Annotated in this window: 45 protein-coding genes (1 of these 45 running past the window's edge); 27 read left to right on the plus strand and 18 right to left on the minus strand. The window is 33.5% G+C overall.

Going from position 1 to position 57,671, the window contains the following annotated elements; all coding sequences use genetic code 11:
* Window positions 1–534: 534 nt before the first annotated feature.
* Window positions 535–1,557 carry a LacI family DNA-binding transcriptional regulator gene (locus M2326_RS11680; RefSeq protein ID WP_264619738.1) on the plus strand — a complete coding sequence of 341 codons (1,023 nt, stop codon included), beginning with the start codon at window positions 535–537 and terminating at the stop codon, window positions 1,555–1,557.
* 166 nt (window positions 1,558–1,723) lie between these two features.
* On the opposite strand, the gene M2326_RS11685 is transcribed toward M2326_RS11680, so the two are convergent.
* The 9 genes from M2326_RS11685 to M2326_RS11725 form a co-directional block, all read right to left on the minus strand.
* On the minus strand, window positions 1,724–2,182 hold the full coding sequence (locus M2326_RS11685) for an OsmC family protein (protein WP_264619739.1): 459 nt from the start codon (window positions 2,180–2,182) through the stop codon (window positions 1,724–1,726).
* A 180-nt stretch (window positions 2,183–2,362) separates the two neighbouring features.
* Entirely contained in the window at window positions 2,363–3,805 is a 1,443-nt protein-coding gene (locus tag M2326_RS11690) for an arylsulfatase (protein WP_264619740.1), read from the minus strand.
* Between the two features lie 22 nt (window positions 3,806–3,827).
* Window positions 3,828–5,723 (minus strand): right-handed parallel beta-helix repeat-containing protein, encoded by a 1,896-nt coding sequence (locus M2326_RS11695; protein ID WP_264619741.1) that lies wholly within the window; start codon window positions 5,721–5,723, stop codon window positions 3,828–3,830.
* 486 nt (window positions 5,724–6,209) lie between these two features.
* Window positions 6,210–8,921 carry a DNA gyrase/topoisomerase IV subunit A gene (locus M2326_RS11700; RefSeq protein WP_264619742.1) on the minus strand — a complete coding sequence of 904 codons (2,712 nt, stop codon included), beginning with the start codon at window positions 8,919–8,921 and terminating at the stop codon, window positions 6,210–6,212.
* A 12-nt stretch (window positions 8,922–8,933) separates the two neighbouring features.
* Window positions 8,934–9,248 (minus strand): nucleotidyltransferase family protein, encoded by a 315-nt coding sequence (locus M2326_RS11705; RefSeq protein ID WP_264619743.1) that lies wholly within the window; start codon window positions 9,246–9,248, stop codon window positions 8,934–8,936.
* Window positions 9,248–9,658, minus strand: a complete 411-nt coding sequence (locus M2326_RS11710; RefSeq protein WP_264619744.1) for a nucleotidyltransferase substrate binding protein — start codon at window positions 9,656–9,658, stop codon at window positions 9,248–9,250. Before M2326_RS11710 ends, M2326_RS11705 begins: the two co-directional genes overlap by 1 nt.
* A gap of 123 nt (window positions 9,659–9,781) precedes the next feature.
* The gene (locus tag M2326_RS11715; protein WP_264619745.1) at window positions 9,782–11,644 is read right to left on the minus strand and encodes a DNA topoisomerase IV subunit B; all 1,863 of its coding nucleotides are present in this window, start codon (window positions 11,642–11,644) and stop codon (window positions 9,782–9,784) included.
* Between the two features lie 164 nt (window positions 11,645–11,808).
* Window positions 11,809–12,330, minus strand: coding sequence for an NADPH-dependent FMN reductase (locus M2326_RS11720; protein WP_264619746.1), 522 nt, complete (start codon window positions 12,328–12,330; stop codon window positions 11,809–11,811).
* A 316-nt stretch (window positions 12,331–12,646) separates the two neighbouring features.
* The gene (locus M2326_RS11725) at window positions 12,647–14,425 is read right to left on the minus strand and encodes a reverse transcriptase domain-containing protein (protein WP_264619747.1); all 1,779 of its coding nucleotides are present in this window, start codon (window positions 14,423–14,425) and stop codon (window positions 12,647–12,649) included.
* 208 nt (window positions 14,426–14,633) lie between these two features.
* On the opposite strand from M2326_RS11725, the gene M2326_RS11730 reads away from it, so the two are divergent.
* Both M2326_RS11730 and M2326_RS11735 read left to right on the plus strand, forming a co-directional pair.
* Window positions 14,634–15,608 carry a BT4734/BF3469 family protein gene (locus M2326_RS11730; RefSeq protein WP_264619748.1) on the plus strand — a complete coding sequence of 325 codons (975 nt, stop codon included), beginning with the start codon at window positions 14,634–14,636 and terminating at the stop codon, window positions 15,606–15,608.
* Window positions 15,605–17,302: an AAA family ATPase gene (locus M2326_RS11735; RefSeq protein WP_264619749.1), complete on the plus strand. Its 1,698-nt coding sequence runs from the start codon at window positions 15,605–15,607 to the stop codon at window positions 17,300–17,302. The genes M2326_RS11730 and M2326_RS11735 overlap by 4 nt, the downstream gene beginning before the upstream one ends.
* 295 nt (window positions 17,303–17,597) lie before the next feature.
* On the opposite strand, the gene ychF is transcribed toward M2326_RS11735, so the two are convergent.
* Window positions 17,598–18,692: a redox-regulated ATPase YchF gene (gene ychF, locus M2326_RS11740; RefSeq protein ID WP_108742057.1), complete on the minus strand. Its 1,095-nt coding sequence runs from the start codon at window positions 18,690–18,692 to the stop codon at window positions 17,598–17,600.
* Between the two features lie 274 nt (window positions 18,693–18,966).
* Between ychF and M2326_RS11745 the strand changes: the two genes are divergently transcribed.
* Window positions 18,967–21,681 (plus strand): TonB-dependent receptor, encoded by a 2,715-nt coding sequence (locus tag M2326_RS11745; RefSeq protein ID WP_264619750.1) that lies wholly within the window; start codon window positions 18,967–18,969, stop codon window positions 21,679–21,681.
* A 278-nt stretch (window positions 21,682–21,959) separates the two neighbouring features.
* On the opposite strand, the gene M2326_RS11750 is transcribed toward M2326_RS11745, so the two are convergent.
* On the minus strand, window positions 21,960–22,310 hold the full coding sequence (locus M2326_RS11750) for a 4Fe-4S dicluster domain-containing protein (protein ID WP_264619751.1): 351 nt from the start codon (window positions 22,308–22,310) through the stop codon (window positions 21,960–21,962).
* A 135-nt stretch (window positions 22,311–22,445) separates the two neighbouring features.
* On the opposite strand from M2326_RS11750, the gene M2326_RS11755 reads away from it, so the two are divergent.
* The 10 genes from M2326_RS11755 (at window position 22,446) to M2326_RS11800 (ending at window position 32,717) form a co-directional block, all read left to right on the plus strand.
* On the plus strand, window positions 22,446–23,504 hold the full coding sequence (locus tag M2326_RS11755) for an acyl-CoA reductase (protein ID WP_264619752.1): 1,059 nt from the start codon (window positions 22,446–22,448) through the stop codon (window positions 23,502–23,504).
* Window positions 23,505–23,597: 93 nt separating this feature from the next.
* Window positions 23,598–24,668, plus strand: coding sequence for a 3-phosphoserine/phosphohydroxythreonine transaminase (gene serC, locus M2326_RS11760; protein ID WP_264619753.1), 1,071 nt, complete (start codon window positions 23,598–23,600; stop codon window positions 24,666–24,668).
* A gap of 194 nt (window positions 24,669–24,862) precedes the next feature.
* Complete coding sequence (locus M2326_RS11765; RefSeq protein WP_264619754.1) at window positions 24,863–25,813, plus strand: D-2-hydroxyacid dehydrogenase; 951 nt, start codon at window positions 24,863–24,865, stop codon at window positions 25,811–25,813.
* 116 nt (window positions 25,814–25,929) lie between these two features.
* The gene (locus tag M2326_RS11770) at window positions 25,930–26,484 is read left to right on the plus strand and encodes a hypothetical protein (RefSeq protein WP_264619755.1); all 555 of its coding nucleotides are present in this window, start codon (window positions 25,930–25,932) and stop codon (window positions 26,482–26,484) included.
* A 123-nt stretch (window positions 26,485–26,607) separates the two neighbouring features.
* Window positions 26,608–27,039 (plus strand): DUF6146 family protein, encoded by a 432-nt coding sequence (locus M2326_RS11775; RefSeq protein ID WP_264619756.1) that lies wholly within the window; start codon window positions 26,608–26,610, stop codon window positions 27,037–27,039.
* A 31-nt stretch (window positions 27,040–27,070) separates the two neighbouring features.
* On the plus strand, window positions 27,071–27,373 hold the full coding sequence (locus M2326_RS11780; RefSeq protein ID WP_264619757.1) for a DUF6787 family protein: 303 nt from the start codon (window positions 27,071–27,073) through the stop codon (window positions 27,371–27,373).
* Window positions 27,374–27,557: 184 nt separating this feature from the next.
* Entirely contained in the window at window positions 27,558–29,156 is a 1,599-nt protein-coding gene (locus M2326_RS11785; protein ID WP_264619758.1) for an OstA-like protein, read from the plus strand.
* 90 nt (window positions 29,157–29,246) lie between these two features.
* Window positions 29,247–30,434 carry an aspartate aminotransferase family protein gene (locus M2326_RS11790; protein ID WP_264619759.1) on the plus strand — a complete coding sequence of 396 codons (1,188 nt, stop codon included), beginning with the start codon at window positions 29,247–29,249 and terminating at the stop codon, window positions 30,432–30,434.
* A gap of 133 nt (window positions 30,435–30,567) precedes the next feature.
* Entirely contained in the window at window positions 30,568–31,965 is a 1,398-nt protein-coding gene (locus M2326_RS11795) for a tetratricopeptide repeat protein (RefSeq protein ID WP_264619760.1), read from the plus strand.
* Window positions 31,965–32,717, plus strand: coding sequence for a shikimate dehydrogenase family protein (locus M2326_RS11800; protein ID WP_264619761.1), 753 nt, complete (start codon window positions 31,965–31,967; stop codon window positions 32,715–32,717). Before M2326_RS11795 ends, M2326_RS11800 begins: the two co-directional genes overlap by 1 nt.
* A gap of 85 nt (window positions 32,718–32,802) precedes the next feature.
* Here the strand turns inward: M2326_RS11800 and M2326_RS11805 are convergent, their stop codons facing one another.
* On the minus strand, window positions 32,803–34,077 hold the full coding sequence (locus M2326_RS11805; protein ID WP_264619762.1) for a tetratricopeptide repeat protein: 1,275 nt from the start codon (window positions 34,075–34,077) through the stop codon (window positions 32,803–32,805).
* Window positions 34,078–34,123: 46 nt separating this feature from the next.
* Window positions 34,124–36,772, minus strand: coding sequence for a DNA gyrase subunit A (gyrA, locus tag M2326_RS11810; protein WP_264619763.1), 2,649 nt, complete (start codon window positions 36,770–36,772; stop codon window positions 34,124–34,126).
* 253 nt (window positions 36,773–37,025) lie between these two features.
* Between gyrA and M2326_RS11815 the strand changes: the two genes are divergently transcribed.
* The 3 genes from M2326_RS11815 (at window position 37,026) to M2326_RS11825 (ending at window position 41,628) form a co-directional block, all read left to right on the plus strand.
* Complete coding sequence (locus M2326_RS11815) at window positions 37,026–39,575, plus strand: ATP-dependent Clp protease ATP-binding subunit (protein ID WP_264619764.1); 2,550 nt, start codon at window positions 37,026–37,028, stop codon at window positions 39,573–39,575.
* A 145-nt stretch (window positions 39,576–39,720) separates the two neighbouring features.
* Window positions 39,721–41,094 carry a 30S ribosomal protein S6--L-glutamate ligase gene (gene rimK / locus M2326_RS11820; RefSeq protein ID WP_264619765.1) on the plus strand — a complete coding sequence of 458 codons (1,374 nt, stop codon included), beginning with the start codon at window positions 39,721–39,723 and terminating at the stop codon, window positions 41,092–41,094.
* A 24-nt stretch (window positions 41,095–41,118) separates the two neighbouring features.
* Window positions 41,119–41,628, plus strand: coding sequence for a DUF421 domain-containing protein (locus M2326_RS11825; protein ID WP_413603271.1), 510 nt, complete (start codon window positions 41,119–41,121; stop codon window positions 41,626–41,628).
* Window positions 41,629–41,700: 72 nt separating this feature from the next.
* Here M2326_RS11825 and M2326_RS11830 read toward each other — a convergent pair whose 3' ends face one another.
* Together M2326_RS11830 and M2326_RS11835 are read right to left on the minus strand one after the other, a co-directional pair.
* Window positions 41,701–42,984 (minus strand): inorganic phosphate transporter, encoded by a 1,284-nt coding sequence (locus M2326_RS11830; RefSeq protein WP_264619766.1) that lies wholly within the window; start codon window positions 42,982–42,984, stop codon window positions 41,701–41,703.
* Window positions 42,985–43,015: 31 nt separating this feature from the next.
* Window positions 43,016–43,660 carry a DUF47 domain-containing protein gene (locus tag M2326_RS11835; protein ID WP_264619767.1) on the minus strand — a complete coding sequence of 215 codons (645 nt, stop codon included), beginning with the start codon at window positions 43,658–43,660 and terminating at the stop codon, window positions 43,016–43,018.
* A 377-nt stretch (window positions 43,661–44,037) separates the two neighbouring features.
* Between M2326_RS11835 and thrA the strand changes: the two genes are divergently transcribed.
* From thrA to M2326_RS11855, 4 genes are all read left to right on the plus strand, one after another.
* A complete protein-coding gene (thrA, locus tag M2326_RS11840) occupies window positions 44,038–46,488 on the plus strand; it encodes a bifunctional aspartate kinase/homoserine dehydrogenase I (RefSeq protein WP_264619768.1) in 2,451 nt (816 codons plus the stop codon).
* A 132-nt stretch (window positions 46,489–46,620) separates the two neighbouring features.
* Entirely contained in the window at window positions 46,621–47,544 is a 924-nt protein-coding gene (locus M2326_RS11845; RefSeq protein WP_264619769.1) for a homoserine kinase, read from the plus strand.
* Window positions 47,545–47,609: 65 nt separating this feature from the next.
* Complete coding sequence (gene thrC, locus M2326_RS11850; protein ID WP_264619770.1) at window positions 47,610–48,899, plus strand: threonine synthase; 1,290 nt, start codon at window positions 47,610–47,612, stop codon at window positions 48,897–48,899.
* 115 nt (window positions 48,900–49,014) lie between these two features.
* On the plus strand, window positions 49,015–49,197 hold the full coding sequence (locus M2326_RS11855; protein WP_264619771.1) for a hypothetical protein: 183 nt from the start codon (window positions 49,015–49,017) through the stop codon (window positions 49,195–49,197).
* Between the two features lie 138 nt (window positions 49,198–49,335).
* Here M2326_RS11855 and M2326_RS17605 read toward each other — a convergent pair whose 3' ends face one another.
* Together M2326_RS17605 and M2326_RS11860 are read right to left on the minus strand one after the other, a co-directional pair.
* Complete coding sequence (locus M2326_RS17605) at window positions 49,336–49,548, minus strand: transposase (RefSeq protein ID WP_413603272.1); 213 nt, start codon at window positions 49,546–49,548, stop codon at window positions 49,336–49,338.
* Between the two features lie 194 nt (window positions 49,549–49,742).
* On the minus strand, window positions 49,743–50,171 hold the full coding sequence (locus M2326_RS11860) for an FKBP-type peptidyl-prolyl cis-trans isomerase (protein WP_264619772.1): 429 nt from the start codon (window positions 50,169–50,171) through the stop codon (window positions 49,743–49,745).
* Between the two features lie 685 nt (window positions 50,172–50,856).
* On the opposite strand from M2326_RS11860, the gene M2326_RS11865 reads away from it, so the two are divergent.
* From M2326_RS11865 to M2326_RS11890, 6 genes are all read left to right on the plus strand, one after another.
* Window positions 50,857–51,648: an alpha/beta fold hydrolase gene (locus tag M2326_RS11865; RefSeq protein WP_264619773.1), complete on the plus strand. Its 792-nt coding sequence runs from the start codon at window positions 50,857–50,859 to the stop codon at window positions 51,646–51,648.
* 21 nt (window positions 51,649–51,669) lie between these two features.
* Window positions 51,670–52,908, plus strand: coding sequence for a sensor histidine kinase (locus M2326_RS11870; RefSeq protein ID WP_264619774.1), 1,239 nt, complete (start codon window positions 51,670–51,672; stop codon window positions 52,906–52,908).
* A gap of 257 nt (window positions 52,909–53,165) precedes the next feature.
* Window positions 53,166–53,615, plus strand: coding sequence for a hypothetical protein (locus M2326_RS11875; RefSeq protein ID WP_264619775.1), 450 nt, complete (start codon window positions 53,166–53,168; stop codon window positions 53,613–53,615).
* Between the two features lie 266 nt (window positions 53,616–53,881).
* Window positions 53,882–55,294, plus strand: coding sequence for a 23S rRNA (uracil(1939)-C(5))-methyltransferase RlmD (gene rlmD / locus M2326_RS11880; protein WP_264619776.1), 1,413 nt, complete (start codon window positions 53,882–53,884; stop codon window positions 55,292–55,294).
* A 108-nt stretch (window positions 55,295–55,402) separates the two neighbouring features.
* Window positions 55,403–55,924: a DUF6452 family protein gene (locus M2326_RS11885; protein ID WP_264619777.1), complete on the plus strand. Its 522-nt coding sequence runs from the start codon at window positions 55,403–55,405 to the stop codon at window positions 55,922–55,924.
* Window positions 55,896–56,711, plus strand: coding sequence for a DUF6048 family protein (locus M2326_RS11890; protein ID WP_264619778.1), 816 nt, complete (start codon window positions 55,896–55,898; stop codon window positions 56,709–56,711). Before M2326_RS11885 ends, M2326_RS11890 begins: the two co-directional genes overlap by 29 nt.
* A gap of 234 nt (window positions 56,712–56,945) precedes the next feature.
* Here the strand turns inward: M2326_RS11890 and M2326_RS11895 are convergent, their stop codons facing one another.
* Window positions 56,946–57,671, minus strand: partial view of a DEAD/DEAH box helicase gene (locus M2326_RS11895; RefSeq protein WP_264619779.1) — the 3' portion only. It continues 627 nt past the right edge of the window; 726 of the gene's 1,353 nt are visible here — the last part of the coding sequence; its start codon lies beyond the right edge, outside the window — the gene reads right to left on this strand; the stop codon is at window positions 56,946–56,948.

A 57,671-nucleotide genomic window follows, 5' to 3' on the forward strand; every position in this document is an offset into this window, starting at 1 on the left:
GCTCTTGAACTACTCCAATACTTTTTCCAGTCGCAATTTCGACAATAGCAGCCTTTACTGATGAACTTCCTATATCAAATCCTATGTAATACATTTAATTTGTTATTTAATTATTCAATTAAAAATTTTAACTTAGTAAAAATATATTATTCATTATTATTTAAGTCTAAAAATAAAAAATCCATAATTACACCTACATTAAATAACAAAATCTCTAGGAAGGCCAACTAACAACCAATCCGCTCAAAACCAGGTGATTAGAATTTTGTTTTTATTAAATACAAACATTAAAAAAAATACGTAAAGGTTTAAGTAACTTTTTTGTTCTGAATACTAAAAAGGCATTAGTTCTCAAAAAATTACTGTTGTAGCAACTCCTTTAAACATCGCGTTATCATATTATTACAAAGTCCATAATTCCGAAGTATTCTGCGTGCAAAACTATTTATGAAACAGATAAGCAACATATGAAGTTGAAAATGAAAATAAATTATCTTATTTTAGCCCATGTTACACCACTTAAAGCCAATAGAAATGATTCCTAAAATTACATTAAAAAAAATCGCAGCCGAATTTAATGTATCTATAGCTACTGTTTCTAAAGCTTTGAATGACAGCCACGACATTAGTGCCAAAACAAAAGAAAAAATAAAAAAGTTTGCTGTACAGCATCATTACAAACCCAATAAAGTAGCACTGAGTCTTTTAAATAAAAAGACTAAAACCTTAGGAGTTATTATCCCTAATATTATGAATAGTTTTTTTACAGAAGTATTTGTGGGAATTGAGGAAAAAGCTTCTGAACTAGGATACAGTTTAATCTCTTGCATTTCAAATGAGTCTTACGATAAAGAAGTAAACACAGTAGATCTATTAAAAAGCGGCACTATAGATGGCTTTATTATCTCCATCGCCGAAGAGACTCAAATAAATAAAAATTTCACTCATCTCTTTGATGCTATAAACGAAGGTGTACCTATTGTTCTTTTTGACAGAGTGACCGATGAAATCGAATGTGATAAGGTTATTGTTAATGATTTTGAAGGTGCCCGTCATGCTACCGATCATCTTATTAAAACTGGTTGTAAAAAAATTGCTGTCGTTTCTATTATTGACAATTTGAGTGTTGGAAAACTAAGAGTTGAAGGCTATAAAAAAGCATTAACTGATCATGATATTCCAATCGATGAAAAAATAATTGTTCGTTTGTCTAAAAAAGAAGATCTTGAAACAGTAATGAAAATTGTGCTTGCAAACAAAACTATTGACGGATTACTATGCCTCGAAGAAAGTTCTGCTATGCTATCTCTAGACCTTATCAAAAAAATGAATTATAGTATTCCAGATGAAATGTCCATGATCTGTTTTACCAATGGAAAACTACCTCAACATGTCACACCTACAATTACAACTATCAGTCAACATGGTAAATTCATTGGAGAAACGGCCACAAAAATGCTCGTGGAACGATTAGAAAGTAAAATAGAATTGGATTTTTCGACCAAAATTATAAAGACGAGTTTAATTCAAAGAGCATCTACCATGCCATTAATTTAAAAATAAAGATCTTCTTACTAATAGCATAAACTACCACATTAAGCTTATCAATCTATTTGTAGTGAGAGTAACCAAAAAATTGGTTCGCCTTTTACCTAGCTATTTTTAGTACTGATTTTCTACCTGAACTTTAATAACAAAGAATAATTCTCAACTGAAATATAAATTACTCCACTTCGCAATGTCCTTTATGTACAATTTTAAAATTACAGGAATTGGCAATAAAACATAATTCATTTGCTCTGGTATGCAACTCATTTGCCAGCGCTATTTGCTCCTCATTTCGAATAACAACCTGCGGAAATAACCGTACCTCAACAAAGCGTCCTGATCCATTTTCTAAAACTTCAAGAGTTGCTTCGGCCGCATCAGAATAGGATATGACTTCAATTTGGTGCTGTGCACACACATACAAATACGACATCATATGACAGGAGACCACGCTACTCAACAGTAAATCTTCTGGGTTGTACAAACTTGGATCACCTTTAAAGGCTTTGGCTGCCGAAACATTCAGAATCTCTTTTCCTTCGATAAAAACCGTGTGATTCTTAACATATCGTGTAGTTTCTTTTTTGTTCGAAAACCACTGTAGCTGCGCTTTAAAAAGATGTTTGAATGACATAGAATATTATTTTTATCAGTTTAACCAAAATTAGTGTTTTTTGTCCCTGATTGAAAGTTTAATTACAGACTTCCACATTTTTAAAATTCCAATACTTTATATGCTGTAAAACAAAAACGACCCTAAAGGCCAAAGCCATCAGGATCGTTTTAAAGAAACCAAACTACTAATCTCTAACTTTTATTTGAATGGAAACAAAACTGAATCGGTATGTTCTTTTTTCATTATGGCCAACATTTGGGCTACTATTTTTGGGTTTGCTTTCGCAATATTTTTCGTTTCCGCTGGGTCTTTCGATAAATCATACAATTGAAATTCTGGATTTTCATCTTGAGTCATATCATAGATTACACCTTTCCAATTACCTAAGCGCACGGCTTTACGTCCGCCTGTTTGCGGAAATTCCCAGTACATATAAGGATGCAATTTTTGTGCTTTTTGTCCCAATAAGGTAGGCAATAAGGATATTCCATCTGTATTTCCAATTTTTTTCTCACCAACAATCGCTGCAAAAGTTGGTTTCATATCCCAAAATGCTGAGATCACGTTTGAGCTTGTTCCTGCTTTAATTTCGTTGGGCCAAACAGCCAAAAATGGGGCACGAATTCCACCTTCATACAAATCTCTCTTTACTCCTCTTAATCCCGCAGTCCCGTCAAAAAATTCAGGATCTGCACCACCTTCTACCGCTGGACCATTATCACTTGTAAAGATCACTAAGGTATTATCTGCAATTCCTAGCTCTTCTAATTTTGACATAATTTCACCCACATAATTATCGAGCCTAGTCACCATTGTTGCGTAAACGGCATGAGGTGCCAATTGCGATGCATATTTATATTCTACCATATTTGGTCCATAATCAGATAGATAATTGTTTGGCAAAACAAAGGGGTTGTCCTCTTTGTATTTCCCTTTAAAAGCATTGTAAACAGCATCATTTGGCGAAATAATTTCAGCATGTGGTAATACAAATGGCACATAGGCAAAGAAAGGTTTTTTCTTATTTTTCACAATAAATTCCAAAGTAGCTTTCTGTATTTCATCGGGCGCATAGGTTACTTTTTCAGTATAATCATTTCCTCTCAAGAATACTTTCTCTTTATTATGCCACAAATATGGAGGGAAATAGCGGTGTGCTTTCCTTTGACAATTGTAACCATAAAATTCGTCAAAACCTTGATTTAATGGATCTCCTTCAGAATCTATAAATCCCAATCCCCACTTTCCAAAAGCACCAGTCGCATATCCTGCATTTTTAAAAATGTCTGCAATTGTAACTTCGGTACCATCCATTGCTACTTGTCCTTCAAGGTCATGACCTCTTTCGAGATTCCCACGTATAGACGTATGTCCTGTATGCAAGCCTGTAATCAGGGTAGAGCGCGATGGCGCACACACTGCAGATCCACTATAATGCTGAGTAAATTTGATTCCTCTAGCCGCTAATTTATCAATATTGGGTGTATCAAATTTCTTTTGTCCATAACAACTTAAATCGCCATATCCTAAATCATCAGCCAAAATATAGATTACATTCGGCTTAGCACTATTTTGTGCATACATAGTAAACCCTGTTAGAGACACAGCTACAATTGTAATTATTTGTTTTACTATTTTCATAATTATATTATTTTTTTGAGCATTATTTAAATTTCAAACCTGGAACAGAACCATCTGTTCTCAAAATTTCTGTCGCTTTGCCTTGGTAGTTATTTTTATCGAAAATGATATTCTTTGACGTTTTAATCGAAAAAGCGGAGTTCTCAGGAAACAACATTTTATAGGTTCCAGAGTTGGTAATCGTATTTTCCGTAAATTTCAGTCCATCAGTATTATTAACTTCCAGTATCAAGTTATCAAAATGGTTAATTATATTATTTGCAATCACAATATCTCTAAAAGCAATATTCTTACTTTCATCATCAGTTTCAAAACGAATAATTCCACGATTCAATCCACTTATATTACAATCTTGGAAAGTATTGTTTCGAATCGTCAAATCCAATGCACTCCCTGATTCATACCAATAACCACTTTCAACCGGAACCAAAATTGCTTCCATTTCGGTACTAAAAGTACAGTTCTCCACCACTATTTTTCGTGGAGTCGAAAGCAATAAGCCTCTCGCTCTGTTTCGAGTAATAATACAATTTTGAACCAATAATTCTGGATAAGCAGTAAGGTTTTCGATATAATCACCCACTTTCAAAGTAGTAGGTACTTTTTCATTAAACGTAATTATTTGGTAACGACTATTAATTTTTTCGATAGATTTCAATGTCAGCTTTCCATATTCAAAAAAAGAATGATGCAAGTTCACCAATCCAATTTCGTCATTGGGAACTCCAATACTAAAACCTTGCTGTTGGTAATGCCCCACTTTAATTCCGATTTTATTATTACCCAAAAGGTCGACAACCTCCTGATAAGTTCCGTGTACATTTACCGCATCGTCTAGTTGATTATTGAAGGTGCAATTCTTGATTTCGATTTTCCCCCTACATCCTACAAAGTGTGTTGCATCTGCCGTAGTTGAAACAATTCTACCGTTTGATGGCGTAATGTTAAAGTCATCTAATGTGATGTTTTTACTATTTTCTACAATAATACCCATACCTCCCGCATGGTGTACATCAATATTTGTAGCTATAAAATCTTTACTGGAAACGATATGAAAGGCAGGTGCCAAACGATTTTCACTTTGTTCACCTTTCATCGTCATGACATTTCCAATTTCAGGGATTTTTTTGGTATGACCTGAGACACGAACCAATCCAGGTTGCAATTGTACAGTAGTCAATTTATCCTCCATCCCTACTCTTGAATTCTCTGGGGATCGAGGGTCAACTTCGTATTTATGTTTAATATCTTTAACGTCATTTTGAATTTTGGTTTTCGTTCTCGTCGTCAATGGAGTATAGGATTCTGTGTCATAAGTCACCCCTTTGGTTTTTGGATCAAACAGAATCGTTTGACCTATACTATGCTCATAATAATCCTTAATAAAAACCAACTGACCATTTCTTATTTCATAAGGATATTCATTTGAAATTTGCATATCAAAAGTCTTTTTAACTATATCATTTGCAACTATCAAACCTTCACTATGAAAAGTCATTCCCCAGTCAATAGCTAGATTGACAATCTTAATATTTTCTGAATTTTCAACAGAGAACGGAATAATAATCCCATGAAAAATAAAAGTAGAACCCTGACCATCAATAGTCACGTTTTTCATATTGACTATCGGGAAAGCCGTTTTCACCAAACCATTATTATGATTAGAAATCTCTGCATATATTTCTAATCCCTTATCTGGATAAAAATGATAAGTCCCCTTTTCAAATTTAATCTCCGAAAATGGTTTGTCTTTCGCTGCCATAAATTGTGCTAAAACTGAAGGTGTAGCATCGGCAGCAATACTAATATCAAAGTAGACCGAATTGCCTTTTCTTGTTTGAGCCGTTCCTATAATTGCAAAAGTTGCAACATAAAAAAAAATCAAGGAAGCTAGTAATTTAGGATTGTTCTTATTCATAAAATCTAATTATTACTTTTTAGAATTGTAAAGATTCTAAATTATTCCTTAAAAAATGTAATTATCAGTAATTATATTGTCTGTAATAATATAATTAGTCATTTTATGATAGATAAACCATAATTAAAACTACTTTCTGATTCTATTACTACATCAAGGTATAACATCAAAAAAAGATAAGGTTAATTCACCCTATTCTCATATTCTATATTTATAATTGGGTATGCCCCACTAAAAAAAGCGGGTTGGATTCTCTTCTTTACAATTAAAAAGACAAGTAAGGAATATCTTTAAGGAATGGATAAATTATGAGAACAAAACAAAGTTACAGAATTGTTGTCGGGCTATCCACTCCGTTGTGGTAGATTACTTCTATTCTAAACGCGAACCTACTTTCGATTAGAAATTACTAAAAAAATGGAAAATCTCTGCATAACAAAAAAGGCTGTCCTAATTGAACAGCCTTTCTAAGTATATTAATCTATTTTAAAACAAAATAATCTGACCATCATCATCCAGCTGTACATCGCCGTCTTCATCATCACCTTCTTTGCGCTCTGGCTTTTCAGGCACAAACTCAACTGGTGGGTCATACGGTAAAGATTCTAATAAATTCACCTGCTTCAACTTATCCGTTGTCAATTGATTTCCAAGTGCTTTAAAACCTTTAACAGCGATAAAATCTTCCACATCAATGGTAATACTTTCTTTTTGTACTCCTTTTATTTTCGGAAAAACCAATTCGGCCAAGGGTCTATAATCAGTAGATACAATTTCGAGTTGCGAATTAGGATGTTCTGTTATAAATATCTCCTCTTTATTTTCGGTCTCCACCAAGAAACGCTTCAAATAATAACGTTCTTTTTCCCCATCATAATAAATCGCAGATATCGGTTTCTTCGGAATCCATTTTTCCAACACAATCATATCCGATTCAAAATGCGTAGTCAACTCAGGCGTAATTACTTTCAATTTCCCCGACTGCTGAATAATTAAGATCTTATCACTCGGTCTAAATTCACCTAGTAATTCACCTCTTGCATCTACATTCAGTCGTTGTACTGTTTCATCGTACCAAACCTTGCGTGGCAATAAAGTCGAAATTCCTTTCTCCTTAATCTCAATTTTCTTGATCGGATATTTACTAGCAATATTTCCTTTTGAAGAACGGCCTTTGATGGCCATACTTGCAAAATCAATATCAAATTTCAGTTTCTTAATACTTCCTATTTGACGCAATAATATGGTAATCACCTCAGCTTCTCCATTTGGATTGTGTGAAAAATACAAAATTTGAGAACCTTTGGTGCCATTTGTCAAATCATATGCCTTATCACGAGTCACAGCCGTTACATTAAAACGCTTGATATACGAAGGTCCCGATTTACCGTCTCGATAAATCAAGTTATAAATTGTACGCTTATCACTTTTATCAAATATAGAAATATGAATAATATCTTTCCCCACAAAGGTTTTAGCGTCTACCTTAGTAATCATCATGGTACCATCACGCATAAAAACGATCACGTCATCAATATCCGAACAATCGGTTACATATTCATCACGTTTCAAACTCGTTCCCACAAAACCTTCCGCTTTGTTTACGTACAATTTTGTGTTTCTAAGTATTACTTTGGTAGCCTCAATATCATCAAAAACACGCAATTCTGTTTTACGTTCACGTCCTTTTCCGTATTTCTCTTTTAATTTTTGAAAGTAGGCAATAGCAAAATCGGTTAAATGTGCCAAGTGGTGTTCTACTTCACGCATTTCGTCTTCCAATTTCGCAATCAAATCATCCGCTTTATCCGAGTCAAATCGAGTAATACGAATCATCGGGATTTGCGTTAAACGCTGTAAATCCTCATCGTTAATCGCTCGCACAAATGATTTCGAAAAAGGTTCAAAACGATCATACATATATTTGTAAAGCGCTTCTCTATCGGAGTACAATTTGAAATCAATATACATTTCTTCTCGAATGAATATTTTTTCGAGCGTAGAAAAGTGCCATTTGTTTTTTAATTCTTCCAGCTGAATTTCGAGTTCTTGTCGCAACAAGTCCTGTGTTCTTGCGGTAGAAATTTTTAGCATGTGTGATACTCCAATAAACAATGGTTTATTGTCTTCGATCACACAGCCCAAAGGTGCAATTGATGTTTCGCAAGCCGTAAAAGCATACAAGGCATCAATAGTCTTATCTGGAGAGATACCTGGATACATGTGAATTAAAATCTCCACATTTGCCGCCGTATTGTCCTCTATCTTTTTGACCTTGATTTTACCTTTTTCATTCGCTTTCAAGATACTATCAATCAAGGTAGTCGTATTGGTCGAAAACGGAATCTGGCTAATTACCAAGGTATTCTTGTCTAGCTGCGCAATCCTCGCACGTACACGTACACGACCGCCACGCAAACCATCATTGTAGTTTGAAATATCGGCAATTCCTTCCGTCAAGAAATCGGGATATAATGTAAAAGGCTTTCCTTTTAATATTTTAATCGACGCATCAATCAACTCATTAAAATTATGTGGCAACACTTTGGTCGAAAGTCCTACTGCAATTCCTTCTGCTCCTTGTGCAAGCAACAACGGGAATTTAACCGGAAGGTTATTCGGTTCTGCACGACGACCATCATAGGAAACACCCCAATCGGTAATCTTAGGTGAATACAATACTTCCAAGCCAAATTTAGACAAACGTGCCTCGATATATCTCGACGCTGCCGCGCTATCTCCAGTCAAAATATTTCCCCAGTTTCCCTGGCAGTCAATCAACAAATCTTTTTGACCAATTTGCACCATAGCGTCACCAATACTCGCATCCCCGTGTGGGTGATACTGCATGGTGTGCCCAACAACATTGGCTACTTTATTATAACGGCCATCATCTAGCTCTTTTAGCGAGTGCATGATACGACGTTGTACAGGTTTGAACCCATCCTCAATCGCAGGAACTGCACGCTCCAAAATAACATACGAGGCATAATCCAAAAACCAATCTTTGTACATTCCTGTAACTTTGGTTATGGTGTCACCCTCATCGTTTACATTGTCATAAAAGTGACCGCCTTCAAAATTCTTGGCATCTACTTTTATAATCTCCTCTTCTTGACTTTCGTCTGTAGATTGCTCTTCGGCGTTGTTCTCGTCGTCTGAGTTGGGGATGTTATTTTCTTCTTCTTCGTCTTTCAAAATTATTTAAATTTATTTCAGAGATTCCGTTTTCCTTTTATAAAAAACTTGCCCTACCCTATTTATGTGTTCTTTTAAACTTTCCGATTGTAATTCATTATAAACTGAGATATCAAATTTATATGGAATATAACTATCATCTAAGGCGTGCCATAATTTATTAATATCAGCTTGTTTAGGTTCTCCTAAAATGGTAATATCAATATCGGAACCTTCTCTGTAATTTCCTTTAGCACGTGAACCATAAATAATTACTTGGTCAATCGACAAACAATTGTCAATAATTTCCATGATTTCTATATGACTTTTTGGGTACAATCCAAACATTATAAAAAACTAATCATTTTATTTTCAAAATCTAAAAAAACAGCTATATAATCATTTAATATCACTTCTAGGATTTTCAAAATTTCATTCTCGTCATAGATATGTGAAGTCAAGTTTCGACTTTTAATCATATCAAACCAAATTGCTCCATCAGTAATAATCCCGACATTAAAAGCTTCTTTTACAGCGTTCTTACTCCCAAATAAATCAGTTTTGCCTTGCTCCTCCAAAAAGTCTTTCATCACCTTCCAAGACAATTCTTGCGAAACCTCAAAAGCTTGGATAACACCTTGAAGTTCTAATTCAGAAAAATCTCTTTCTTTTTGAATTGCCTTGGCATTTTTTAATTGTCTAAAGGCATTTCGAAAATGTTCAAACCTTTGTTTCCAACGTATGTCTTGATTTTCCATGCTGTAGGTTATCTATGATTTCAAAAATTTTATTACAAAATAGGCAACCGTAAATCCTCCTACAAAGGCAGCGATCACGTAAATAATTTGTTTCTTACTAAGCATTCAATTTATTTAAAAAAATTATTCTTTCTCTGCGACATCCAGTTCCACCTTCAAGTTTCTGATGATGAACTCTTGACGATCTGGGGTGTTTTTACCCATATAAAATTCCAATAACTTTTCGATCGAAGTTGCTTTATCAAGCATTACAGGCTCTAATCGAATGTCTTCTCCAATGAAAAACTGAAACTCATCTGGCGAAATCTCTCCCAATCCCTTAAATCGAGTGATCTCTGGTTTTGGCTTTAATTTTTCTATGGCATTTCGTTTCTCTTCATCAGAATAACAGTATATCGTTTCTTTTTTATTTCGAACCCTGAATAATGGCGTTTGCAAAATATACAAATGTCCATCTTTGATTAACTCAGGAAAAAACTGCAAGAAGAACGTAATCAACAACAATCGAATGTGCATACCATCGACATCGGCATCCGTTGCGATTACAATGTTGTTGTAGCGCAAATTCTCCATATCGTCTTCGATATCCAAAGCGGCTTGCAACAAATTGAATTCTTCATTTTCGTATACAATTTTCTTTGACATTCCGTAGGAGTTCAAAGGCTTACCACGCAAACTAAAAACGGCTTGCGTATTCACATCACGTGATTTGGTAATCGACCCCGAAGCCGAATCTCCCTCAGTAATAAACAAGGTGCTTTCTAGGTAACGAGGATTTTTTATATCGGCAAGATGCACGCGGCAATCTCTTAATTTCTTATTGTGTAAACTCGATTTTTTGGCTCTGTCTTTGGCTAGTTTTCGGATGCCCGACAGCTCTTTACGCTCTCTCTCGGCCTGTAAAATTTTGCGCAATAGCAAATCAGCAGTTTCGGGGTTTTTATGTAAAAAGTTATCCAATTTTGTTTTCACAAAATCATTTACAAAAGTTCGTACCGAAGGCATACCTTCCTCAGAACCCATATCGGTTGAACCTAACTTAGTTTTGGTCTGGGACTCAAAAACAGGTTCCATTACCTTTATACTCACAGCACTAACAATCGATTTACGAATATCAGATGGTTCAAAGTTTTTATTATAAAACTCACGAATGGTTTTCACAATCGCCTCTCTGTACGCTACCAAATGTGTCCCCCCTTGAGTGGTGTTTTGACCGTTTACAAAAGAGTGGTATTCTTCACTGTATTGCGATTTGCTGTGTGTCATCGCAATCTCAATATCTTCTCCTTTAAGGTGAATAATCGGATATACTTTGTCTTCTTCTGCTATATTTTCATCTAATAAATCACGTAAACCATTGTCTGAAAAATATTTTTCGCCATTGAATATAATGGTCAAACCTGCATTTAGGTAGCAGTAATTTTTCAGCATTTTGATCACATACTCATATCTGAATTTGTAATTCTTAAAAATCGCTTCGTCTGGAATAAACGTTACTTTCGTTCCTTTGCGTTTGGTGGTATCAATAACCTCTTCTTCGGCAACCAAATTACCAGCTGAAAATTCTGCTGCTTTTTGTTTCTCTTCACGAACCGATTCTACTCTGAAATAATTGGACAAAGCATTTACCGCCTTGGTACCAACTCCATTCAAACCCACCGATTTTTTAAAGGCTAGCGAATCGTACTTTCCTCCCGTGTTCATTTTCGAAACTACGTCAATGACTTTCCCAAGCGGAATTCCACGACCGTAATCACGTACAGCAACGGTTTTGTCTTTAATCGAAACTTCAATCGTTTTTCCTGCACCCATGACAAATTCATCGATACAGTTATCCATCACCTCTTTTAATAAGATATAAATACCATCATCTGGCGACGAACCATCTCCAAGCTTACCAATATACATCCCAGGACGCATACGGATATGTTCTTTCCAGTCGAGTGATCGAATGTTATCTTCGGTATATTGATTTTGATCTGACATTTTGGAATTTTAACGATTTGGTGCTAATATAACACTTCTCGAACTATTTTGAAAGTAGCACGAATCAAAGTTATTAAGAATGATATTGACAACGAAAAAATTAAGGATTAAAGGAAATGGGATTAAGGAATTAGGATTTGCGATTGAGGATTTGGGTTGCGTGCTTAAAAATTAGCAACAATGTCTTTTAATTCCTTATCGAATTCTGGATTTGAAATAACTCCTTTTTCTTCGTCAAAATTATCATTGAAATTTGGTAACGAAAAAACACCTTTCAATTCTGTTCCAAAACGAGGGAAAGCAGCTTTTGCAATCTCTAATACCGAAGCTCCACCTCTACCACCTGGCGAAGTTGCCATTAAAAGCATACGTTTTTGTTGGAAAACTTCTTTCTGGATTCGGGTGCACCAGTCGAATATGTTTTTGAAAGTAGCGGAGTAATTCCCATTGTGTTCTGCCATTGAAACTACTAAAACATCAGCAGCTGCAATCTTATTCAAAAAAGCTTGCGCCATTTGATGCTGTCCTATCTGTACCTCAACATCTACACTAAAATTAGGCATCTCAAAATCATTTAAATCCAAAACTTCAACTTGGGCGTTATCGAACAAACTAGCGGCATAGGTTGCGAGTTTTTTATTAATCGAATTTTTACTTGAACTGGCTGCAAAGGCTATTATTTTCATGTTTTTTTATTATAAATGTATAAAAAAACAATAAACTAAACTACTCTGTAACCTTGAAACTGAATGAAAGAGTTTCTCAATCTGAAGAAATTTTCGGAATTCAATCTAAGCCAAAAAATCCTACCTCAACCAGATAACACACATCGCTTATATTGGCATCGCACGACAGTACCTTTTAGTCTAAATAGAATTCAAATTGAAAAGACTTCGAAAAGAATACGTGCAATATCTATTTTATTTTACTGTAATTAACTGTGCATTTGATTAGTAGTAATAGTTGGATGATGAGTTTGCGGGCCTAATCTAAATCTTAAATTTATTTTTTATGTTTCAAAAAATTAAAATAACTAAATGCTGCACCTTTAAAAGACGTTTCCTCTAAAGTCTTTTTTTTATCCCTTTCTTTTTTAATAACTCTCCTTTTTATTCCCTTTAATTCAAATGGAAGGCGTTTTAATTGAATCCGTCTTCTTTTATCTAAATATTTTAATTGTGTAGTTGTAATTTTGTTTGTTTCTAATTTTTTAAAACCATTAGTCCAACATAATGCTTGGCTTTCTGGAACTTTATGATTTAATATGTCAATTCTTCCAACTGACATAGAAATTAATTTTTGTTGTAAAGTCGCTCCTAGTTGATTAACTGATTTTCTTGAATGTTTTTCTTCAATTATATCAGTGTATTTTAATTTCCCTAAAGATTTCAACATGTTTTGAGCTGTATCAGTTTGTTTTTTTGTCTCTTTTTTAAGAGTAGCTTTTCTAACCCTAATTCTACCATAAAAGTCAACTTGATAACCAACAAAAGAAACCCAAGGCACATTATCCTTACCCAAATGTTTATTCCCCCAAAAAAAAGGTTCTTTTGATTTATTTTCCCAGAATTTCAGACTATTTATTTTTTGTTTATAATCTATAGTTTTTTTAGGGTCATGATAAAGAAGAAAATTATCACGCAGACCCTTCATGAAAACGTGTAATGTATCACTACAAGCATCTTGACTTTTATGCATTAAAATCATATCGTCGCAATATCTTAAATAAAAAACATCTGGTTTGTGGTTTAACACTTTTTCATCAACATTATGCAAAATCAAATTTGAAATAAAACATGATATTGCATTTCCTTGAGGAACTCCTAACAAATAATTCGAAGTGTAATTAACTCCAAATTCTTGATTTAATTCCTTTTCAACCCAGTCAAAATTACCAGAAGGAAGACCTCTAGAAATAAACCATTGAGGATTAGAATTTAAAGATAAAATGTCCTTTTGAAATGAAAATGAAGACAAAAACAACTTAAAAATAATTTTGGCTTTACTATCTAAAACAATCTTCTTTGTAGACTCAATATTCAAAGATAAATCATTAAAAATTTTTAGTAGATATTCATGTTGGACAGTGTCAAAAAATTTTTGAATATCACATTCTGCAACCCATAAATCTTTTTCTTTAGTTCGATTATTTAAAATAGCCTGAATACAATCATGATGAGTAGGTATTTTATTCTGTTTATCTTTAGCTCTAAATGCATAAGAGCAATCTAAAAATGAATGTTCAAAAAATTGAGTAAGATATTTTGCAGTCAAGGAACAAATAATCTTATCCTCAATGTTATATAATGCTATTGGTCGACAGATAAGTACATTATTTTTATATTTTTTTTTAATCCCACGTATTTCTGGTCTAGTCATCTGAAAATTTGAATTCTCTACATTAAACACTATATTTTGAATATTCTCAATATAAGTCACGAGATTCTCATACCATTTAGGAGCTTGCATTACTCCTTTTTCAATATTTTCTTTAGTTTTTGTAAATGTTTTATGTAGTCTTAATTCATTTATCTTTATACTACTATTACATGACTTTCGTTCTGATTGATTAAGTTCAATCCATTGTCTTCGGCTAGGAAATAAATCTTGAAGTATTTTAAATTCTAAGTTACTCTCTGAACTTAAAATTTTATTTGTGGATTGATGCAAACTTATGTCTCTAAACATATGCTTTTCATGCCTTTTATTTGCAGCCTTTGCTCTATATTTGCATAAAACACGTAGAATATTGTCAGTTGAAAAAAAAGAATTAAAATTCATTATTAAAAAATTAAAAGCGTAGACTGTAGTAATATAATAGGTGATACATAAATGTGAGTCAAAGTAAAAAAATATCAGGACCCATAGGACTCGTTGGATTTTTCGGTTTTAACCTAGTTAGCGGAAACTAACATCCTGCAAAATATAATGCATTTCTGCACTGTCTAGCTACGCTTTCAACAAATGTAGGTATTTTTAGATTAATAGTATGAGAAAACTTTCATCAATAAGAGTTACAAAATTTAACAGCTTAAAAAACACTCAAAATTATTCAAATATAACGATGTTTGATGAGCTTAATCATATAAAAAATGGCACTTATAAAGATATTGTTCAAACCTGTAGAGAAGCACTAAAACAAAATGACAAAGAATTATATAATAAGTTAAAGAGTAATTTACCCGCAGTAACTTTTTGTGGTGAATTTAAAGGAAGAAAGGCAATTGATATTGTTGTATATAACAATTTAATGATCTTAGATATAGATGACCTTTCTTCAAATGATTTTCTCAACATCAAAAAAAACATCTCAAATGATAAATATGTACTTTCATTATGGGATTCTCCCTCCGGTAGTGGTATTAAATGCTTAATTAAAATTGATAGTTCAATTGAAAAACATAAAGGGATTTTTAATTCATTAAGTGTTTATTTTTTAGAAAATTATCAAATCATCTTAGACCAAAGTGGAAAAGATATTTCAAGATTATGCTTTTCATCTTGGGATGAAAACATATACTACAATCATGATTCGGAAATTTATATTGATTACATAGATTTTAAAGAAGAAAAGCAAAAAAACAACAAACCTTTAAAACCGGTAACCTTAGCAAAAAGTGCTTATGCTACAGAAGGACTTAATAAGAAAAGTGATCGCTTTTTAATGAAAAAAATTATTGAGTATCTAATCAAAAAAAACATCTCCATTACTTCTAATTTTGATTCGTGGGTAAAAATCGCATTAGCACTATCATATTCATTTAGTTATGATGTTGGTGAAAAATATTTCTTGAGTCTATGTAGATTAGACTTAGACAAACATAATGAAGAAAAATCTATTCTATTATTACAAAATTGTTATAACAATAGAAAAATAAATTTAGATGAAACAATATCGTTCGCAACTATAATTTTCTTTGCCAAAGAGAATGGATTCATAATTAAAAATCAATTAAAAAAATGATAAAAACTATAACAATTGAAAGATTTAAAAATATTAAAAAAATTAAACTAGATCTAGAAAACATCAACATACTTGTTGGTTCAAATAATGCGGGTAAAAGTTCTATTCTTCAAAGTATTCAATTTGCAGTTGCTATAGCACAAACAACATCATTAGAAGAATTTGGAAAGACAAAATGGATTACCAACAAATTATCAACATCCCTTACGGCAAATCAAATTATTTATTCTCCTGTGCGTGATATATACGCACTTGGTTACGGTGGTTCATTAAGTCAAGACAAACAAAAATGTATAAGCGTTAAACTTGAAGATGCTGACAGCAATGACATTGCAACTTTCTTATTAAGAAAAGGAAGGAATAAAAATCTATTGACAGAAATTGAAGGTATGACTTTAGGAAATCCTATCAGAGATTTAGAAAACCCATATTCTATTTATGTGCCTGGATTGTCTGGAATTCCTCCTTTTGAAGAACTTAAGAGTGAAGGTTTAGTAAGAAGAATGGCAGCTAAAGGAGATGCCAACAATGTTTTTAGAAATGTATTATGGTTATTATTTCAAGATTCAACAAAATGGGATGCTTTTTTAAGCGATTTCAAAGATATTTTTAAAGACCTGGAAATTAAGATATCGTTCAATCAATTAAAAGATGAATATTTAAACGTTTATATTAAGTCCGACAAAAATAAAACCTACCCCATAGATTCATTTGGAACTGGTGTACTGCAAATAATTCAAGTACTTTCATACATACACCTTTATAATCCAAAAATTTTAATTCTAGATGAACCTGACAGTCATTTACACCCTAGTAATCAACGTGTTCTTGCAGAAAAATTAAACGAAATTACTCTACGTCTAAATTTTCAAATAATTATCAGTACTCATTCTCGTCATCTACTTGATTCTTTTAGAGAATATGCAAAAGTAAATTGGATATCTAATGGTGAAATTAAAAATGAAGAATATGATTTCATAAGTGTATTACTTGAAATCGGAGCTTTGGATAGAGGTGATGTTTTAAATGGTAATGTAAAATGTGTTGTATTTACCGAAGATAGTAAAACTGAATTCTTAGAAAATATCCTAATTGTCAATGGATTTAATATGACTGAAACACAAATTTGGTCTTACGATGGTTGTTCTAAAATTGAAACTGCAATTATTTTGGCCGCATTTATAAAAGAAAAAGCTCCCAGCACTAAAATTTTAATCCATCGCGACAGTGATTATTTAGATAAAAAATCTTGTACAGAAATTGAATTAAAAGCAAATAAAGCAGATATTGAAATTTTTTTTACAGTAGGAACTGATATTGAATCTCATTATTTAAATCCTAATCATATTCATAAATCATATGATAATTTAACACTTAGCCAAATAACTACTGCTTTAGCTCAATCTACAAATGAAATAAAAGAAAAATCATTAGAAATATTTATTAACAATAGAAGTACCTTGGCATTAAGCATTCAGTATTCTGGTGGTGAAAAAATAAACCCAGGAAAAATATCTGCTCAATGTAACTCTGAATATGATGCAAATACTATAAGATATAGGCACGGTAAAAAAGTATTTAAAGATTTAAAAAACAGACTCCAAAAATTAGGAGGTCAGCGAAATATCATTGAACCAAGTGACTATTTAAAACATGTTACATTAGAAGAAATAAAAGAGAAAATCTGGCACTAAGTTTTTGCTTACGAATTTCAAACATGTTTTTTTAACACTAATATTTGCTTATCCCTCTTCACTCCTATCATAGATTTTTATTCAATTATTATAGATGTGAAAATATGACCGAGACCGCAATCTTCCGGGTTTTACTTAAAAACTCGAGGATCTCCAAACCGAGCATTTGCGTAAGAGATTAAACCTGTTTTTCAGAGATAGATTTTATCACAACAGCCCACAAAAAAAACCGCAAAATCACTTTTGCGGGTTCTCTTAATATTCTTTATTCTTTATTCTTTATCTGAGTTAAGATTTACACGTTAAAACGGAAGTGCATTACATCACCATCTTTTACGATATACTCTTTTCCTTCTACTTTGAATTTCCCTGCTTCTTTACATTTAGCTTCAGAACCGTAGTGAACGAAATCTTCGTAAGCGATTACTTCGGCACGGATGAATCCTTTTTCGAAATCGGTATGGATTACTCCCGCTGCTTGTGGCGCAGTTGATCCAATGTTGATTGTCCAAGCACGAACTTCTTTTACACCTGCTGTAAAATACGTTTGTTGTTTCAATAATTTGTAAGCAGCACGAATTAAAACAGATGCTCCAGGCTCTGTTAACCCCATGTCTTCAAGAAAAACTTGACGCTCTTCAAAACTTTCCAATTCTGTGATATCTGCTTCGGCACCTACTGAAAGGATGATTACTTCGGCATCTTCGTCTTTTACTAATTCTTTAACTAGGTCAACGTATTTGTTTCCGTTTACTGCTGAGTTTTCGTCAACATTACATACATACAAAACTGGTTTAGCTGTAATTAATTGAAACGATTCCATTAAAACCTCTTCGTCATTGCTTTGTGGTGTAATAGTACGAGCTGATTTCGCTTGTAATAATGCTTCACGTACACGATCCAATAATGCTTTTTCGGTAATTGCTTCTTTGTTTCCTGTTTTTGCAGCACGGTTTACTTTTTCTAAACGCTTGTCTACCGTTTCCAAATCTTTCAATTGTAACTCGATATCAATCGTTTCTTTGTCACGAATTGGGTTTACATTTCCGTCTACGTGAACGATGTTATCATTGTCAAAACAACGCAAAACGTGAATAATAGCGTTACATTCTCTAATGTTTCCAAGAAATTGATTTCCTAATCCTTCTCCTTTACTTGCACCTTTTACCAAACCTGCAATATCTACGATATCTACCGTTGCCATTTGCACACGCTCTGGTTTAACCAATTCTTCCAATTTATTGATACGTGGATCTGGTACATTTACTACACCAATATTAGGCTCAATAGTACAGAAAGGAAAGTTGGCACTTTGCGCTTTTGCATTTGATAAACAATTAAAAAGGGTTGATTTTCCAACATTAGGTAATCCTACAATTCCTGCTTTCATGGTATATATATTTTAGAGTTCATACCTTAATTATAGATATGCTTTGAAAAACTTCATTTTAAAAGTTTGCAAATATACCATTTAAAAAATGCTTTACCCATTTTAATTTGGAGTTTAAAATAATTTTCACCCCTTTTTTGCATATTTAATAATATTTAGACTTTTAATACATAATTTAACATTTAAACATTAAAAACTGTATTTTTAACAATTATTCACATAATAAAACGTTAAAACTATAGTATCTTGCACTTTAAATTCTAAAAATAAAAATATGAAAAAAATTTACCTGATAATTTTACTCTTTAACATCAGCTTTCTTTTTGCTCAAAAAAGCATCACTGGAGTAGTTAAAGATTCAAACGGAAGTAGCCTACCTGGTGTTAATATTATTGAAAAAGGAACTAACAAAGGGGTCTCTACCGATTTTGATGGTAGATATAAAATAAATGTAAAAGAGGGAGCAACACTAGTTTATAGCTACATTGGTTACACAACAGTAGAAAAACCAGCTACAGGAACGATCCTAAACATTACACTAAAATCTGAAGGTGGAGAACTCTTGAACGACATTTTAATTGTTGGGTCTAGAAATTCAAAAAGAACCGTTGTAAATTCTGCTGTTCCAATTGATATTATTAATGTAAAAGACATTACTACTCAAAGTGGTAAAATGGAAATTAACGAATTATTACAATATGTTGCTCCATCGTTTAACGCCAACAAACAATCTGGTTCTGATGGATCGGATCATGTTGACCCTGCATCGTTAAGAGGACTAGGACCTGACCAGACCTTAGTTTTAATTAACGGTAAGAGGAGACACCAATCGTCACTGATCAACCTTTTTGGTACTCGTGGACGTGGAAATACAGGAACAGATTTGAATGCAATTCCTGCAAGTTCAATTAAAAGAATCGAAATTCTGAGAGATGGTGCTGCTGCTCAATATGGGTCTGACGCTATCGCTGGTGTTGTCAATATCGTACTTAATGATAATGTTGATGAATTTACAGGATCGGTTACTTATGGAGTTTACAACACAAACGCCAAAGGAGACTTTCCTGAAGGAACTGCTAATACAAAAAACTACAGATTAGACCTTAATGGAAACGGAAACTCTGTTGGTAAAAATCAATCGTTTGATGGTGGATCTGTAAAAGTTGGTGCTAACTACGGAGTTGCTATTGGCGACAAAGGAGGTTTTGCCAATTTCACTACAGAATATATTAACAAAAACAAAACACTTAGACCTGGTTTTGACTTTAGAAAAGGATTTGGAGAAGCTGCAATTCAAAGTTTCAATATGTTTGCCAACATGATGGTTCCAGTATCTGACAAAACAGAATTCTACGCTTTTGGTGGTCGAAATTTTAGAGATACAGACGCGTATGCTTTTACACGTAATGATGGAGCTAGAGTAGTAGAAACAATTTACCCAGGAGGATACAGCCCAAGAATTACTTCAAACATTTTGGACAATTCACTTGCGGTTGGTTTTAGAACTACTACAACGGGTGGATGGAAACTAGACTTTAGTAATACCAACGGGAAAAATCTTTTTCATTACTACGTAAAAGGAACTTTAAATGCTTCGTTAGAAAATGCTTCGCCTACTGACTTTGATGCTGGTGGACATAGCTTGACACAAAACACAACAAATCTTGACATCTCTAAAAACTATGATATTCTAGAAGGTTTCAACGTTGCCTTTGGAAGTGAGTACAGAACAGAGAAATTCACCATTTTTGCTGGAGAAGAAGGATCATATTCTACATATGACACCAACGGAAGAGTAATTACAGATCCTACTACGCAATCTGCCCCAATAATTCCTAATCCAGATTACGATTCAACAAAACCAATATCCTCAGACAACCCTGTAACATTAAGTAGACCGGGAGGTTCTCAAGGTTTTCCTGGTTATAGCCCTGCAAATGCAGTTGATAAAACCAGATCCAACGTTTCTTTGTACTCTGATTTAGAATTAGACGTGACCAAAGCATTTTTAGTAAGTGGAGCCGTTCGTTTTGAGCATTACAGTGATTTTGGTAGTACATTGAATGGAAAACTAGCAGCTAGATTGAAAGTAAACAACCATATTAATGTAAGAGGATCTGTAAGCACTGGATTTAGAGCACCATCTTTGGCTCAGGTATATTACAATTTACGTTTCACCAACTTTAATGCGGGAGGTGCATCTGAAGTTTTATTATCTCCAAACAGTAGTCCCGTGACCAAAGCATTTGGTATAAACAAATTAAATGAAGAGCGCGCATTAAATACTTCATTGGGATTCACTGCTAATTTTGGTGACTTTACCGCTACAGTTGATGGATATTATATCAAAGTAAAAGACCGTATCGTCTTGACTGGTTATTTTGACGCAAAAGTATTCAATCTAGGAGTTGACAAAGCACAATTTTTTGTAAACGGTGCAGATACTCAAACAAAAGGATTGGATTTAGTTTTTGCTTGGAAAAAGAAAATTGGAGCTCAGACTTTTGGCGCTACCTTGGTAGGAAACATCAATGACATGAAAATAACAAAAGTAAAAAACGGAAGTCTTGATGAGCAAATTTTCTTTGGAGAAAGAGAAAAAGCTTTCCTTTTGGCATCTGCTCCAGCAAGTAAATTTGGGCTAAACCTTAGCTACCAAAAAAATAAGCTAAATGCTGGATTGGCTTTCACTCGTTTTAGCGAAATAAAACTACTAGATTACCAAGCTATCGAACCAACTATCAATTATGCAAGTTTCGATGAAAAAATCAAATTGGCTGCTGATATCTATACTGCCAAAATAACTACTGATTTAACAGTGGGTTACAAATTGACAAAAGCAACAAAATTGAGCATTGGAGCAAACAACTTATTCAATATTTACCCTGACCAACAAGACGACTGGGTTGAAGGTGGTGGTTATTGGGATGCCGTTCAAATGGGATTTGGAGGAGCTTACTACTATGCTAGACTTGGTCTTAATTTCTAAAATCAATTCATAAATTAAAAACAATGTCATCCTGCTGCCTTCAAAAACTTCAAATAGAAGATTTAAAAAGCATCAGGATGACCTTTTTTATTTTACCGTTCTACCCGCAAAACAACTTAGAGTCAGCTGAATTATTCCATTTAATTCGAAAAAAGTAAGTATTACAATCGGATAACCATAGTAGAATCAAAAAAATTATACTTCTTGCTCAATCAAAAAAAAGCATAAAAAAATCCTGAATTCACATTCAGGATTTTTTTTTATTGTTAAAAATTCAACTATTCGTTATGCAAAAATGCTTTTCTGCTTAATAACGTTTCATCGTCTTCTACATGATTGTCATCTGGAATACAACAGTCAACAGGACATACAGCAGCACATTGAGGCTCATCATGAAACCCTTTACACTCTGTACATTTTCCTGGTACAATATAATACACTTCATCTGAAACTGGAGTTTGAGCATCATCTGCATCAACCTCTGTCCCATCAGCAAGGATTACTTTTCCAGTTAATTTGGTACCATCTTTATATCTCCAATCGTCAGCACCTTCATAGATTGCTGTATTTGGACATTCTGGTTCACATGCACCACAGTTGATACATTCGTCTGTTATGATAATTGCCATTTTGTTCTTTAATTTATGATTTTCAAAGTTAAATGTTTCCTGCCAAAAACATTTGACACAAGACTTTTGACTTTCGACTTATTAAATCTTACTTTTGTGCAAAATTACAATCAAAACATTTCATAAACAAACATTATGACATTAGAAAACAAAAAAAATGCTTTTATTGAATTAGGGAAATTCTTGTCTCAGTTTTCCGAAGCCGAAAACACTCCAAAAGAAGGTGTTTTGGGCAATGCCGTTTTTTTTGATTCTTTTGCAGATTTGATTCTGCTAACGCAATCTCACAACGGTTGGTACACTCCCGAGCATGTTCATTTTGCCTTGCGATCTTGGGCAGAGGCATTAACCAAAGAAAACCTTGACACTTGGTTAGACACCTATGACTTCAGCACTATTAACTCAAAGAGAGTTGCTTTAATTTTGGCTGGAAACATTCCATTGGTTGGATTCCATGATTTTTTATCGGTTATCATTTCTGGACATGAAGCGGTAATTAAATTATCATCAAATGACCAACATTTATTGCCATTTTTATCTAAATACTTAATTCATGTACAACCAGATTTAGCTTCAAAAATAACATTCACCGAAGGTAGATTAACAAATTTTGACACTGTAATTGCCACCGGAAGCAACAACACAGCTCGTTATTTTGAATATTATTTTAAAGATAAACCATCTATTATTCGAAAAAGCCGCAACTCAATAGCCGTTTTGGATGGAAATGAAAGCAAAGAACAATTAGTCGCTTTAGGAGAAGATATATTTAGGTATTTTGGACTAGGTTGCCGTAATGTATCAAAGCTTTTTGTACCCAAAGGTTATGTATTTGATCCCTTTTTTGAAGCCATGTTCGAATACCAAGATGTAATTCATTACGAAAAATATGCTAACAATTACGATTACAACAAAGCCGTATTCTTGATGAGTAATTTCAAATTGCTAGACAATGGATTTTTGACTATCAAAGAAGATGTAAGTCATGCCTCTCCTATTTCGAGTCTTTTTTATGAGTTTTATGAAGATTTGGCTGATTTACAGAAAAAGCTAGAAATAGAAGAAGAAAACATACAATGTATAGTGAGCAATAATCTTATAGCAAACAGCATTGACTTTGGACAGACACAACATCCTAAATTATGGGATTACGCAGATAATATCGATACTATATCGTTTTTGTTAATAACATAATCAAAATTTTAATAATTATTATGAATTATTTAATGCTTATTAAAGTACTATTACCGAAATTTGCATTTTAATTTTTTGGACACAAACTACACCATGAAAAAACACAACTACAGCGCAGGACCATCAATTTTACCACAAGAAGTTTTTGAAAAATCAGCTCAAGCTATATTAGATTTCAATAATTCAGGATTGTCGATTTTAGAAATTTCGCACCGAAGTAAAGATTTCGTAGCTGTAATGGACGAAGCACGTACCCTAGCATTAGAATTGTTAAACCTTACAGGTAAAGGCTACCAAGCTCTTTTTCTTGCTGGTGGTGCAAGTACGGAATTCTTGAGAACTCCATACAACTTGATGAAAGAAAACGGAAAAGCGGCTTACTTAGATTCAGGAACTTGGGCAACTGCAGCTATAAAAGAAGCAAAATTCTTTGGAGAAACAGTTATCGTAGCTTCGTCAAAAGATGACAATTACAATAATGTACCTAAAGGATATGAAATTCCTGCTGATGCAGATTATTTTCACTGTACATCAAACAATACCATTTTTGGTACTCAAATGAAATCATTTCCAAAAACCAATGTACCGGTTGTTTGCGATATGAGTTCGGATATATTCTCAAGAGTAATTGATTTTACACAATTTGATATCATTTATGCTGGTGCTCAAAAGAATATGGGACCTGCTGGAGCTACTTTGGTAGTTATCAAAGAAGAAATTCTTGGTAAAAACGGAAGAGACATTCCAAGCATCTTAGATTATTCAAAACATATTAAAGCAGAGAGTATGTTTAACACACCTCCTGTTTTCCCTGTTTATGTTTCATTATTGACATTGAGATGGATTAAAGAAAAAGGTGGAGTTGCAGCTGTTGAGAAATTAAACAATGCAAAAGCAGCTTTACTATACGGAGAAATCGACAGAAACCCATTGTTCAAAGGAGCAGCAGTTACTGAAGATCGTTCTAATATGAATGCTACTTTCTTGTTGAACAACCCAGAGCATACAGAAACATTTGATAAAATGTGGAAAGAAGCTGGTATTTCTGGAATTCCAGGACACCGTTCAGTAGGTGGTTATAGAGCTTCTATCTACAACGCTATGCCAATTGAAAGCGTTCAGGTTTTGGTTGATGTGATGCAAGCTTTGGAGAAAAACGTTTAATAATTCTGTACAAAGAATTACAATCGTTGACGACAATTAAAAACGATAAAGGAATCTAGCCCCGATAGCAGTGGAAATCCTTTTTATTTTTTCTTTTAAAAATAAAAAGATTGAAACGGATAGCGGGAAATAGCTCCTAATAAATATAATTAATTTGAGATTACGACTCTTTTGTAACTCGCAATGAAATAAAAATGAAAGTATTAGCAAATGACGGAATTTCACAAAGTGGAATTGCAGCTTTAGAAAAAGGTGGTTTTGAAGTAATCACTGCAAAAGTAGCGCAAGAACAAGTAGCTAACTATATCAACGAAAATAACGTAAGCGTTATTTTGGTTCGTAGTGCGACTAAAGTTCGTAAAGATATTATTGATGCTTGTCCTGGAATCAAAATCATCGGTCGTGGTGGTGTTGGTATGGATAACATTGATGTTGAGTACGCAAAAAGCAAAGGAATCAACGTAATCAATACTCCAGCATCTTCATCTGAATCTGTTGCTGAATTGGTATTTGGTCACTTATTTTCTGGTGTTCGTTTCTTGCATGATTCTAACAGAAACATGCCATTGGAAGGGGATACTAAATTCAACGATTTGAAAAAAGCGTATGCTGACGGCGTTGAATTAAGAGGAAAAACTTTGGGTATTGTAGGTATTGGTCGTATTGGTCAAGCTACTGCAAAAATGGCTCTTGGTTTGGGTATGAAAGTTATCGCTGCCGATAGCTTTATTCCTCAAGTTGACGTAAAAGTGGAATTCTTTGACGGACAATCTATTACTACTACTATTGTTTCTCAATCTTTGGAATCTTTGTTCCAAGAGGCTGACTTCATTACATTGCACGTTCCTGCTCAAAACGGTTATATCGTTTCTGAAAAAGAATTTGCGATGATGAAAGATGGCGTTGGAATTGTAAACTGTGCTCGTGGTGGTGTAATCAACGAAGTTGATTTGGTTGCTGCTTTGGACAGTGGAAAAGTTGCTTTTGCAGGTTTGGACGTTTTTGAAAATGAACCAACTCCAGCGACTCAATTATTGATGCATTCAAAAATCTCTTTAACTCCACATATTGGAGCTGCAACTGGAGAGGCACAAGATAGAATTGGAACTGAATTGGCGTCTCAAATCATTGCTTTGATTGGATAATTAGCGTTAATTTATTATTATATTAAAGAGGATTAGTTATGAAAATTAGCTAATCCTCTTTTTTTTTGCTAGATTTGACTTACGATTTTTTTTTAATTAAAACACAATATAAAACTATGTTTGAACAATTAACACAATTAGCACAACAATTTGGAGTAGATTCAGTAATTAATAACGCTGCTGTTCCGAACGAAAAAAACGAAGCCGTTATAGGGGAAGCAAGTAATTCGGTAATTAGCGGATTGCAAAAAATTGTAGCCGATGGTGGTATTGATCAACTAGTAGGATTATTTCAAGGCAACAATGCACAAGATGCAAGTAACCCAGTTGTGCAAAAATTGACACAACAACTTTCTGGAAACTTAGGTTCAAAACTTGGTTTGGACAGTGGAGCTGCTGCTGGAGTTGCTGCAAAATTAATTCCACAAATCTTGGGATCTCTAGTAGGAAAAGCAAAAGACCCGAATGACTCAAGTTTTCAAATTAACGATATCATTAGTGCTATTTCTGGTGGTGGTGACAATAGCGGAATTATGGATGCTATTTCAAAATATGGTGGACAATTTGGTTTAGACCAAAATGGAGATGGAAAAGTAGACGTAGCAGACGCTATGGACCTAGCTTCTAAAAAAGGATTAGGTGGAATGCTTGGTGGTCTTTTTGGAAAATAAAATTACAAAATCAATATATCAAAAGAGTGTCTGAATTCCAGATGCTCTTTTTTTGTATATAACAGTCAGATATGATTTGGATTATTTTTTGTAATTTTATGGTAAATCAGCAATTTATTTCCAATGAAAAAAGGATTCTTACTTTTCGGTCTTGTTTTGCTTCTGCATATTAGCTGCACCAGCACAAAAACGGTTGTATCTCCCATCCTTTCAAATAAACCTATTAATGATACCGTAAAAATAGTTAATGACTCTTTGCAATACGAAGTGATCATTATTGACAACGGGTATAGCACTTGGCTCAACAGTAGAGCCCTTCCCCGTAATTATCATTCGCAACAATTTTTGGAAATAAAAAATCAATTTTACATTAACGAGTGGAACAACCGTGTTTTACAACCACAGCGTTTCGATCCCCATTTATATGAAATGAACATTAATTATAACCCCACAATCAATTATGGCTATGAAGTAAATTACCTTATCTACAATTACATGATTTATTTTCAAAATACCTTTAAACAAAAACTTTATGGTAATGTTCCTCTAAGATAATGTTCTTATATTTGTAATCATTATAAATAAAATGAAGAAATTAAAAGAACGTTGGGGCATTGAATCAAACATTCAATTGACAATTATATTTATCGTTTTTGCTATCACAGGTTCTACATCGGCTTGGTTATCCCGCTATGCTTGTGATTGGCTAGGATTAACCAAAACCAATTTGGGATTAGTCTACACTCCTGTCCGCCTCATTCTCATCTTTCCTATCTATCAAATTTTATTGGTATTAATTGGTTTGTTATTTGGACAATTCAAATTCTTTTGGACTTTTGAAAAAAAAATGTTACGCAGTATGGGCTTAGGTTTTTTATTTAAAGCATAAGTCATATTCTGGTAGAAATTCAAATTCTTTAGGAAACGAAGAGAAACACTTCCCAATAGTATCCTAAAATTGAATCGATCTTGCAAAAACATGAAAGTGTTTACAGTGTGGATTGCTACCTTTTTCATAAATTTGACCAAAAATAAATCCATTGATACGAATTTTTCAAATTATAACATTTTTTTTGCTCGCTTTTAGCGCAAATACGCTAATTGCTCAAACACCAAAAAAAATCATCATCGAACATTCTGACTTTGCAGATGCAAATGAAGCCGAAATGCCCGATGCTTTTTTACTTACTGGAAACGTAAGTGTTAAACATGACGGAATTGTACTTACTTGTAACAAAGCTTATTTTTTTAAAAGTGAAAATTATATCAAAGCTTTTGGAAATGTGCAAATAGTACAAGGAGATACTTTGTTTCTAAATAGTAAATATGCAGAATATAATGGGAACATGAAGCAAGCTTTTGCAACAGGCAATGCCGTTATGAGTTCACCTGATGCAACATTGGCGACAGACACAATCAATTTCAATAGAAACTCTCAGGAAGTCTATTACAACACTCAAGGTACCATTACGAACCGAGACAATATATTAAAATCAAAATCAGGACGTTATTATGTTACCGAAAAGAAGTTTCAATTTCTAACCTCGGTTACTATTACCAATCCCAAATACGTCATTAAATCCAACCATCTGGATTATTACAGTAATTCTGGTCACTCCTATCTTTTTGGTCCCTCAACTATCACCAGTAAAGAGAATTTCATTTACACCGAAAAAGGGTTTTATGATACCAAAAAGAACTTAGCTCATTTTCTACGAAAATCATATATCAAATATGACGATCGAAGGATTGAAGGAGATAGCTTGTATTATGATCGAAATAAAGAATTTGCCTCTGCTACCCGTAATGTAAAAATTACAGACACTATTAATAAAGGAATTATAAAAGGGCATTATGCCGAAATGTATAAAAAGAAAGACTCCTTATTTGTAACCAAAAGAGCAGTCGCTATTAATTTAGTTGATAAAGATTCAGTATACATTCACGGAAAAAAATTAATGGTTACAGGTCCTGAAGGCAGTAGAATAATTAGAGCCTTCAACAACGTACGCTTTTACAAAGTTGATATGAGTGGAAAATGTGACTCTCTACATTCAAGCTCTAAAGATGCACTAACAAAACTGATAGGAAATCCTATTCTATGGAATGGTGAAAACCAAATTACAGGTGACATTATGCACTTAATAGGAGATAATAACACCCAAAAACTTGATTCTTTAAAAGTTCTCAATAATACTTTTATGGTCTCTCGGGATACTCTAGGCACGGGATATAATCAAGTCAAGGGACTCAATTTGTACGGTAAATTTCAAGAAGGAAAACTCCATGAAGTAGATGTTGTCAAAAATGCTGAAGTTGTCTATTATATGCGTAATGACGAAACAGAATTGATTGGAATCAATAAAAATGTCAGCAGTAGGATTAACATGATATTAGAGAACAATACCGCCGAAACGATCACCTTTTTCAAACAAGTTGACGGAACAATTTATCCAGACGCAGATTTATCACCATACGATCGTGTATTAAAAGGAATGAAATGGAGAGGTGATGAGCGAATAAAATCTAAAGATGATATTTTCTCTGATGAAGAAAACGAACTCAATAACAAGTTGATAAAAGAAGGTGAGATTGACCAAGCTAAGGAAAATATCCCTATGAAAATCAGGAAAGAAACCTTGAATTACGACAAGAAGAAAAAGAAGAAATAATTTAAGTTTCTAGTACTTATTCTATAAATAAAAAAACTTAGTGAACCTTGCTACAAGCAAAATTCTCTTGGTAGTTAAATCAAAATACAATTGGAATCAGATTTTAAAAAATATCAAGCACAGACATCACCATACCCGCTAGGAATGGAAGTTTCACATGCCGTAGGATCTTATATTTACGATACTAGTAATAAAAAATATTTAGATTTTGTAGCCGGGGTATCTGCTTGTACTTTGGGACACCAACATCCTAGAGTAAACCAAGCAATTAAGGATCAATTGGATAAATATTCACATGTGATGGTGTATGGCGAGTATTCACAAAGTCCTGCAGTTGAATATTGTAAATTGATGGCCTCCATTCTACCAGAACCATTAAACAAAACGTATTTGGTCAACTCTGGAACCGAAGCAATAGAAGGATCATTAAAACTAGCACGCCGAGTTACAGGACGAAGTCAATTAATTTCTTGCCATAATGCTTATCATGGAAACACTATGGGATCGATGAGTGTGATGGGATTTGAAGAACGCAAACAACCCTTTCGCCCATTACTCCCAGATGTAGATTTCATCACCTTTAACAACGAAGAAGATTTAAAAAAAATCACTACCAAAACAGCTGGAATACTACTTGAAACCATTCAAGGAGGTGCTGGATTCATAGAACCACATAACGACTTCATGAAAAAGGTACGCCAACGTTGTACCGATGTAGGGGCAATGATGATTCTAGATGAAATCCAACCTGGTTTTGGTCGAACAGGAAAATTATTTGGTTTTCAGAATTACGATTTGGTACCAGACATCGTTGTAATGGGAAAAGGAATGGGAGGCGGCATGCCGGTGGGCGCCTTTACCTCTTCAGCAGAAATGATGGATTTACTTAGCGACAATCCCAAACTAGGACACATTACAACCTTCGGCGGTCATCCTGTCATAGCGGCAGCGTGTTTGGCAACATTACAAGAATTAATCGAAACCGACCTAATGCAAGAAGCATTGGAGAAAGAAAAACTCTTCCGATCGCTTTTGGTACATCCTTTGATAGAGGAAATACGAGGTAAAGGATTAATGCTTGCCGTAATGACCAAGAATGCAGACATTACAAATGAAGTAATATTAAGATGTCAAGAAAGAGGACTCATACTATTCTGGCTACTTTTTGAAGGCTGTGCCATACGTATAACACCTCCTTTAACAATTTCTGAAAGTGAAATTAGAGAAGGATGTACAATTCTAAAAGCAGTAATGGATGAAGTAGCTCAATTACAATAACAAACAGAACACCAACCACAACAGACTACCAAAAGGATTGTTAATTAAATTGTTCACAACAATTCTGATTTTTCTTCCTCATAAAAGTAATGATGCCTAACTTTAAATAGGCTAAATTCTAAACAACAACAGTATGCAATTAAGCGACGAAGAAGAAAATTACAACTTATCGCTATCTAAATTTGAGTCCATGTTGAAAACCAATAAGGTCTTCTTTTTTGACTCTGAAGAATTTGAAGAAATCATTCTTCACTATTTAGATATGGGTAAAACTGCTCTAGCAAAAAAAGCCCTTAAATTAGCATTAGACCAACATCCAAAATCAACAGGTTTGAAATTGGTACAAGTAGAAATGTTAATTTTTGAGGAAAAACTCGAAATAGCCGAAAAATTGCTCACCGAACTTTATGCGATTGAGCCTAACAATGAAGAAATTTATATTCAAAAGGCCAATATATGCTCGAAGAGAGACCAACATGAAAAAGCAGTTGAATATCTTACCATAGCATTAAAATTCACAGAGGATTATGCTGATGTGTACAACCTTATCGGAATGGAATATCTATTTATGGATAATCTGGAACAGGCAAAAGATAATTTCATCAAGTGCCTTGAAGAAGATATCGAAGATCAATCTGCTTTATACAATGTTGTTTATTGCTTTGAATTTCTGGATCAAAACCTTGAAGCAATAACCTATCTAGAACAGTATATTGACAAAAATCCATACAGCGAAATCGCTTGGCATCAAAAAGGACGCTTGCATTATGGCTTAAAAAACTATGAAGAATCTATCATCGCATTTGAGTATGCGACATTGATTGATGAAGATTTCTTGGGTGCTTACATGGAAAAAGCCAAAGCTTATGAACGTTTAAAACAATACGACAAAGCAATCGAAAGTTACGAACGTACGATTGAACTCGATGATCCAACTTCATATGCACTAATGCGAATTGGAAAATGCCATGAAAAATTAGGCAACACAGCACTTGCTTTAAAATATTATAATGATACTGTTCATGAAGACCCATTACTAGATAAGGGATGGATTGCCATAACAGACTTTTATGTGAGGCAAGATAATTTCCAAAAAGCTTTATTTTTTGTCAACAAAGCATTGGCCATTGACAATCAAAACAAGTTGTATTGGAAGCGTTTTGCAAACATAAACAAACAAATGAACTTTTTTGAAGAAGCAGAGTTTGGCTATCGAAAGGCAGTTGAATTTGGCGATACAGAAATGGATACTTGGTTATTTTGGGTAGACCTCCTATTGTTTTTGGGAGAATTTGACAGCGCCATTATCACATTACTTCAGGCTACTGAATTCTATCCTGAATCAAATGAAATAGAATATCGTTTAGCAGGTTTGTACTTTATGGTACAAGATACAACCAAAGCAAAATTTCACTTAAGCAATGCTTTACGCCTTAATTTTGATAATTACATATTACTAGAAGATATATTCCCTGTAGTTTGGGCAAAAAAAAGTGTTCGAAACTATATAGACAAACATAAAAAAGAATAATGGAAACCATTAACAAAAAACGATTCGGTTTATTAGGGAAAAATATTAGCTATTCTTTTTCAAGAGGATATTTTACTGAAAAATTTAAGACTGGTAATTTTGAAGGCTGTAGTTACGAAAACTTTGATCTACCCGATATAACGACATTTCCAAACATCATAAATGATAATAATGAGGAAATAAAAGGAATCAATGTCACCATTCCGTATAAAGAATTGGTGATTCAATACTTAGACAAGTTGTCTAAAAAAGCCGCTAAAATTGGTGCAGTTAATACCATTAAAATCACCAAAAAAGGTAAATTAAAAGGTTATAATACGGATTACTATGGATTCAAAAAATCATTACAACCGTTATTGCAACCTCACCACAAGAAAGCACTTATTTTAGGCACTGGTGGTGCATCTAAAGGAGTTGCATTTGCTCTTGGTGAATTGGGAATAGCATACACGTTTGTATCAAGGAATCTTAAAGAGAATACTATTAATTATAGCCAACTCAACGAAGAAACCTTCAAACATTACCATATCATAATTAATTGTACCCCTGTTGGAACAAGTCCAGATATTGATGCTTGCCCAGCAATTCCTTATGACTTTTTCACACAACAACATATTGCATATGATTTAATTTATAATCCTGCGGAGACAACATTTCTACAAAAAGCAAAAGCCAAAGGCGCACAAATCAAAAACGGATTAAGAATGCTTGAATTACAAGCTGAAAAATCTTGGGAGATTTGGAATAAGTAATATTTATTATAACCATATCAATCGAACATAAAAAAACCGCTTAGAGAACTTTCTAAGCGGTTTTTACTTTTATGCTAAAATAAGATTACAATCCCATTTTTTCTTTCAAAGCTTTTTTATCTGCAGACATTTCCAAAGCACCATAAACACTAATAAGTGTATTTGCTACATCTTTGTTTGTTGGATCTATTTCCAAACCTTTTACCAATAATGGAACAACACTTTGATATAGTTTTTTCTTTTCTGCTTTTAATACTTCGTATCTTTTATTGTCTTTATCAGATGTACCTAATTTATTCATTTCTGCATTAAGAGGAGTTTCAGCTTCTAACTTCAAACCTACCAAGTTAATGTATGCATTCATGTATTTAGGATCAACCTCAATAGCTTTATTATAATACATTTCTGCATCAGCTAGATTCTTTGCAGTAGCACTTACTACACCTAAATTAAATAACAAATCAGCATCATTTGGTTTTTTTGCTAAAATTTCAGTAACCAGTTTTTTATAAGAAACAAAATCTTTTGTTTCTAAATATAAATTTGCTTCAGTCATCGCCAAGGAAGTATCATCTGGATTTAATGTTCTTGCTTCAACAATCACTTTTTTAGCCTCTTCCATCTTCTTTTGTTGTACTAATATTAAGGCAATATTTTTCACAATCTCCCCTTCTTTTGAATCGACAACTTCAACTCTAGGCTTATCATAAGTTTTCAACTTAATCATTCTATCTCTGTCCTCTTTTGAAGCAAATGAATCTTCTTTACCAGTAAGGACACTAGTAGCCACATAAGTCTTTGATTTACCTGTAAAATGAATTTTTCTTAATTCTTGTAAGTCAGAAAGAGCACCGTCAAAATCTTTAGCATTTAATTTAAAGCTTGAAGCATAATACAAGTTTAGAGTGTCTTTTTTATCCAATTCATATGCTTCATAAAGCTTCTCTGCTCCTTCTTTATATTTATCAACTTTAGAATCCGCAATAGCTCCAGTCACCAACTTATCTTTAACTTTAGAGATTACTTTTTGAACTTCAGCTGTATATTCTTGCTTACCCGATTTTTTTTCGATAGCAATTACTTCTTTTGCTGCATTTGCTGCCAACGATAAATTCTTATCTACATCAACATTTTTATCTGCCGCATCCATGTAAACGGTTTCTCTCAAGTAATAATATTGTGCTTTTTCAGCATCAGAAGCATTTGCCAAAACGGATTCTACTTGATTTAATAAATCAGGAACTTCTTCTATTTTCCCTTTTTTAATTGCTTTTTCCGCCGCTTTTAATTGATCTTTTTGAGCAAAAGTAGCTACCGATACCAACAAAGCTGATGCTAGTAATACATTTTTAGCCTTCATAAATAAATTATTTTAAAAAATTAGTTTGTTTGTTTTCCTTTTAATATTAAGATTCGTCTTCATCATCTGAATCATCTTCGCTCTCTTCCTCTTCAATTTCATCATCTTCAGAATCGTCGTCTTCGTCTTCAGCACCTTCGTCTTCTAGTACTTCTAATACTGGTTTAACGCGCTCTATTATTTCTGCTTCGATTACATTACCATCTTCATCAACAACAACCTCTTCTGCATCATCTTTCATTACTTTTGTAACCGCTGCGATAGAATCTTTACCTTTCAGGTTAATTAATTTCACACCTTGAGTCGCACGACCCATCACACGTAAATCTTCAATAGCCATTCTGATTGTCAATCCAGATTTATTGATAATCATTAAATCATCAGCATCTGTAACGGCATTAATTGAGATTAGCGGTCCTGTTTTATCAGTGATATTAAGTGTTTTCACTCCTTTACCACCACGATTAGTAATACGATAAACATCTTCTCCGTCATCATCAACTAATTTAGTACGTTTACCATATCCATTTGCAGTAACAACTAATACTTGCGTATCGTTTACAGCATCTTTATCTACAGTAACCATGCCAATCACTTCATCATTATCATCTTTAAGTGAGATTCCACGTACTCCAGAAGCCGTTCTTCCCATTGGTCGCGTTTTCGTTTCTTCAAAACGAACTAATTTACCAGACTTAACAGCTAGTATTATTTGACTTTCACCATTAGTTAATTTTGCTTCTAATAATTCATCTCCTTCTTTAATAGTAATTGCAGCAACCCCATTAACTCTAGGTTTAGAATATTTCTCTAAAGAAGTTTTCTTAACCTGTCCTTTCTTGGTTACCATAACTAAATTATGAGACGTAATATAATCCTTATCTTTAAGATCTTGGGTACAGATAAATGCTTTCACTTTATCATCACTTTCGATATTCACTAAGTTTTGAATCGCTCTACCTTTGGCTGTTTTACTTCCTTCTGGTATTTCATACACACGCATCCAGAAACATTTACCTTTTTGCGTAAAGAACATCATGTATTGATGGTTTGTAGCTACAAACATATGCTCCAAGAAATCTTGATCTCTTGTTCCTGCACTTTTCTGTCCTACACCACCTCTATTTTGAGTTTTGTATTCGGTCAGGTTAGTACGTTTAATGTAACCTGCATGCGAGATCGTAATTACTACATTCTCATCTGCAATTAAATCTTCGATACTAACATCGCCTCCTGCATATTCGATAACAGAACGACGTTCATCCCCGTATTTTTCGCGAATTTCTTCCAATTCTTCTTTAATCAATGCAATTCTAAGATTCACATCTGCTAACAAAGCTCTTAAGTGCTCAATTAACTTCATGATTTCGTCGTATTCCGTTCGTAGCTTATCTTGCTCAAGACCGGTTAATTGACGTAAACGCATTTCAACGATAGCACGAGACTGAATATCAGACAATTTAAATCTTTCGATTAATTTCTCTCTTGCTTCTTCCGTACTTTTCGAAGCTTTAATCAAGGCAATAACTTCATCAATATTATCAGAAGCGATAATTAAACCTTCTAAAATATGTGCTCTTGCTTCGGCTTTCTTTAGTTCAAATTGTGTTCTACGAACTACAACATCATGACGGTGCTCAACAAAATGATGAATCATATCCTTTAGATTCAACATCTCAGGACGCCCTTTTACTAGAGCAATATTATTAACACTAAAAGAAGATTGTAGCTGCGTGTACTTATATAAGGTATTCAAAACTACATTTGGAGTCGCATCACGTTTTAGAATATAAACGATACGCATTCCATTTCTATCCGATTCGTCACGAATATTAGCAATACCTTCAATTTTTTTATCATTTACCAAGTCAGCTGTACGCTTGATCATATCTGCCTTATTGACTTGATATGGAATTTCGGTCACGATGATACATTCTCTACCGTCCACTTCTTCAAAACCAACTTTGGCGCGCATTACTACTCTACCTCTACCTGTTTTAAAAGCTTCACGTACTCCGTCATATCCATAAATCACACCTCCGGTAGGGAAATCTGGTGCTTTTATATAAGTCATCAGTTCATCAATTTCAATATCGTTATTGTCCATATAGGCCAATGTTCCATTGATAACCTCTGTTAAATTGTGTGGAGGCATATTGGTTGCCATACCTACTGCAATACCTGTTGCACCGTTAATCAACAAAGTTGGAACACGGGTTGGCATCACTTTTGGCTCATATAAAGTATCATCAAAGTTCAATTGAAAATCAACTGTTTCTTTTTCGATATCTGCCATTATTTCTTCAGAAATCTTACGCATTCTAGCCTCAGTATAACGCATTGCAGCTGGACTATCTCCATCTACAGAACCGAAGTTACCTTGACCATCTACTAATAAATAACGCATACTCCACTCTTGGGCCATACGAACCATCGCGTCATATACAGAGGTATCTCCATGAGGGTGATACTTTCCTAGAACTTCCCCAACAATTCTAGCGGATTTTTTATGGGCTTTATTTGAAAAAACTCCTAAATCATACATCCCGTAAAGAACTCTTCGATGAACAGGCTTTAAACCATCTCTAACATCTGGAAGCGCTCTGGATACAATAACCGACATCGAATAATCAATGTAAGCTGATTTCATTTCATCTTCTATGTTAATAGGAATTAACTTTTCTCCTTCAGACATAAGTTGTTATATTAAATATTATATTAGTTTCAAAACGTGCCAATATACAGCTTTTTGAATTTTTTTAAGGCTTTTTAGACCACTAATTTAAACGATTTATCAACAACTATATTTTTTTTTGTTTACTAAATTAACAATTGTTTTACTGATTTTAGTTATTTTTTTTGTCAATTAGCTGACAAGACCAGATAAAGGAATGGTTTTTGGATTTAAAATACTAAATCACTAAATTTACTGATACCAAATAAACATTATGGATGATAATTTTTCACCTAGAGTAAAAGACGTCATTACCTATAGCAAAGAAGAAGCTTTGCGATTAGGGCATGACTTTATAGGAACTGAGCATTTGATGCTTGGAATCCTAAGGGATGGTAACGGAAAAGCTATAAAAATATTAAATAATCTTTCTGTAGATTTAGATCATCTGCGGAAAAAAGTAGAAATTTTAAGCCCTGCAACCCAAAGTACAGAGACAAATATCGAGAAAAAAAACTTACATTTAACACGTCAGGCTGAACGTGCTTTAAAAACTACCTTTCTTGAGGCAAAGGTTTTCCAGAGTACCTCAATTAGTACCGCTCATTTGTTGCTTTGTATACTTAGAAACGAAAATGACCCTACAACCAAGCTACTAAATAAACTAAAAATAGATTATGATGTAGCTAAAGAACAATATTTAAATATGACACCAAACGAAGAAGAATTTTTAGAAAATTTGCCTAGAGCGACTGATTCATATAATGACGATTTAGGACAAGATGACAGTCTAAAAGAAGGAAATTTCAATAATCCAGCCAATAAGTCTAACAAAAAATCAAAGACTCCAGTATTGGACAACTTTGGGAGAGATTTAACAGAGATGGCAGAAGAAGGAAAACTGGACCCTGTTGTAGGACGTGAAAAGGAAATTGAACGTGTAAGCCAAATTTTGAGCCGACGCAAAAAGAATAATCCATTACTAATTGGAGAACCAGGTGTGGGGAAATCTGCTATTGCAGAAGGTCTAGCACTTCGTATCATTCAAAAGAAAGTATCACGTATTCTTTTTAACAAACGTGTCGTTACTCTAGATTTAGCTAGTTTAGTTGCTGGTACAAAATATAGAGGACAGTTTGAAGAGCGAATGAAAGCGGTTATGAATGAGTTAGAAAAAAATGATGATATCATTCTTTTTATTGACGAAATTCATACCATCGTAGGTGCTGGTGGAGCAACTGGCTCACTTGACGCATCCAACATGTTCAAGCCTGCTCTTGCAAGAGGTGAAATTCAGTGTATTGGTGCTACTACTCTTGATGAGTACCGACAATATATTGAAAAAGATGGTGCATTGGAGCGACGTTTTCAAAAAATCATTGTTGAGCCAACTTCTGTTGATGAAACGATTTTGATTTTGAATAACATCAAAAATAAATACGAAGACCACCATAATGTAATCTATTCACAAGAAGCTATTGAAGCTTGCGTAAAATTGACAAACCGCTATATGTCGGAACGTTTTTTACCAGACAAAGCTATTGACGCTTTGGATGAGGCAGGATCAAGAGTACACATCACCAATATTGAAGTTCCAAAACAAATTTTAGACCTGGAGCGTCAATTAGAAGAGATTCGTGAGCTTAAAAATGTTGTTGTCAAAAAACAAAAATATGAAGAGGCAGCGAAATTAAGGGATGATGAGAAAAAATTAGAAAAAGATCTTGCAATTGCTCAAGAGCAATGGGAAGAGGATGCTAAAAATAATCGCATTGAGGTTACAGAAGACAATGTTGCCGATGTTGTCTCTATGATGACTGGTATTCCAGTGAATCGTATTGCTCAAACGGAAAGCAACAAACTAGCTAAACTACCTGAATTAATTGAAAGCAAAGTTATCGGACAAAATGAAGCCGTTACCAAAATTGCTCGTTCTATTCAAAGAAATAGAGCTGGATTGAAAGATCCAAACAGACCAATTGGTTCCTTTATTTTCTTGGGGCAAACTGGTGTTGGTAAAACGCAATTGGCCAAAGTTCTTGCCAAAGAATTATTCGATTCTGAGGATGCATTAGTTCGTATTGATATGAGTGAATACATGGAAAAATTTGCAATTTCAAGATTAGTTGGTGCACCTCCGGGATATGTTGGCTACGAAGAAGGTGGTCAATTAACCGAGAAAGTACGTCGTAAACCTTATGCCGTTGTATTATTGGATGAGATTGAAAAAGCACATCCAGATGTATTCAACATGTTATTGCAAGTACTTGATGATGGTTTCTTGACCGATAGTTTAGGTCGAAAAATTGATTTTAAGAATACTATTATCATTATGACATCAAATGTTGGTGCACGCCAGTTGAAAGATTTTGGACAAGGTGTAGGGTTTGGTACAGCTGCCAAAGTAGCACAAGCAGATGACAATTCGAAAAGTATTATTGAAAATGCTTTAAAGAAAACTTTTGCTCCTGAATTCTTGAACAGAATTGATGATGTAATTGTATTCAATGCACTTGAAAAAGAAGACATCAATTTGATTATCGAAATTGAGTTAAAGAAATTATACGAAAGAGTTGCCGAATTAGGATATACTTTAAAATTATCAGACAAAGCTAAAAGCTTTATAGCAGACAAAGGTTTCGACAAACAATTTGGAGCAAGACCCTTAAAAAGAGCCATCCAAAAGTATGTTGAAGATAGCCTAGCTGAAGAAATCATAACCTCTAAAATCAATTCTGGAGATGATATTTTTATGGATATTGAAGATGGAGCACAAGAATTAACCGTAGAAATTCACAAAGCAAACGAAGCTACCAAAGAATAATATTTTTAATTAAATTAAGATATAAACCCGTTACGTTTTATTAACATAACGGGTTTGTTTATTTTATCTTTTTTCAGTTTAAAATTAAGAAACAATAACTACTTTTACCCTCTACAAACTCTCTATCATTCAAAATAAATAAAATATGTCACAAGATAAAGTCATACTCGGAAGCGAAGAATGGTGTTCATTTCCAGAATTAGGAATACCAACTATTAAAGCAAGGGTTGATTCGGGTGCAAAAACATCTGCGCTTCACGCTGTAAATATTGCACCATTTATAAAAAATGAAGCCAACTGGGTTAAGTTTGATATAAATCCAATTCAAAACAATCAAAAAACGGTTATTCATTGTGAGGCTCCTTTAATTGATAAGAGAATTGTAAAAAGTTCAAGTGGCTTTAGGGAGCAACGCTATGTTATTCAATCAACTCTAGAAATTGGAGATGACAAATGGGATATCGAAATGACATTAACCAATCGTGACTCGATGGGATATAGAATGCTTTTGGGACGTGAAGCTATGAGTGGAAGAGTTTTGGTCGATCCAGAGCAACAATATCTTTTGGGACAACCTACTCCCGAAAACTTAAAAGAACTATATAAAAATTCTGAAAAAGCGACTACAGGTTTGCGCATCGGAGTTTTGGCTAGCAATCCAGAATTGTATAGTAACAAACGAATCATGGAAGCAGGCGAAATGAGAGGTCATGAAATGCACTTTTTGAATATCAAAGAATGCTATATGAAACTAGATGCCGAAAAACCAGAAATACATTATCGCGGCGGAATCATCTTAAATAAATTTGATGCCATTATTCCAAGAATTCGCCCTAGTGCTACCTTTTACGGTTGTACATTGACACGTCAATTTGAAGCTTTGAACGTATATTGTTTGAATTCTTCAATGGCAATTACGCAATCTCGTGACAAATTGTATTCGCTACAATTATTACTTCATAGTGGGATTGGAATTCCTACAACAGGATTTGCAAACTCACCATTAGACACTAATGATTTAATTAAAATGGTTGGAGGACCACCATTAATCGTAAAATTACTAGAGGGAACTCAGGGTAAAGGAGTTGTATTAGCTGAAACAAAAAAAGCAGCAGAAAGTGTGATCAATGCCTTCAAAAGCCTTAATGCTAATATCTTAGTACAAGAATTCATAAAAGAAGCAAATGGAAAAGATTTGCGTCTGTTTGTGATTGATGGAAAAGTAGTTGCTACAATTCAAAGAGAAGCGATGCCAGGAGAATTTAGAGCCAACATTCACTTAGGTGGTACAGCCTCTATCATCAAGCCTACAACAGAAGAAAAACGAATTGCAATCAAAGCTGCCAAAGCAATGGACCTTAAAGTTGCGGGAGTAGACATCATTCGTTCTGCAAAAGGACCTTTGTTGCTAGAAGTAAATTCATCACCTGGTCTAGAAGGAATCGAAGGAGCTACTAACAAAGATATTGCAGGAGAGATGATTAAAGCAATTGAAAAGAATTTTATTAAATCAAAATAAATAAAGTACCTAAACTATAAAAAAGTGAACGTATATCTTGATATTGCTTTTCGATCAGCAGCAGTTTACTTTTTTATGGTTATTGCTTTACGCCTATTTGGCAAAAAAGAGTTATCACAACTCAACACCACAGATGTCATATTAATACTTCTTATTAGTAATTCTGTTCAAAATGCAATGGTTGGTAACGATACTTCATTATATGGTGGTATCATAGCTGCTTCTGTTTTATTCATCATTAATTTCATTCTAAAAAAATTAATGTTTCGATACAAAGGCTTCAATTATTTTATCCAACAAAAACCTCAAATACTCATACACGATGGAACTTTAGATTTTAAAATTCTAAGTCACTTAAATATCACCTCAGATGAACTTAGAGAAGCCATGAGAGAACATGGTATACAATATTTCAGCCAAGTCAAGCTAGCAATGTTAGAAATTGATGGAAATATTAGTATTATATCTGGAGACAATGAGTTAAAACAAACGCATTACAAAAGGCTTAAAAAATTAAAAAAAACTATTTCTTGATTTATACATATAAAAAAACCATCCTATTTCTAAACAGGATGGTTTTTTTATATGTATGATAGCCTATCTAAATTATAAAAAACTATTTAAAATATAATAGAATATAGCGGCTAATAAAGCTGAAATCGGAATAGTTAATACCCAAGCCCACAACAAACTTACAGTAACACCCCATCTTACAGCAGAGACACGTTTAGTCAATCCCACACCGATGATAGATCCTGTAATTGTATGCGTTGTACTTACTGGAATCTTTAAATGTTCCGTAAAATATAATGTCAAAGCACCAGCAGTTTCTGCCGCTACACCTTCAAACGAAGTTACTTTTGTGATTTTTGAACCCATTGTTTTCACAATTTTCCATCCACCACTCAAAGTTCCTGCTGCAATGGCGGTATAACAAGCCAAAGGAATCCAACCTGGCATATGAAAATCTCCTTTATCATTTGGAAGAACTACATTTAACCATTCTGGCAAACTCTCTTGGGCTGCACCAGTTGTATGAATGTATACTGCAACAGCTGCCGCAATAACCCCCATTACTTTTTGAGAATCATTTCCACCATGACCTAAACTAAAGGCTGCAGAAGACAATAATTGCATTTTTTTCAACCAATAAGTAGCTTGATTTAAATTTAAAAAACTAAAAATCAAACAAAAAACACTTACTGCAAGTATAATAAATGCAACCAAAAACCATTTTAAATTATGTGCTTCAAATGCAACACTCCAAAAATGAGAATCAAAACGAGGTTTTTCAATAGCAGCATAATACACCATTTGACCTTCAACAAACCAAATTGTAAATATCATTAAAGCCAATGTAAATAGTTTTGGATAGATACTTTTTTTGGACGAATATAACAACCAAAGTGAAATCATGTAAGACATAAATGCTCCTATTAAAGGTGCAAGAACAATAAAAGCGATGATAATCAAAACTCCCGATGGCATTCCTCCATCTTTTCCAGCAGTATACCACGACACCACTCCAAATCCTGCATGAGCAATAGCTGCACCAGCAAAACCACCAATCAAGGTATGAGAAGAACTAGAAGGAATTCCCAACCACCAAGTCAATAAATTCCAGCAAATCGCTGCAATGACTCCTGCAAGTATTACGACCAAGTTAATATCCATTGTATGTGCGGTCTTGGCAACCGTATCGGCTACTCCAAAACCAAAAACCCAATAGGCCAAAAAATTAAAAAATGCTGCCCAAATTACCGCCTGAAAAGGAGACAAAACTTTGGTAGCAACAACAGTAGCAATAGCATTAGCCGCATCATGAAAACCATTAATGTAATCAAAAATCAAGGCTAATATTATTATAACTATAAGTAATGTAAAATCCATAATTATTATTTCAGATTATAACCGATTAAATTTAAGAATGCTTAACTGCAATTGTTTCTAATACACTTGCAACACTCTTACATTTATCTGTTGCAGTCTCCAACACAGATAATACTTCTTTATATTTAATTATATTTTTGGCATCAGTTTCATTTTCAAAAATTTCAAAAACAGCTTTATTATAAACGTTATCTGATTTATTTTCTAATTTACTAATTCTCGCACAAGCTTCTGCAATGCTTCGAAGATTTTTTAAATCTCTTAACTCTTTTACTGCAGAATCAATATTTTGACATGCTTCAAGGTTAATTTCAGTTAATTTTCTAATTGACTTAGTAATTTTATCCACTTGATACAAACGCATAATACTTGCAGCACCATGTAGCTTATCAGCAACATTATCTATCGAAGTAATCAAAGAATGAATATCCTCTCTATCAAATGGTGTGATAAAATTTCTACTCAACTCCAAATTAGTTTGACGTGTGATATCTTCTCCTTTTTGTTCCAAAACATCAATTTTTTGAAAAAGAGCTTCTCTCTCCTTCAAAGGTAAATTAACTGCCTCATGTAAGTCTGCAGCCAATTCAATTAAATTACTTGATGCTTCTTCAAAAAGAGGAAAGAACTTTTTGTCTTTTGGAACTAAAAACTGAAAAATACTATTTAATGACATTTTTATCTATTTTAATGTTGTCGGCAAATTTAAATTATTTTTTTTTACTAAAGCCCTTCTACAATAATTAATTGGTAGCACCTAAACCCTTGATATACTTAACAACTAACCAAATAATTACAATTTATAGCTCAAGGTTTTTGCTTTTTTATAAAAAATACGTACTTTTGAGCATCATTTATGAAAAACAACAGAAATTCATATTCTACTCAATTAACAACTTCGACTGAAGTTGTGATTTCTGTTACCTTTACAACAACTACCACCCCTTTGGGGTAAACTTTTCACATATAATCTTATATTTGCATTTTCCTTAATTAAAGGAAAGTCTTGGATGTATAAAAAATAGTACACTTTTTTTTAATAAAACAAACAGAATGAAAGTATTAAAATTTGGCGGAACTTCCGTTGCCAATGCACAAAATATAAAACTAGTTTTGGATATCGTTGCCAACAAAGCAAACCAAGATAAGTTAGTTGTAGTGGTCTCTGCTCTTAGTAAAATAACTGATTTATTACATTTAGCAGCAACTACAGCGGCAGCAAATGATGAGCATTACAAAGAAATTATTGCCGAAATAGAAAAGAAACATTTAGACACTTTAAAGGAACTTATACCAGTAAGTCAACAAAGTAGTTTATTGAGCCATGTCAAAAGAATCATCAATCACCTTGAAACTTTATTAGATGGTTGTTTCCTATTGGGTGAACTTTCTGCTCGTACTTTGGATACCATCTTAAGCTTTGGAGAATTACTTTCTTCCTATATTATTGCGGAGGCTTTAAAACAAAATTTAAATAATAGCGGATACAAAGACAGTCGTGAGTTAATTAAAACCAATAGTAATTTTGGAAGAGCCAACGTAAATTTTGATGTAACCAATTTATTAATTAAAAACTTCTTTGAATCGAATGACAAACAGGTTGTAGTAATGCCTGGGTTTATTTCATCCTCAACAGAAGGGATTAGTACTACTCTAGGTCGTGGAGGATCTGACTTTACCGCAGCTATTATTGCGGCGGGAGTACATGCAGAAGATTTGGAAATTTGGACAGATGTAAACGGAATGTTTACTGCTAATCCAAAAATCGTAAAACAAGCACAGCCAATTGCTACCATTTCGTATCAAGAAGCGATGGAATTATCTCATTTTGGTGCAAAAGTGCTGTATCCACCAACGATTCAACCAGTATTAAGACAAAATATTCCTATTTATATCAAAAATACTTTTGCTCCAGAAGCAGAAGGAACTTTTATCTCCAACAACCCTCTACCAAGCGTTAACCCTGTAAAAGGAATTAGTCATATTGGTGGAATCACTTTGATCACATTGGAAGGTCCAGGAATGATTGGAGTTTCGGGTTCTTCAAAAAGATTGTTTGAAGTACTTTCTCATGCACAGATTAATGTAATTTTCATCACACAAGCTTCCTCTGAACATTCTATCTGTATTGGTATCATGAACGAGGATGCAGACCAAGCCGAAATTGCCATCAACAAAGCTTTTGAAATAGAAATAGTTCAAAATAGAGTTGACCCTTGTATTGTAGAGAAAAACCTTTGCATTATTGCACTTGTGGGCGAAAGCATGAAAAACCACCAAGGATTGAGTGGGAAAATGTTTAGTACTTTAGGGAAAAACAATGTAAACATTCGTGCCATTGCTCAGGGAGCTTCCGAAAGAAATATTTCGGTGGTTATTAACGAAAGAGATGTTAAGAAAGCATTAAATACCCTCCACGAACGTTTCTTTGAAGACAACACCAAGCAATTGAATTTATTTGTAATGGGAGTTGGTAATGTGGGAGAAATATTCATTTCTCAAATTGCACAACAAAAGAAATTTTTAAAAGAAAACTTAAAAATAAATCTTCGTGTTATTGCCGTTTCTAATTCTAGAAAAATGTGTTTTGACGAAGACGGAATGGACTTAAAAAAATGGAAAGACCTTCTTGATGAAAAAGGAGAAGTTGCCGACCAAGATTTGTTTGTTTCGAAAGTAAAAGAGCTTAATTTACGCAACAGTATTTTTGTAGATATTACTGCCAATGAGGGAGTTTCAAAATTATACGAAAGATTCCTAAAACAAAGTGTTGGCGTAGTTACTTGCAATAAAATTGCATGTGCCTCTGAATACAGTAACTATATAAAATTAAAAAATCTATCCCGTCAATACAATGCTCCTTTTTTGTTTGAAACGAATGTTGGTGCTGGATTACCTATTATTGATACCGTTAAAAACTTAATCGCTTCTGGTGATAAAGTAAATAAAATTCAAGCAGTACTTTCGGGAAGTTTGAATTTCATCTTCAACAATTTCGACGAAAAAAACTCTTTCCATGATGTTGTAAAAGAAGCAGGCATTCAAGGTTTCACAGAACCAGATCCAACAATAGATTTGAGCGGAGTAGATGTAGCTAGAAAAATATTAATTTTAATTCGCGAAAGCGGAAATAAAATGGATATTGAAGAAATCGCTAATGAATCTTTTATGCCTGCGGCTTGTTTACAAACGAGTTCAAACGAAGCTTTCTTTGCATCCTTGATTGAGCATGCAGCTCATTTTGACGCTATTTACAAAGAAGCTTTAAGTAAAGATTCTAGATTGAAATATGTAGCACAATTTGAAAATGGAAAAGCATGCGTAGGATTGCAATTCATTCCAAAAGACCATCCTTTTTACAACTTAGAAGGAAAAGATAACATTGTATTGTTTTATACCGATCGTTATGTCGACCAACCCTTATTAATCAAAGGTGCTGGTGCTGGTGCAGCGGTTACTGCATCTGGAATTTTTGCAGATGTGATACGAGTAGGAAACGTTTAACCCTGGCCTCTCATAAGGGAAATATGAAAGATACTAAGTTGCTAAGATTCTAAGTCCCTAAGTTTTTTTTCTCAAAAACATAGAAACTTAAGGACTTAGAAACTATAAAAAAAACTTAGAAACTATAAAAAAATGAATGAAATAAAAGTTTTTTGTCCAGCAACGATTGCTAATCTATCTTGTGGATTTGATGTTTTAGGATTATGCCTAGACAATGTTGGGGACGAAATGATTATTCGAAAATCAGATGTAAAAGGGGTTCGCATTACCAAAATTGAAGGTGCAAATTTACCGCTTGAAACCGAAAATAATGTGGCTGGTGTCGCATTATTAGCTATGCTTGAAGAAGTACAAGCTAATTTTGGGTTTGAAATTGAAATATACAAAAACATAAAAGCTGGAAGCGGAATTGGTAGTAGTGCTGCCAGCTCTGCAGGGGCTGTTTTTGGTGCTAATGAATTACTTGGTACCCCATTTACACGAAAAGAGTTGGTGAAATTTGCTGTGCAAGGAGAAAAACTTGCTTCGGGTAATGCACACGCAGATAACGTTGCTCCTGCCCTTTTAGGCGGTTTTACTTTGGTACGAAGTGCTAATCCATTGGATATTATTAAAATCGAAAGTCCATCGTTGTTATATGCTACGGTTATTCATCCTCAAATTGAATTGAAAACATCAGATGCACGATCGGTATTAAAGCAAACGGTGTCTTTGAAAAGTGCCATCACACAATGGGGAAATGTAGGCGGATTGATTGCAGGTTTATACACACAAGATTACGAGTTAATCGGTCGTTCGCTTCATGATGAAATTATCGAGCCTTTGCGTTCTGTATTAATTCCTGGTTTTGATTTAATCAAACAAGCCGCCTATCAACATGGTGCTTTAGGATCTGGAATTTCAGGTTCTGGTCCTTCCATTTTTGCTTTAAGCAAAGGAAAAGAAACTGCCGAAAAAGTAGCCAAAGCCATGTGTGCTGTTTATGATGGTATCAATTTACCTTACGAAATTCATGTTTGCAAGGTGAATGATGAAGGAATGAGAATTATTGAGTAAAAATCAAGGGTTTTTGATTTAGCATTCATAATCCTAAATTAAAAAATCCTAAATCTTATATTAAAATGAAGTATTACAGTTTAAATCATAATGCACCAAACGTTTCTTTTCAAGAAGCAGTTATCAAAGGATTGGCTTCGGACAAAGGATTGTACTTTCCTGAAAGTATTACACCGTTGCCACAAGATTTTTTTGACAATATCGAAAATTTAAGTAATGAAGAAATTGCATTTGCTACAATTCAACAATTTGTTGGAGATGAAATTCCAGAAGCTAAGTTAAAAGAAATTATCACCGACACTTTGTGTTTTGATTTCCCTGTAGTTCCTGTTGAAGAGGGAATTTATTCTTTGGAATTATTTCATGGCCCAACAATGGCATTTAAAGATGTTGGTGCACGATTTATGTCTCGTTGTTTGGGTTATTTTAACCGTGATAAAAAAGAGAGTAAAAACACAGTACTTGTAGCTACCTCTGGCGATACTGGTGGTGCTGTTGCTAGTGGCTTTTTGGGAGTAAAAGGTGTTGAAGTCATTATCCTGTACCCTTCTGGAAAAGTTAGCGATATTCAAGAAAAACAATTAACAACTTTAGGACAAAACATCAAAGCGCTAGAAATAGAGGGTATGTTTGATGATTGTCAAGATATGGTTAAAAAAGCATTCTTAGATGAAAGTCTAAAGCATAAAGGCTTAACCTCTGCCAACTCGATCAATATTGCGAGATGGTTACCACAGATGTTCTACTTTTTCTTTGCTTACAAAGCATTGAAAAGTCAAAATAAGAAATTGATTTTCTCTTGTCCAAGTGGGAATTTCGGAAATATTTGTGCTGGAATTATTGCCAAAAAAATGGGATTACCAGTACATCATTTTGTAGCCTCTACAAATGTGAACGATGCTGTACCCCGATTTTTAGTTAATGGTCAATACGATCCAAAACCATCAATAGCTACTATATCCAACGCGATGGATGTTGGAAATCCAAGTAACTTCATTCGTATTCAAGAAATGTATAATAATGATTTGGAGCTATTCAAAAAAGACTTTTCATCGTACAGTTTCTCAGATGATGAAACATTGGTTGCCTTGAAAGATATATACAAAACAAATGGCTATGTAGCAGAACCACATGGTGCAGTAGGTTATTTGGGTTTAAAGAAAGAATTGGTCTTACATGAAAATGCTATTGGGATTTTCTTGGAAACAGCACACCCAATTAAATTTCTGGATGTTGTAGAACCAGCTTTAAAAATCACTTTACCAATTCCATCACAAATTGAAGCTGTGATGCACGAAGAAAAAGTAAGCACAAAAATAAAAACCTATGAAGAATTGAAAGCTTTTCTAGGATAAAAATCTTTTATCACATTACATTAATCGGCTATGAATTTTATTTATAGCCGATTTTTTTTATAGAAAACATCATTGTATTAACTCTTATCACATTTAATAGGTAGTGGACTAAAAAATGAGTAAAAGTCATATTTTACTATTACATTATATTTTAAATTCTGTAACTTCTCTAAAGATCAATATAGGGAATTTGTATAATTTGTGTTCTTTATCCATCGATACTGCTCCTTTTAGAATAGAACTGATTCAAGAACTTGGTATCGCATCATTTTCAAAACACGTTATAATCTCGATGTAATCATTCTATCCAATTAGTAGAACATATAATCCTTAACTATTAAAATTAGATAGTTTAGATAAGTTAAAAAAAAGTGCATTCTGCTATTTTGAGAATGATTACACTACTAAAAATCTACCTTATCCATCTTCATTACACCTAGAATAGTATAATATCCTCTTTGCTATCGGATTTATCTCTGCGGTTATTTATGAAAGTAGTATTGATGTAAAATACTAAATAATGAGATTCTAGTTTGCTTTGTAGCCATTTCGTAAGCTCTTCACGACTATTCTTCATTAAATAACTTATCTGATGCTTACTATATTCTTTACCATAAATTCCCTTGTAGAAATCACTAACTTGTGCAATTCATAGTCCTTTTTGTACAGTAAAAAATTATCTTTCAATCCACTTCATCACAAAAAACATGTTGTAAAACAGGATAAAAAACTACTCTTCTCCTACATTTATACCCTAAAAAAGTTTTCACCTACACAAAAAGCAATAAAAAAGCCTGACAGAACAAGAGTATCTATCAGGCTTAATTATAATAATTTTGGATGTTACGAAATCTCTACTACTTCAAGATCAAAAACTAGATCTTTACCTGCCAACGGATGATTTCCATCAAGTACTACTGTTTCTTCTCTAACTTCTACTACCAATAAATTCATTTCTTGTCCTTCTGGAGTTCTAGAAACTAGTCCCATTCCAACCTCAGGAGTCATGTCTGGTGGCAATTCACTTTTAGGAACCTCGATAATTAAATCTTCACGAGGATCACCGTAAGCATCTTCTTTTGTAATGTTTATTGTTTTTTTCTCATTTACTTTCATATCAATAAGGCCTTTTTCAAAACCAGGAATCAAACTTCCTTGTCCCAAAGTAAATGCAATAGGCTCTTTACCTTCAGATGTATCAAATACTTGTCCGTCTGCTAGTTTACCAGTGTAATGTACTTTAACCGTGTTGTTTTCTTTAACTTGAGTCATAATTTTTTTCAATTTTTTAAAATCTTAGTTTTAAATTAAAAGATTTCAGTTTAAACTTAATTACACTGTTTACCGCCAAAACTGAGCCAAAACCTGATTTTTTGATAGAAAACCTTCAAAAGGCAATCTTTTTTATACTTATAATCAATTTAATTCCTTGTGAGCTACTTACAACAGTACATCGAGTGGAATATGACAAAATCGGCAACTTTGGCAGTATTATGTTTTATTTGTTATTAATATAGAATGACTGCGGCATTAAGATCAATTTGGCAGAAGTATAGAAATTATGAATAGCTACTGAGCGAACAAAAATAAATTCAAGGACTAATAATTTTTAAACCTCATTTTACTCTCTAATAAAAAGCTTAATCTTTCAAATTAAAAGGTAATTAATCCATTTTATGTTTCGATAATAATCTTTTAAAAGTTAATAATACCATCTGAACCCCAACGTTTCAGAAGAATCAAGAAGTAGATAATTTAAATTGAATATAGTCCTCTATATAACTATTGTTTAATTTTACTACACAATAAACGTACAAACTGAATTTATTTATAATAAAGATAACTAATTTAGCTATCACTAAAGTCCCTGAATTGGTTTTACAATTTTTATACCTTTATTCAACAATGTATTAATTGCCCTTTTTACTATATTTGCTCGCCAATAAATAATTAAATAATGAATATAGCTCTAAGAAATAATTTAAAAACTTTTGGACGAGGTAAACAAACTATGCTATTTGCACACGGTTTTGGTTGTGATCAAAACATGTGGCGCTTTATCACACCAGCATTTGAAGAACAATATACAATCGTACTTTTTGACTATGTTGGTTGTGGAAAATCTCATATCGGATCATATAACGTAGAAAGATATTCCTCACTAGAAGGTTATGCAATTGACTTATTGGAAATTTGTGATTATTTAAAACTACAAGATATACTATTTATAGGGCACTCTGTAAGTGCAATGATAGGAATTATTGCAGGAATTAAAAAACCAGAACTTTTTTCAAAACTAATTTTAATATGTCCTTCTCCACGATACATAAATGATTTAAATTATGTAGGTGGCTTTTCACTTCAAGATATAGAAGGATTGTTTGAAGTAATGGATCATAATTATTTAGGTTGGGCAAGTTTTTTGGCTCCAGTTATAATGAATAATCCTGAGCAACCTGCTTTGACTGCTGAACTACAAGAGAGTTTCTGTTCTGCCGATCCCATAATTACACGAAAATTTGCCGAAGTAACTTTTTATTCAGATAATAGAGAAGATTTAACTCAATTTACAAATCCCTGTTTAGTTTTACAATGTACTGATGATGCAATAGCACCAGTGGAAGTAGGTTTGTACGTTACAGAAAAACTTCTTAATAGTACTTATATAAAAATGGCAGCCACAGGACATTGTCCACATTTGAGTCATCCTATAGAAACAATTCAAGAAATAAAGAAATTTATTGACTAGTTATTTTATATAAAAAAATAAATGAGCACAATCACTGAAAATATTTTTCAACACTCTCCAGTCTATTTATTTGTCTTCTCAGAGGATCAGTATATCATTCAAATGAACAGTATTTTACTGGAGCATTTGGGATATGATGCAGAAAATATAATAGGTATAAAAAAAATTGGTGATATCCTTACGATGGGTAGTAAAATATTTCTAGAAACTCATTTTTTACCTATTATAAATGTAGATAAAAAAGTAAATGAAATATTTTTAATTTTACGAACAAAAGACAATATTGACTTACCTGTTCTCTTGAATATGAATCTTGTTTATAATGAAAGTAATAGTTACGCGATTCATTGTGGTGGTATGAAAATATCGCAGCGCAATCAGTTCGAAAAAGAACTTATTAAAGCTAGATCTACAGCTGAGTTAGCACTATTAGAGAACAAAGCACTTATTGATGCTGGGAATGCCTTAGAAGAAAACAGAAAATTTTTGGAAAGGCAACTTCAAGAAACGGCAATCTTGAGTAATCAGCAGTCTGAAATATATAAGGTATTATCTCATGATTTACAAGAACCACTACGAAAAGTTATTTTTTTCTGTAATAAGTTCACTTCTGAAAACAATGAATTAATTGGGTTAAAAAACATTAACTCCATACAGAATATTATTAGGCTAACAAGTAGCGTAAGGTCCATGATTGATAATTTGCAGGAGTATCAAAAACTCAATAATTATAATTTATCATATTCACTAATAGCTTTAAATCCACTATTAAAAAATATTGTAAAGGCTTCATATTGTTCAAATGAATCTTTCACGATTAATGCTACGATTAGTAAAATACCCAATTTTAAAGGAGATAAACTACTAATCACAAAGTTATTTGAAGAGCTGATTAATAATTCAATCAAATTTAGAAAAGAAAATCAAATGAATATTGATCTAAATATTACGGCGGTTAAATTGAACGAAAATATTTTTGCTAAAACACCAAACTCGTACAAATTTGAACCTTATATAAAAATTTTAATTTCAGATAACTGTTCAGGGTTTCATTGCAATAGCAATAAAATATTTGAATTATTTGAAAGAAATCACAATACAAACACTAGAGGAATCGGATTATCACTTTGTAAAAAAATAGTTGAACTTCACAATGGGACTATTACAGTGAATTCTGTTTTGGGTAAGGGATCAACTTTTACTATTCTTTTACCTATTCAAGAAACCATAATAAATTATCCTCCTTTTTTGCTAACGTAATTTTTAGTTTTAGTCATTTGCATAAGCATTTGCTAGACCAATAGAATAACTTTGTACATTATATACTAAACAACGGCTTGATCAAGGGCCAGATATTATAAATCCTATTTAGTTACCACTAATCTAAATAACAAAGCTAAAAAAATCTTTGCTAGACTTTTGGATTTATTTTAAGCAGCTTTTGATAACACAGATAATTCCAAAAGTAAAACCTTGAATTTATCTAATTTTGTTTTTCTAAAAACATTTCACAATTCATGTTTTCAAAAAGTAAATTCAGAGAATGGTTTAACCGTTATAAATATGCAGAGCTGGCTGCGACGAGCACAGCTTTACTTTGCTCACAACTGAGCTATTTTTTTGATGATGTAACGATGGCTTACTTGATAACTTTTGCAGAATATTTTTCTTTTTATGGGGTTATTGTTACAATGACTTATATTCAATTATCTAAGAATACTGAAGAGGTTGTGCAAAAAAGTTACTTTAAAACTGTTGCGATTTTGCTGAAAAACCTTTTATTAGAATTTGGTTATCCTGCTGTTTTGGATTTATTGTTTGTTCGCCCTTTTTGTATGTATTGGTTCCCGATTGTTATTGGAAATATTTTTACTGGAATTTTGGTAGGGAAAATTTGTGCAGATATCCTTTTTTATTTTCTGACAATTGTAAATTATGAGCTTATAAAGACTAAAACCAATCAATAAAAACTACAAGCCTAACTATTCTGACTCCCTTGCCCCCGATTATAACGAAAAACCCACAGTATTGCAGGCATTATAACAATTGCCCGAAAAGAGCGACCTTGGAAGCTCCTTTGCGGGCGTAGTGTTACTGCCTGCAATACGAGGATTTGTAGCGAAAAGCGGGATAAGGCCCTATAAAAAAGCATAATTGAATAAAAAATCACAAGTTTTTGAAAATATTTCGCAATTTGAATTTATAAAACCGCACAAACACTTATTTTTGCGCCATGGCTAGAAAAATTACAGACAAAGTTGTCTTTCATCAGATAAAAGTCCTTGATGCAGGTGCAAAAGGCGTTTCGGTAGCGAAGGCTCCCGATGGTAAAGTAGTATTCATTCCGAATGTAGTTCCTGGAGATGTAGTGGATGTGCAAACATTCAAGAAACGCAAGGCTTATTATGAGGGGAAAGCCGTGAAATTTCACGAATTCTCTGAGCATCGTGTGGAACCGGTTTGTGAGCACTTTGGTGTTTGTGGTGGTTGCAAATGGCAAAACATGAACTACGACCAACAGTTATTTTACAAACAAAACGAGGTTAAAAACCACTTGCAACGTATTGGTAAAATTGAATTACCTGAGTTTGAACCAATATTAGGTTCGGAAAAGAAATTCTTTTATCGAAATAAAATGGAATTTTCGTTCTCGAACAGCCGTTGGTTGACTGAGGCAGAAATTGGTAGCACGGAAGATTTAGGAAATAGAAATGCACTTGGATTCCACATTCCAAAAATGTGGGACAAGATTCTAGACATTAATAAATGTCATTTACAGGAAGATCCTTCGAATGCGATACGTAATTCGATTCGTGATTTTGCAAACGCAAACGGATTAACCTTCTTCAACCCAAGAGAACATTCTGGTTTATTGCGTACCGTGATGTTGCGTACGTCATCTACAGGAGAAATCATGTTGTTGATTCAATTTTTTGAAGATGATCAAGCGAATAGAGAATTGATATTGGATCATTTGCATACTACTTTTCCAGAAATCACTTCGTTACTATATGTGATTAATAATAAAGCAAACGATACCTTATATGACACGAATGTAAAATTATACAAAGGTCGCGATTATATTTTGGAAGAAATGGAAGGGTTAAAATTTAGCATCAACGCCAAATCATTTTACCAAACCAACTCGGACCAAGCCTATGAATTGTACAAAATCACACGTGATTTTGCAGGATTGACAGGTGAAGAATTGGTGTATGATTTATACACTGGAACAGGAACGATTGCTCAATTTGTTTCGAAAAAAGCAAAAAAAGTAATTGGTGTCGAAAGTGTGCCAGATGCAATCAAAGATGCAAAAGCGAACGCAGTACGCAATAATATTGACAATTGTGAGTTTTTTGTAGGGGATATGAAAATTGTTTTTAATGATGCTTTTATTGCTCAACATGGGCAACCAGATGTAATCATTACCGATCCACCAAGAGACGGAATGCATAAAGACGTAATTGAGCAAATTATGAAAATTGCGCCAAAAAAAGTGGTGTATGTAAGTTGTAATTCGGCTACACAAGCCCGTGATTTGGCTTTGATGGACGAGAAATACAAAGTAACTCGTGTACGACCAGTAGACATGTTCCCACAAACGCATCATGTGGAAAATGTAGTATTGATGGAGCTTCGTTAATAATTTTGCAGTCGCAGTGTTCAGTTGGCAGTTGCATATTGACATACTGTTTATAAACATAACCACTGCGGCTGAATACTATCAAAATTATTCAATAAATATAAAATTATGAAATATATACTACTATTGCTATTAGCGCTAACCGTCACTTTCTCCAGTTGTGAGAAGGATGATATTTGCGATGCAGCTACTAGTACCACTCCCCGATTGATTATAAATTTCTATGATTTTAATAATCCTACGACGGCAAAACCTGTAACCGATTTGACCATTATCGCAGAAGGAATGACAGAGGGTGTAACCTTCAACAGTAGTACATTAATAAATGGTAGCACGGTTGCAATCCCATTGATGACAACCGCAGACAAGGTAAAGTTTAAGTTTATTTTGAATTACGAGAACACAGACACCTCTCTTACCAATGAGGATGATATAGAATTTTTTTATACACGAACAACTGTTTTTATCTCTAGGGCTTGTGGTTACGCAACAAATTATGAATTGAATAAAACTACACCCTACACTCTTACAGATGCCGCAATAGCAGATGAAAAATGGATTCAGGAAATAGTGGTATTAACGAGGTCAATTACTAACGAAAATGAAACACACATTGAAATCTATCATTAGTATTGCATTCATATTTACGATTTTTTTGGCTCAAGGACAGGAAACAACTTCTAAAAAACCAATTCCACCAACCAATAGAGGAATTTTACCTAAACAAATTGAGGCACCTGCTCAAAAAGCACGTCCCATTAACAAAATAGATACCTTGACTATTGTTCCCAAAACAGACCGTTACGGTTTGCGTTTTGGACTCGACTTGTTCAAGCTTACTCGTGCACTTTATGATTCTGATTATAAAGGGATTGAATTGGTAGCCGATTATCGTTATAATAAGAAATATTACATCGCTGCCGAAATTGGTACAGAAAACAAAACCACTGATGATACTAGACTAAACTTCACCACCAAAGGTACCTACCTTAAAGCTGGTTTTGACTACAATGCTTATGAAAACTGGTTGGACATGGAAAACATTATTTCTATCGGACTCCGCTACGGCTTAAGTTCCTTTAACCAAGAGTTGAATACTTATGAAATCTATAATACGTCTCATTATTTTAATGAAAACGAAACTATATCTTCTGGCCAAAAATATGGTGGATTAACGGCCAGCTGGATTGAAGTAGTTGCTGGATTGAAAGCAAAGGTTTTCAATAATGTCTTTATGGGCTTTAGTTTGCGCTTGAATACTTTGATCACAAATAAAAAACCCGGTAATTTTGATAATTTATATATTCCAGGTTTCAATAGAACTTACAATGGTAACTTTGGAGTAGGTTTTAATTATACCGTTACCTATTTAGTACCATTTTACAAAAAAAAAGTAATTCCTGCTAAGAATAAGTAATTCATTAGTTAACCAATTGTACAATTATTAGTAAGGTGTAGAAAATTTAAGAACTAAAGAGAAGTTAGTTTTTCATAGGTCAAGAACCATAAAAAAACGTTAGTAGAAAATTTTCTACTAACGTTTTTTTATGGTTTTATTTAAATATAAGAATATCGGTTTAAGAATCTATTTACTCAACTGAAATCAAAATCTATAATTTCAATAGAAAAAAACCAAGCAGAAGACTAAATACTAGTCCTCCTCTTTCTTTATCACTTTTCTAGCGACTTCGATCTTGAATTTTTTTCCTTTCATTTTCTCATCGCGTATTAATCGCAATAATTCCGTTACTTTTCCAAATTTTACTGCTGCAAATGAGATAAAGTCTTTTACTTCTATCAATCCTAAATCTCCTTTTTCAAGTTTCCCTTTTTGAGAGAAGAAACCAACAATATCGATTTTATTAAGCTTAGTTTTCTTTCCTCCACTAATGTAGATAGTTTGATATAAAGGAGGTTTTGGGATACTTGTCGCTACTGAAACTTCCAAAACTGGCATAGTATAATCAATATAATCCATTTTTTTCTCACTATCATTGGCAACAATATATGCCGTTCCCGAGGCGTGCATACGTGCAGTACGTCCATTACGGTGTGTAAATTCATCTGCCTTGGACGGTAAATGATAATGAATCACGTGATTCATTTCTGGAATATCCAGTCCACGAGCTGCCAAATCGGTAGTAATCAAATAGCTCATGCTTCCATTTCGAAACTGAATCAAAGAACGTTCTCTTTCATCTTGATCCATACCGCCATGATAATAAGTAGCATAAATTCCTTTTTCGTTTAGTGTGTCGCTTATGCGTTCTGCTGCATCACGATGGTTACAAAACACAATCGCAGACTCTGATTTTAAAGAACAAATCAGATTGAACAACGTATTAATTTTATCGCGCTCTTTGGAAACGACCATTCG

This window comes from Flavobacterium psychraerolatum, from assembly GCF_025960985.1.
Lineage (GTDB): Bacteria > Bacteroidota > Bacteroidia > Flavobacteriales > Flavobacteriaceae > Flavobacterium.

What these genes read in the sequence shown, in the direction of transcription:
- M2326_RS11680 (WP_264619738.1), top strand. Translation starts at nt 535, where the DNA reads ATGATTCCTAAAATTACATTAAAAAAAATCGCAGCCGAATTTAATGTA.
- M2326_RS11685 (WP_264619739.1), bottom strand. Translation starts at nt 2,182, where the DNA reads ATGTCATTCAAACATCTTTTTAAAGCGCAGCTACAGTGGTTTTCGAAC.
- M2326_RS11690 (WP_264619740.1), bottom strand. Translation starts at nt 3,805, where the DNA reads ATGAAAATAGTAAAACAAATAATTACAATTGTAGCTGTGTCTCTAACA.
- M2326_RS11695 (WP_264619741.1), bottom strand. Translation starts at nt 5,723, where the DNA reads ATGAATAAGAACAATCCTAAATTACTAGCTTCCTTGATTTTTTTTTAT.
- M2326_RS11705 (WP_264619743.1), bottom strand. Translation starts at nt 9,248, where the DNA reads ATGTTTGGATTGTACCCAAAAAGTCATATAGAAATCATGGAAATTATT.
- M2326_RS11710 (WP_264619744.1), bottom strand. Translation starts at nt 9,658, where the DNA reads ATGGAAAATCAAGACATACGTTGGAAACAAAGGTTTGAACATTTTCGA.
- M2326_RS11715 (WP_264619745.1), bottom strand. Translation starts at nt 11,644, where the DNA reads ATGTCAGATCAAAATCAATATACCGAAGATAACATTCGATCACTCGAC.
- M2326_RS11720 (WP_264619746.1), bottom strand. Translation starts at nt 12,330, where the DNA reads ATGAAAATAATAGCCTTTGCAGCCAGTTCAAGTAAAAATTCGATTAAT.
- M2326_RS11725 (WP_264619747.1), bottom strand. Translation starts at nt 14,425, where the DNA reads ATGAATTTTAATTCTTTTTTTTCAACTGACAATATTCTACGTGTTTTA.
- M2326_RS11730 (WP_264619748.1), top strand. Translation starts at nt 14,634, where the DNA reads ATGAGAAAACTTTCATCAATAAGAGTTACAAAATTTAACAGCTTAAAA.
- M2326_RS11735 (WP_264619749.1), top strand. Translation starts at nt 15,605, where the DNA reads ATGATAAAAACTATAACAATTGAAAGATTTAAAAATATTAAAAAAATT.
- ychF (WP_108742057.1), bottom strand. Translation starts at nt 18,692, where the DNA reads ATGAAAGCAGGAATTGTAGGATTACCTAATGTTGGAAAATCAACCCTT.
- M2326_RS11745 (WP_264619750.1), top strand. Translation starts at nt 18,967, where the DNA reads ATGAAAAAAATTTACCTGATAATTTTACTCTTTAACATCAGCTTTCTT.
- M2326_RS11750 (WP_264619751.1), bottom strand. Translation starts at nt 22,310, where the DNA reads ATGGCAATTATCATAACAGACGAATGTATCAACTGTGGTGCATGTGAA.
- M2326_RS11755 (WP_264619752.1), top strand. Translation starts at nt 22,446, where the DNA reads ATGACATTAGAAAACAAAAAAAATGCTTTTATTGAATTAGGGAAATTC.
- serC (WP_264619753.1), top strand. Translation starts at nt 23,598, where the DNA reads ATGAAAAAACACAACTACAGCGCAGGACCATCAATTTTACCACAAGAA.
- M2326_RS11765 (WP_264619754.1), top strand. Translation starts at nt 24,863, where the DNA reads ATGAAAGTATTAGCAAATGACGGAATTTCACAAAGTGGAATTGCAGCT.
- M2326_RS11770 (WP_264619755.1), top strand. Translation starts at nt 25,930, where the DNA reads ATGTTTGAACAATTAACACAATTAGCACAACAATTTGGAGTAGATTCA.
- M2326_RS11775 (WP_264619756.1), top strand. Translation starts at nt 26,608, where the DNA reads ATGAAAAAAGGATTCTTACTTTTCGGTCTTGTTTTGCTTCTGCATATT.
- M2326_RS11780 (WP_264619757.1), top strand. Translation starts at nt 27,071, where the DNA reads ATGAAGAAATTAAAAGAACGTTGGGGCATTGAATCAAACATTCAATTG.
- M2326_RS11795 (WP_264619760.1), top strand. Translation starts at nt 30,568, where the DNA reads ATGCAATTAAGCGACGAAGAAGAAAATTACAACTTATCGCTATCTAAA.
- M2326_RS11800 (WP_264619761.1), top strand. Translation starts at nt 31,965, where the DNA reads ATGGAAACCATTAACAAAAAACGATTCGGTTTATTAGGGAAAAATATT.
- M2326_RS11805 (WP_264619762.1), bottom strand. Translation starts at nt 34,077, where the DNA reads ATGAAGGCTAAAAATGTATTACTAGCATCAGCTTTGTTGGTATCGGTA.
- gyrA (WP_264619763.1), bottom strand. Translation starts at nt 36,772, where the DNA reads ATGTCTGAAGGAGAAAAGTTAATTCCTATTAACATAGAAGATGAAATG.
- M2326_RS11815 (WP_264619764.1), top strand. Translation starts at nt 37,026, where the DNA reads ATGGATGATAATTTTTCACCTAGAGTAAAAGACGTCATTACCTATAGC.
- rimK (WP_264619765.1), top strand. Translation starts at nt 39,721, where the DNA reads ATGTCACAAGATAAAGTCATACTCGGAAGCGAAGAATGGTGTTCATTT.
- M2326_RS11830 (WP_264619766.1), bottom strand. Translation starts at nt 42,984, where the DNA reads ATGGATTTTACATTACTTATAGTTATAATAATATTAGCCTTGATTTTT.
- M2326_RS11835 (WP_264619767.1), bottom strand. Translation starts at nt 43,660, where the DNA reads ATGTCATTAAATAGTATTTTTCAGTTTTTAGTTCCAAAAGACAAAAAG.
- thrA (WP_264619768.1), top strand. Translation starts at nt 44,038, where the DNA reads ATGAAAGTATTAAAATTTGGCGGAACTTCCGTTGCCAATGCACAAAAT.
- M2326_RS11845 (WP_264619769.1), top strand. Translation starts at nt 46,621, where the DNA reads ATGAATGAAATAAAAGTTTTTTGTCCAGCAACGATTGCTAATCTATCT.
- thrC (WP_264619770.1), top strand. Translation starts at nt 47,610, where the DNA reads ATGAAGTATTACAGTTTAAATCATAATGCACCAAACGTTTCTTTTCAA.
- M2326_RS11855 (WP_264619771.1), top strand. Translation starts at nt 49,015, where the DNA reads ATGAGTAAAAGTCATATTTTACTATTACATTATATTTTAAATTCTGTA.
- M2326_RS11860 (WP_264619772.1), bottom strand. Translation starts at nt 50,171, where the DNA reads ATGACTCAAGTTAAAGAAAACAACACGGTTAAAGTACATTACACTGGT.
- M2326_RS11865 (WP_264619773.1), top strand. Translation starts at nt 50,857, where the DNA reads ATGAATATAGCTCTAAGAAATAATTTAAAAACTTTTGGACGAGGTAAA.
- M2326_RS11870 (WP_264619774.1), top strand. Translation starts at nt 51,670, where the DNA reads ATGAGCACAATCACTGAAAATATTTTTCAACACTCTCCAGTCTATTTA.
- M2326_RS11875 (WP_264619775.1), top strand. Translation starts at nt 53,166, where the DNA reads ATGTTTTCAAAAAGTAAATTCAGAGAATGGTTTAACCGTTATAAATAT.
- rlmD (WP_264619776.1), top strand. Translation starts at nt 53,882, where the DNA reads ATGGCTAGAAAAATTACAGACAAAGTTGTCTTTCATCAGATAAAAGTC.
- M2326_RS11885 (WP_264619777.1), top strand. Translation starts at nt 55,403, where the DNA reads ATGAAATATATACTACTATTGCTATTAGCGCTAACCGTCACTTTCTCC.
- M2326_RS11890 (WP_264619778.1), top strand. Translation starts at nt 55,896, where the DNA reads ATGAAACACACATTGAAATCTATCATTAGTATTGCATTCATATTTACG.